General features: G+C 67.0%; 50 protein-coding genes and 1 pseudogene (2 of these 51 running past the window's edge). 26 read left to right on the top strand and 25 right to left on the bottom strand.

Going from position 1 to position 56,892, the window contains the following annotated elements:
* Together BSF38_RS28770 and BSF38_RS31810 are read right to left on the bottom strand one after the other, a co-directional pair.
* Positions 1-515: the 5' portion of a polyphosphate kinase 2 family protein gene (locus BSF38_RS28770; RefSeq protein ID WP_076350439.1), read on the bottom strand. It extends 406 nt beyond the left edge of the window; only the first 515 of its 921 coding nucleotides appear in the window; its start codon is at positions 513-515; the stop codon falls past the left edge of the window.
* 382 nt (positions 516-897) lie between these two features.
* On the bottom strand, positions 898-2,421 hold the full coding sequence (locus BSF38_RS31810) for a hypothetical protein (protein ID WP_076350438.1): 1,524 nt from the start codon (positions 2,419-2,421) through the stop codon (positions 898-900).
* Positions 2,422-2,998: 577 nt separating this feature from the next.
* On the opposite strand from BSF38_RS31810, the gene rlmN reads away from it, so the two are divergent.
* The 5 genes from rlmN (at position 2,999) to BSF38_RS28740 (ending at position 8,025) form a co-directional block, all read left to right on the top strand.
* Entirely contained in the window at positions 2,999-4,123 is a 1,125-nt protein-coding gene (rlmN, locus tag BSF38_RS28760) for a dual-specificity RNA methyltransferase RlmN (RefSeq protein ID WP_076350437.1), read from the top strand.
* Positions 4,124-4,171: 48 nt separating this feature from the next.
* The gene (locus BSF38_RS28755; protein ID WP_237170668.1) at positions 4,172-4,828 is read left to right on the top strand and encodes an RNA polymerase sigma factor; all 657 of its coding nucleotides are present in this window, start codon (positions 4,172-4,174) and stop codon (positions 4,826-4,828) included.
* Positions 4,829-5,626, top strand: a complete 798-nt coding sequence (locus tag BSF38_RS28750) for a ComF family protein (RefSeq protein ID WP_076350436.1) — start codon at positions 4,829-4,831, stop codon at positions 5,624-5,626. It abuts the gene before it with no gap.
* A gap of 1 nt (position 5,627) precedes the next feature.
* On the top strand, positions 5,628-6,590 hold the full coding sequence (gene hemC, locus BSF38_RS28745) for a hydroxymethylbilane synthase (protein ID WP_076350435.1): 963 nt from the start codon (positions 5,628-5,630) through the stop codon (positions 6,588-6,590).
* Between the two features lie 244 nt (positions 6,591-6,834).
* Positions 6,835-8,025, top strand: a complete 1,191-nt coding sequence (locus tag BSF38_RS28740) for a hypothetical protein (RefSeq protein WP_145952381.1) — start codon at positions 6,835-6,837, stop codon at positions 8,023-8,025.
* A gap of 649 nt (positions 8,026-8,674) precedes the next feature.
* Here the strand turns inward: BSF38_RS28740 and BSF38_RS28735 are convergent.
* Positions 8,675-8,920 carry a hypothetical protein gene (locus BSF38_RS28735; RefSeq protein ID WP_076350433.1) on the bottom strand — a complete coding sequence of 82 codons (246 nt, stop codon included), beginning with the start codon at positions 8,918-8,920 and terminating at the stop codon, positions 8,675-8,677.
* A gap of 356 nt (positions 8,921-9,276) precedes the next feature.
* A complete protein-coding gene (locus BSF38_RS28730; RefSeq protein WP_076350432.1) occupies positions 9,277-9,558 on the bottom strand; it encodes a hypothetical protein in 282 nt (93 codons plus the stop codon).
* 435 nt (positions 9,559-9,993) lie between these two features.
* Here BSF38_RS28730 and BSF38_RS28725 point away from each other — a divergent pair, with 435 nt between their 5' ends.
* On the top strand, positions 9,994-12,630 hold the full coding sequence (locus tag BSF38_RS28725) for a serine/threonine-protein kinase (protein WP_076350431.1): 2,637 nt from the start codon (positions 9,994-9,996) through the stop codon (positions 12,628-12,630).
* A gap of 3 nt (positions 12,631-12,633) precedes the next feature.
* On the opposite strand, the gene BSF38_RS28720 is transcribed toward BSF38_RS28725, so the two are convergent.
* From BSF38_RS28720 to BSF38_RS28695, 6 genes are all read right to left on the bottom strand, one after another.
* Positions 12,634-13,086 carry an anti-sigma factor gene (locus BSF38_RS28720; protein ID WP_076350430.1) on the bottom strand — a complete coding sequence of 151 codons (453 nt, stop codon included), beginning with the start codon at positions 13,084-13,086 and terminating at the stop codon, positions 12,634-12,636.
* Positions 13,087-13,092: 6 nt separating this feature from the next.
* Entirely contained in the window at positions 13,093-13,722 is a 630-nt protein-coding gene (locus tag BSF38_RS28715; RefSeq protein ID WP_076351598.1) for an RNA polymerase sigma factor, read from the bottom strand.
* Between the two features lie 301 nt (positions 13,723-14,023).
* Positions 14,024-14,962 carry an ATP synthase F0 subunit B gene (locus BSF38_RS28710; RefSeq protein ID WP_145952380.1) on the bottom strand — a complete coding sequence of 313 codons (939 nt, stop codon included), beginning with the start codon at positions 14,960-14,962 and terminating at the stop codon, positions 14,024-14,026.
* 57 nt (positions 14,963-15,019) lie between these two features.
* Positions 15,020-16,942 (bottom strand): serine/threonine-protein kinase, encoded by a 1,923-nt coding sequence (locus BSF38_RS28705; protein WP_076350428.1) that lies wholly within the window; start codon positions 16,940-16,942, stop codon positions 15,020-15,022.
* 180 nt (positions 16,943-17,122) lie between these two features.
* The gene (locus BSF38_RS28700; protein WP_099092050.1) at positions 17,123-18,730 is read right to left on the bottom strand and encodes an FHA domain-containing protein; all 1,608 of its coding nucleotides are present in this window, start codon (positions 18,728-18,730) and stop codon (positions 17,123-17,125) included.
* A 220-nt stretch (positions 18,731-18,950) separates the two neighbouring features.
* Positions 18,951-19,775: a coiled-coil domain-containing protein gene (locus BSF38_RS28695; RefSeq protein WP_076350426.1), complete on the bottom strand. Its 825-nt coding sequence runs from the start codon at positions 19,773-19,775 to the stop codon at positions 18,951-18,953.
* Between the two features lie 593 nt (positions 19,776-20,368).
* Between BSF38_RS28695 and BSF38_RS28690 the strand changes: the two genes are divergently transcribed.
* Positions 20,369-20,944 (top strand): CAP domain-containing protein, encoded by a 576-nt coding sequence (locus BSF38_RS28690; RefSeq protein ID WP_099092048.1) that lies wholly within the window; start codon positions 20,369-20,371, stop codon positions 20,942-20,944.
* Positions 20,945-21,356: 412 nt separating this feature from the next.
* Here BSF38_RS28690 and BSF38_RS28680 read toward each other — a convergent pair whose 3' ends face one another.
* Complete coding sequence (locus BSF38_RS28680; RefSeq protein ID WP_076350423.1) at positions 21,357-21,776, bottom strand: hypothetical protein; 420 nt, start codon at positions 21,774-21,776, stop codon at positions 21,357-21,359.
* Positions 21,777-21,850: 74 nt separating this feature from the next.
* Positions 21,851-23,023 (bottom strand): DUF1559 domain-containing protein, encoded by a 1,173-nt coding sequence (locus tag BSF38_RS28675; protein WP_076350422.1) that lies wholly within the window; start codon positions 23,021-23,023, stop codon positions 21,851-21,853.
* 430 nt (positions 23,024-23,453) lie between these two features.
* Here BSF38_RS28675 and BSF38_RS28665 point away from each other — a divergent pair, with 430 nt between their 5' ends.
* Positions 23,454-23,816, top strand: coding sequence for a hypothetical protein (locus BSF38_RS28665; protein ID WP_076350420.1), 363 nt, complete (start codon positions 23,454-23,456; stop codon positions 23,814-23,816).
* 99 nt (positions 23,817-23,915) lie between these two features.
* Here the strand turns inward: BSF38_RS28665 and BSF38_RS28660 are convergent, their stop codons facing one another.
* Positions 23,916-24,776: a sigma-70 family RNA polymerase sigma factor gene (locus BSF38_RS28660; protein ID WP_076350419.1), complete on the bottom strand. Its 861-nt coding sequence runs from the start codon at positions 24,774-24,776 to the stop codon at positions 23,916-23,918.
* Between the two features lie 342 nt (positions 24,777-25,118).
* Between BSF38_RS28660 and BSF38_RS28655 the strand changes: the two genes are divergently transcribed.
* The 5 genes from BSF38_RS28655 to BSF38_RS28635 all read left to right on the top strand — a co-directional run bounded on the left by BSF38_RS28655 (position 25,119) and on the right by BSF38_RS28635 (position 27,589).
* Positions 25,119-25,514 carry a hypothetical protein gene (locus BSF38_RS28655; RefSeq protein ID WP_145952379.1) on the top strand — a complete coding sequence of 132 codons (396 nt, stop codon included), beginning with the start codon at positions 25,119-25,121 and terminating at the stop codon, positions 25,512-25,514.
* 74 nt (positions 25,515-25,588) lie between these two features.
* A complete protein-coding gene (locus BSF38_RS31575) occupies positions 25,589-25,756 on the top strand; it encodes a hypothetical protein (protein WP_168189485.1) in 168 nt (55 codons plus the stop codon).
* 154 nt (positions 25,757-25,910) lie between these two features.
* Positions 25,911-26,258 carry a P-II family nitrogen regulator gene (locus BSF38_RS28645; protein ID WP_076351596.1) on the top strand — a complete coding sequence of 116 codons (348 nt, stop codon included), beginning with the start codon at positions 25,911-25,913 and terminating at the stop codon, positions 26,256-26,258.
* A gap of 130 nt (positions 26,259-26,388) precedes the next feature.
* Complete coding sequence (locus BSF38_RS28640) at positions 26,389-27,105, top strand: HAD family hydrolase (protein ID WP_076350416.1); 717 nt, start codon at positions 26,389-26,391, stop codon at positions 27,103-27,105.
* Positions 27,106-27,181: 76 nt separating this feature from the next.
* Complete coding sequence (locus tag BSF38_RS28635; RefSeq protein ID WP_076350415.1) at positions 27,182-27,589, top strand: DNA-binding transcriptional response regulator; 408 nt, start codon at positions 27,182-27,184, stop codon at positions 27,587-27,589.
* A gap of 7 nt (positions 27,590-27,596) precedes the next feature.
* On the opposite strand, the gene BSF38_RS28630 is transcribed toward BSF38_RS28635, so the two are convergent.
* The 5 genes from BSF38_RS28630 to BSF38_RS28610 all read right to left on the bottom strand — a co-directional run bounded on the left by BSF38_RS28630 (position 27,597) and on the right by BSF38_RS28610 (position 33,006).
* On the bottom strand, positions 27,597-29,333 hold the full coding sequence (locus BSF38_RS28630) for a GspE/PulE family protein (RefSeq protein ID WP_076350414.1): 1,737 nt from the start codon (positions 29,331-29,333) through the stop codon (positions 27,597-27,599).
* A 36-nt stretch (positions 29,334-29,369) separates the two neighbouring features.
* Positions 29,370-30,131 carry a hypothetical protein gene (locus tag BSF38_RS28625; protein WP_145952378.1) on the bottom strand — a complete coding sequence of 254 codons (762 nt, stop codon included), beginning with the start codon at positions 30,129-30,131 and terminating at the stop codon, positions 29,370-29,372.
* A gap of 52 nt (positions 30,132-30,183) precedes the next feature.
* Positions 30,184-30,768: a type 4a pilus biogenesis protein PilO gene (gene pilO / locus BSF38_RS28620; protein WP_076350412.1), complete on the bottom strand. Its 585-nt coding sequence runs from the start codon at positions 30,766-30,768 to the stop codon at positions 30,184-30,186.
* 72 nt (positions 30,769-30,840) lie between these two features.
* Positions 30,841-32,349, bottom strand: coding sequence for a hypothetical protein (locus BSF38_RS28615; protein ID WP_076350411.1), 1,509 nt, complete (start codon positions 32,347-32,349; stop codon positions 30,841-30,843).
* A gap of 222 nt (positions 32,350-32,571) precedes the next feature.
* A complete protein-coding gene (locus BSF38_RS28610; RefSeq protein ID WP_076350410.1) occupies positions 32,572-33,006 on the bottom strand; it encodes a type IV pilin protein in 435 nt (144 codons plus the stop codon).
* Positions 33,007-33,379: 373 nt separating this feature from the next.
* Here BSF38_RS28610 and BSF38_RS28605 point away from each other — a divergent pair, with 373 nt between their 5' ends.
* The 7 genes from BSF38_RS28605 (at position 33,380) to BSF38_RS28575 (ending at position 40,427) form a co-directional block, all read left to right on the top strand.
* Positions 33,380-34,474 (top strand): type II secretion system F family protein, encoded by a 1,095-nt coding sequence (locus BSF38_RS28605; RefSeq protein ID WP_076350409.1) that lies wholly within the window; start codon positions 33,380-33,382, stop codon positions 34,472-34,474.
* Positions 34,475-34,489: 15 nt separating this feature from the next.
* Positions 34,490-34,966, top strand: coding sequence for a type IV pilin protein (locus BSF38_RS28600; RefSeq protein WP_076350408.1), 477 nt, complete (start codon positions 34,490-34,492; stop codon positions 34,964-34,966).
* Positions 34,967-34,995: 29 nt separating this feature from the next.
* A complete protein-coding gene (locus BSF38_RS28595; protein ID WP_076350407.1) occupies positions 34,996-35,409 on the top strand; it encodes a hypothetical protein in 414 nt (137 codons plus the stop codon).
* A gap of 72 nt (positions 35,410-35,481) precedes the next feature.
* Positions 35,482-35,991: a hypothetical protein gene (locus BSF38_RS28590; RefSeq protein WP_076350406.1), complete on the top strand. Its 510-nt coding sequence runs from the start codon at positions 35,482-35,484 to the stop codon at positions 35,989-35,991.
* Positions 35,988-36,320, top strand: a complete 333-nt coding sequence (locus tag BSF38_RS28585) for a hypothetical protein (RefSeq protein WP_076350405.1) — start codon at positions 35,988-35,990, stop codon at positions 36,318-36,320. Before BSF38_RS28590 ends, BSF38_RS28585 begins: the two co-directional genes overlap by 4 nt.
* A gap of 224 nt (positions 36,321-36,544) precedes the next feature.
* Positions 36,545-37,315, top strand: a complete 771-nt coding sequence (locus BSF38_RS28580; protein ID WP_076350404.1) for a hypothetical protein — start codon at positions 36,545-36,547, stop codon at positions 37,313-37,315.
* A gap of 391 nt (positions 37,316-37,706) precedes the next feature.
* On the top strand, positions 37,707-40,427 hold the full coding sequence (locus BSF38_RS28575) for a LysM peptidoglycan-binding domain-containing protein (RefSeq protein ID WP_145952376.1): 2,721 nt from the start codon (positions 37,707-37,709) through the stop codon (positions 40,425-40,427).
* 103 nt (positions 40,428-40,530) lie between these two features.
* Here BSF38_RS28575 and BSF38_RS28570 read toward each other — a convergent pair whose 3' ends face one another.
* The 3 genes and pseudogenes from BSF38_RS28570 to queA all read right to left on the bottom strand — a co-directional run bounded on the left by BSF38_RS28570 (position 40,531) and on the right by queA (position 42,697).
* Entirely contained in the window at positions 40,531-40,965 is a 435-nt protein-coding gene (locus BSF38_RS28570) for a prepilin peptidase (protein ID WP_076350402.1), read from the bottom strand.
* Positions 40,966-40,977: 12 nt separating this feature from the next.
* The gene (locus BSF38_RS28565) at positions 40,978-41,466 is read right to left on the bottom strand and encodes a DUF5658 family protein (protein ID WP_145952375.1); all 489 of its coding nucleotides are present in this window, start codon (positions 41,464-41,466) and stop codon (positions 40,978-40,980) included.
* A 44-nt stretch (positions 41,467-41,510) separates the two neighbouring features.
* Positions 41,511-42,697, bottom strand: a pseudogene (queA, locus tag BSF38_RS28560) (tRNA preQ1(34) S-adenosylmethionine ribosyltransferase-isomerase QueA).
* Here queA and BSF38_RS28555 point away from each other — a divergent pair.
* Complete coding sequence (locus tag BSF38_RS28555) at positions 42,641-43,834, top strand: glycosyltransferase (protein WP_076350400.1); 1,194 nt, start codon at positions 42,641-42,643, stop codon at positions 43,832-43,834. The pseudogene queA and the gene BSF38_RS28555 sit on opposite strands and share 57 nt — an antisense overlap.
* A gap of 331 nt (positions 43,835-44,165) precedes the next feature.
* On the opposite strand, the gene BSF38_RS28550 is transcribed toward BSF38_RS28555, so the two are convergent.
* Together BSF38_RS28550 and BSF38_RS31030 are read right to left on the bottom strand one after the other, a co-directional pair.
* Complete coding sequence (locus BSF38_RS28550) at positions 44,166-44,783, bottom strand: hypothetical protein (protein WP_145952374.1); 618 nt, start codon at positions 44,781-44,783, stop codon at positions 44,166-44,168.
* A gap of 627 nt (positions 44,784-45,410) precedes the next feature.
* Positions 45,411-45,719 (bottom strand): hypothetical protein, encoded by a 309-nt coding sequence (locus BSF38_RS31030; protein WP_145952373.1) that lies wholly within the window; start codon positions 45,717-45,719, stop codon positions 45,411-45,413.
* 187 nt (positions 45,720-45,906) lie between these two features.
* Between BSF38_RS31030 and BSF38_RS28545 the strand changes: the two genes are divergently transcribed.
* The 4 genes from BSF38_RS28545 (at position 45,907) to BSF38_RS28530 (ending at position 50,979) form a co-directional block, all read left to right on the top strand.
* The gene (locus BSF38_RS28545; protein WP_076350398.1) at positions 45,907-46,416 is read left to right on the top strand and encodes a helix-turn-helix domain-containing protein; all 510 of its coding nucleotides are present in this window, start codon (positions 45,907-45,909) and stop codon (positions 46,414-46,416) included.
* A gap of 478 nt (positions 46,417-46,894) precedes the next feature.
* A complete protein-coding gene (locus BSF38_RS28540; RefSeq protein WP_145952372.1) occupies positions 46,895-47,521 on the top strand; it encodes a DUF5655 domain-containing protein in 627 nt (208 codons plus the stop codon).
* Positions 47,522-48,054: 533 nt separating this feature from the next.
* Complete coding sequence (locus BSF38_RS28535; protein WP_076350396.1) at positions 48,055-49,773, top strand: FAD-dependent monooxygenase; 1,719 nt, start codon at positions 48,055-48,057, stop codon at positions 49,771-49,773.
* A 99-nt stretch (positions 49,774-49,872) separates the two neighbouring features.
* Positions 49,873-50,979 (top strand): serine/threonine-protein kinase, encoded by a 1,107-nt coding sequence (locus BSF38_RS28530; protein WP_076350395.1) that lies wholly within the window; start codon positions 49,873-49,875, stop codon positions 50,977-50,979.
* A gap of 93 nt (positions 50,980-51,072) precedes the next feature.
* Here BSF38_RS28530 and BSF38_RS28525 read toward each other — a convergent pair whose 3' ends face one another.
* Together BSF38_RS28525 and BSF38_RS28520 are read right to left on the bottom strand one after the other, a co-directional pair.
* The gene (locus BSF38_RS28525) at positions 51,073-52,659 is read right to left on the bottom strand and encodes a Mur ligase family protein (RefSeq protein ID WP_076350394.1); all 1,587 of its coding nucleotides are present in this window, start codon (positions 52,657-52,659) and stop codon (positions 51,073-51,075) included.
* A gap of 493 nt (positions 52,660-53,152) precedes the next feature.
* On the bottom strand, positions 53,153-54,733 hold the full coding sequence (locus BSF38_RS28520; RefSeq protein ID WP_076350393.1) for a glycosyltransferase family 87 protein: 1,581 nt from the start codon (positions 54,731-54,733) through the stop codon (positions 53,153-53,155).
* 1,207 nt (positions 54,734-55,940) lie between these two features.
* On the opposite strand from BSF38_RS28520, the gene BSF38_RS28515 reads away from it, so the two are divergent.
* A protein-coding gene (locus BSF38_RS28515) for a DUF1559 domain-containing protein (RefSeq protein ID WP_237170667.1) crosses the window boundary here: on the top strand, positions 55,941-56,892 show its 5' portion. The gene runs 32 nt beyond the window's last position; the window shows 952 of its 984 coding nt (coding positions 1-952); the start codon lies at positions 55,941-55,943; the stop codon falls past the right edge of the window.

Raw genomic sequence — 56,892 nt, 5'->3', positions numbered from 1 at the left:
TTGATGTCCTCGAAGCGGTCGTCCCAGAAATCGTCGTTGAGCTTTGAGCCGGGGATGCGCTCGGCGTGGACGAGTTCCGGGTGGACGCGGACGACGAGGACCTCCTCATAGTACGAGCGGTTGAAGATCCCGATCCGACCGCGCTCGGGCAGGGCCTTGGTGTACCTCCAGAGGAAGTTGTGGTCGAGTTCCTCGGCCGACGGGTGCTTGAAGCTGAAGACCTGGCAGCCCTGGGGGTTGACGCCCGACATCACATGCTTGATCGTGCCGTCCTTGCCGGCCGCGTCCATGGCCTGGAAGATGATCAGCAGCGACCACGAGTCGGCCGCGTAGAGGCGATCCTGCGCCTCGGCGAGATCCGAGACGTTCTGCGTCAGCGACTCTTCGGCGAACTTCTTCCGCTGGTCTTTGGCGATGTCCGGATCGCCAGCCCACGCGGGATCGTGGTCCTCGAGCCGGAACGTCTTGTCGTGGTCGACGCGGCACATCGCGACGATCTCGTTGGGGGTCATCATTGAGGGCGGGCCTCGTCGAGCGAGCTGGGACTTTTTCGGCGAGGGCGAGGTCTCGCCCTCCAGTCGGAAATCACCATCTAGGAATACAACGGCGATCGCGAGGATGACAGGGGGACGACGCTCCCCCCCGCCGTTTTCGGGCCCCGGCCGAAGGTCGGCGGGGGCCCTGGATTAGTGATGTCGTTCGCCGTGCTGTGCTGGCTGCTCTCGCTCGACCTGGCGGGCGGGATGCGGAATGTTGAGATCTCACCTCCTCGCCTTGCGGCGTAAATGAGACAGGACGGACGAATGATCAAGCCATCATGACAATAAATAGAAAGCAATAAGCCTGCGATTGTGGATCATTCGATCCGTCCCGTCTTTAACGCGACGACGAACTGCGTCAGATGATGGTGCCTCCGGTCCCGGTCCCGGTCCCGGTTCCAGTACCAGTCCCGGTTCCGGTTCCGGTTCCGGTCCCGGTCCCGGTCCCGGTCCCAGTGCCAGTTCCGGTCCCAGTGCCAGTCCCGGTTCCGGTCCCAGTGCCAGTCCCGGTTCCTTCGAGGTTCGTCGGCTGAGTGAGCCCGAACGTCCCGTTCGCCGCGGTCACGAGGTCGTTGAAGCCCGTGCCGAAGCTGCTGTTGAAGCCCGAGGGCGCGGTGCCGAGCCCAAGGAAGCCCGACCCCGTGCTGGCGAAGCCGTTGTTGAAGCCGTTGTTGAAATTATTGCTGGTGAACTGCGAACCAAAGATACTTGGGAAGGTCGAGCCCGATTGGAAGAAACCGCTCGGCAGGCCGGTCGTCGGCTGCGCGCCAAGGAAGCCGCCGATTAATGTGGAGAAGTTCTGGAATGCGTTTGTGAACCCGCTCTGGAAACCCGTATTGAACAGGTTCGAAGTGAATGGCGTGGTAGTCGTGCCAGTGGGGAATACGCCCGACAGGCCGTTCACGAAACTCGTGGTGGGGAGGCCAGTCGTGGCGTCGGTGCCGTTGGCGAACAGGGCCGACTGAAGCTGCGATTGCAGGCTCGAGGCGTTGGGGAACATCGAGAGCAGGCTGCCGGTCTGGAAGGCGGCCGTGTTCAATGCGGTGTTGAACTGTTGCTGGAAGCCGCTGACGGCTTGCGAGTTGAAGGCCCCGGTCGAGTCGAACAGGGCCGTCTTGGCGAGCGGGCCGACGCTGTTGGACAGGGTCCCGAAGGTGTTGTTGAGCAGTTTGACCGCCTGGTTGCCCATAAATTGTGAGATGGGAATTTGCTGGCCCGTCGTCGGGTCGACCGACAGCCTGGTCAAGGGCGTGGTCCTCAAGAATCTACCGAGCTGGTTGAAATTGCTGTTGAACGCCGTGCTGATCTGCCGGTTGATGGTGTTCACCAGCAACGACTGAGATCGGGCGAAGCGGCCTGAGTTGAGCTGGGCGGTGATCCTACTGGTCAGGCTGTTGCCTTGGCTGCCCAGGAGGCTGTTCTGGAGGTTCGAGATCAGGTTGCCGCTGGACGCCCCGGGAAGGAGGGACGCTTGTGACGAGAGCTGGAAGGCCGTGGCGTCGAGCGCGCCCCCCAGTGTGTTCCGCAAGCCCGCCAGCGCCTGCGAAGTCAGACGGCCGTTGGCGCCGAGATTCGCCGGGTCGCTGTAGAGGCTGGCGACTTGACTGGTGATGAATTGCTTGAGCGCGCCCTGGGTGGCGCTGAACTGCTGATGGTAAAGGTTATTGAGCTGCCGGGCCTCCGCCAGCGCCGCGAGGCCGGGACGGCTGGTCAATCGTGTCAGGCCGGCCCGGTTCGCTCCGCCCATTTGAGCGGCGATCTCGGCTTGCACGAGCGAGGCCAACGAAGCCGACGTGGAATTCAGGACGACCCGTTCTTCGAGTCGTACGTCCTCGAGCGCAGGACGAAAGGCGATGCGGTTCTTTCTAAGTTTGCTGCTCATGATGTTGACCTTCCAGGGGCGGACGAGCCGGTTCCCTTATGGGCGCAACGGGGCGGCAGGCGGCAATTCCTGTTCGCCGTCCGTCGGCTTTGAGGAGAGTTCTTGGTTGGTTCGTGGGAGACCCGAGCGCCCTTGTCAGGCCCTCGAGCCGGTTGATAAAGGCATGTATTGCAATAGCATGTTTCGTGCCCGTTCGTCCGAGGCGCCGCACCAACCCTGTGAAAAATTCAGATTGCTCGTGCGGCGCGGTTGTTTGGGCGGGGTGGATTGTGATGATGGGCGTGAACTGCGTTGATCCGCCGCCAAGAATCAGGAAATCAAGTGCGCGAGACGGCGACGGCCTTTCCTCCGGATTCCAAAGGACGGGTTGGCTGCATGGGGGAACATGAGGAGGAGCGGGTAACGATTCGGCGGGCCGTCCCGGGTGCCTGAGGCCGTCCGACCCTCGCCGTTTTCGGCTCCGGGCTGCGGTTTTCCCGCCACGCGCGGCATCGCGTCTTGGCCGGGGAGCGACGCATCCATACAATAGGGTCGGGTTGTGCGCGAAGCGAGATCGAGGACCGAGGACGGGGCGTTCATGGAAGCCGGAGACCGGGTGGAACCACAGACCGAGGAGCTGCGCGCGAGGCGTCCGCTGTTCGAGGCGACGGCCGACGAGCTGCGCGCCTGGACCGTGGAGCAGGGGCACCAGGCGTATCGGGTCCGGCAGATCCAGCAGTGGGCGTTCCATCGCCGGGCGTCGTCGTTCGAGGCGATGACCGACCTGCCGCTCGACCTGCGGCGCCGGCTCGACGCCGACTGGAGCCTGTTCGCGACCGCGGTCGCGTTCCGCGGCGAGTCGCCCGACGCCACCGACAAGCTGCTGCTCAAGTGCCGCGACGGCCGGATGATCGAGTGCGTGCTCATGACCGAGGAGCACCGCCGGACCGTCTGCATCAGCACCCAGGTCGGCTGCGGCATGGGCTGCGTCTTCTGCGCCAGCGGCCTCAGGGGGGTCGAGCGGAACCTGACCACCGCCGAGATCTTCGACCAGGTCCTCCAGGCCCAGAACCTGCTTCCGCTCGGCGAGTCGGTGTCGCACATCGTGGTGATGGGGATGGGGGAGAGCCTGGCGAACCTCGACGCCCTGCTCGCCGCGCTCGACCGCGTCTGCTCGGCCGACGACGGCCTGGGGATGAGCCAGCGCCGGGTGACCATCTCGACGGTCGGCCTCCCCGAGAAGATTCGCAAGCTGGCGGCTCAGGACCGGCAGTACCACCTGGCGGTCTCGCTGCACGCCCCGACCGAGGAGCTGCGCAACGAGCTGGTTCCGGTCAACGAGAAGGTCGGCCTGACCGCCGTGGTGCAGGCCGCCGACGACTATTTCCGGATCACCGGACGACAGGTGACGTATGAGTACGTCATGCTGGGAGGCGTCAACGACCGCCACGAGCACGCCCTGGCGTTGGGTCGGCTCTTGCGTGGCCGCAAGTCGCATGTCAATCTGATCCCGTACAATCCCGTCGCCGGCCTGCCGTTCGAGCGTCCCGATCCGGACGGCGTGCGGCGGTTCGTCGCGACCCTGCGCGACCGGGGGGTGAGCGCGACGGTGCGGAAGACCAAGGGCCAGGCCATCGACGCCGCCTGCGGTCAGCTTCGCCGCCGGTTCGAGTCCGCTCCGTCGCCGGCCTTCGTCTCGCCCTTGACGGTCGAGGTTTCCTGAATTTCCCGACGTCGTCGCCGACGTCCTTCGCCTCGGGGGGCTGTGCTCGTGAGTCGTGGAGAACTCGACGCGCTGGAACGGCAACTCGAATCGCGCGACCCCGACGTGCGGCTCATGCTCCAGATCCGTGACGACACGCCGGGCGCCTTCGAGGTCATGGTCTCGCGCTACCAGGACCGGCTCGTCGGCGTCCTCTATCACATCGTCGGCAACCTTGAGGAGGCCGAGGACCTGTCGCAGGACGTGTTCCTCCGGGTCTACAAGGCGCGGAAGGGATACCGGCCCAAGGCCAAGTTCTCGACCTGGCTGTTCACGATCGCCAACAACCTGGCGATGAACCACGCGCGGAGCAAGGGGCGGAACCCGTCGGTCAACCTGGGCGGGGCGGGCAAGGACGGCTCGCAGGCCGAGTCGCCCCTGGCCCAGACCTTGCCGTCGCGTGAGGGGACGGCGTCGGCCCAGATGCGGAAGGTCGAGCTCTCCGAGATCGTCCGCGAGGCGCTCGGGGTCCTGAACGAAGACCAGAAGATGGCGGTCCTGCTGAACAAGTTCGAGGAGATGAGCTACGCCGAGATCGGCGCGGTCATGAACCGCTCGCCGGCGGCGGTCAAGTCGCTCCTGGCGCGGGCCCGCAACGAGCTGCGCGAGCAGCTTGAGCCCTACCTGGCGCTCGACTCGCCCCGGGCCCGCGGCGCGAGCGGTTGAATGGGCGCCCCTCCCGGCCTGCTCGCGTTCCACGACTGGCCCCGCCGGCTCTCGAAAGCCTGGAGAGCGGGGGGCGACGCCCTCGGCGACCTGGTTTTCCCCTGGCGATGCGCCGTCTGCGAGGCGGCCGGGCCAGGCCTCCGCGAGCCGTTCTGCGCGCCCTGCCGGGGCGTCCTGCGGGCCCGGGCCGCGGAAATCCAGCGGAACTCGTGCCCTCGCTGCGCCATGCCCGTCGGCCCCTTCGCCGACCTCGACAAGGGCTGTTCGGAGTGCCGGGGCCGCCCCCTCGGCTTTGACGCGGCGATCGCGCTGGGCTATCACGAAGACCCCTGGCGACGGCTCTGCTTGAAGCTCAAGAAGGAGCGAGAAGCCTGGCTCGCGCCCTGGATGACCGGCCTGCTGGCCGAGGCTCGGGCGACGGAGCTGGCCCTCCTGCCGGCCGACGCCTGGGTCGTTCCGGTCCCGCTGCACTGGCTCCGGCGGTTGCACAGGGGGTACAATCAGTCCGACGCCCTGGCCCAAGGCCTGGCCCGTCGGCTCGGCCTGGAAACGCATCGGCCGATCCGTCGGATCAAGTACACGGAACATCTGGTTGGCATGAACCTGACGAAACGGGCCGAAATCGTGCGCGGGGCCTTCCAGGTCGACGCGCGACGCGGCCCGGATTTGAAAGGCCGAACCGTCCTCCTGGTCGACGACGTCCTGACCACCGGCGCCACCACGGGGGCGGCCGCCCGCGCCCTGAAGCGAGCCGGTGCCGCGCGCGTGGTCGTCGCCGTCCTGTCCCGAGCCCTTTGACATGAACCCTCCTCCCGTTCCCGCGTCCACCTCAGCCCCGCTCCGAATCGGCACCCGCGGCAGCCGCCTGGCGCGCTGGCAGGCCGACTGGGTCGCCGACCGCCTCCGGGCCGCCCACCCGGGGCTGACCGTCGAGCTGATCGAGATCAAGACCCAGGGCGACCGCGACCGCAACTCGCCCCTGGCCGCGATCGGCGGGACCGGCCTGTTCACAAAGGAAATCCAGCGCGCGGTGGTCGACGGCCAGGTCGACGTCGCCGTCCACAGCCTCAAGGACCTCCCCACCCAGGGCCCCGACGCCCTCATCCTCGCGGCCGTTCCCCCTCGCGAAGACGTCGCCGACGCTTTAATCGCTCCAATCCATCGAACCCTTGCGGCCCTTCCGGCCGGATCGCGGATCGGCACCAGTTCGCTCCGCCGCCGGGCGCAGATCCTGTTCGTCCGGCCCGACCTCGACGTGACGACGATCCGGGGGAACGTCGAGACCCGGCTCAACCAGGCCCTCGACCAGAAAATCGACGCCGTGATCCTGGCCTGGGCCGGTCTGCACCGGCTGGGTCTTGAAGGCCACGTGACGCAGCGTCTGGAGCCTCCCGATTTCCTGCCCGCCGTGGGGCAGGGGGCGCTGGGGATCGAATGCCGCCGCGACGACCCGACCACGCGGGGGCTGCTCGCCGTGCTCGACGACCCCGACACCCATCACGCGGTGGTCGCCGAACGCCGGGCGCTCGCCGAGCTGGAAGGGGGCTGCATGATCCCCATGGCCGCCTGGGCCCGGCGAACGTCGGCGGACCTGCTGGCCCTCGACGCGGTCGTCTTCGAGCCCGACGGCCGGCAGCGGATCGCCGCCTCGCTCCAGGGCCCGATCGACGATCCCGACGCGCTGGGACGCCGGGTCGCCGAGGCGCTCCGGCAAGAAGGGGCCGAACCGCTGCTGGCGGCCTTCCGACAAGACCGACGGTAAGCGTTTTGCCTGGCGAGGTCTGGTCGCGCGGGCCTCTCGGGCTTCGAAAACATCAATCGCTCCCGGCCTCCGACCGATAAATCGCGGAGGGGGCACGGGGACGTTTTCGACGTCCCTTGGCGCACCCTTGAGGATGGAACGGGATCGAGGGAACACGCTGGTTTTGCGGCCGCCGCCGCTCGGGGCGACCTGGGCGATTCGCGCGGTTGAATCGGCTTTGTGCGACATGCAGGATGGTCCCGCCTTGAATGAGATCTCGAGCAAACGCGGTTTTCGGCTCTCGTCGACGTTCAAGCGGATTCACAACCGCCTTGACGCCTCCCGGAGCGGTTCCCGAAGCGCCGATGAGAATCGGCCGCGCTCGGGGAACGTCCCGGCGGTGCTCGGCCTTGTGGCTCTGACGGCCGTTACGAGCTGGGTCGTGGCCCGGATCTCCGTCTGGCTGGTTCCCGTCTACATGTCCGCCATGGTCCTGATCTTCGCCGCGCCCCGGACGAACCGTCCGAAGGCCGCGGCGCGTGTCCCGGAAGAACTCGCGACCGAGCCGAACGAAGGCGCCGAGCCGACGTCCGACGACGATTCGCGGGGGACTCCCTCCGTTCCGGTCGAACCGCCGACGGCCGTTGACGCCGCCGCCGCTTCTCCGAAACCTCGAAAACGTCGGGGCAAGGGGAAGCGTTCGACCAAGGCGGCGGCCGCCGCCACGGAAGCCGATCCCACGGCGGCTCAGGTCACGTGGATCCGCGTCGGCCCCGGCAAATTCGTCCGGGCCGACGCCCAAGATCCCGAGACCGAAGGTTCGCCGTCGCCGGTTTCCGTCCCTGACGCCGACGCCGAAACCGTCGCCAGCGCCGACGAGCCGGACGAAGGAATCCATGACGATTCGCTGACGGTGGAAGACGAGACGACGCGCGCCGAGGCAGCGCCGGAGGAGCCTGGCTCTTTCGAGCTTCCCGAGCCGCCCGAGGTTTCCGAAGCACGCGCCGAGGAGCACGGTATCGCACCCTCTACACTCGGCGAGGGGCCGGAAACCATCGTATTTTCCGATGAAGCGGATCATGAGGATTCTCAGCCTGACTTCGTCGCGTCTCTCGCGGCGGAACCCATCGCTGAAGCGGAGCCGGTCGCGGCCCCTCTCGCGCCGATCGCTTCGATTCCGATCCCCTCGACGACCGCGATTCGGGACCTCGGGCCGACCCGGCCCCCGGTCCTGCTCGACCCTCCGACGGCGGAAGCCCATCGCCGCCGCACCGTCGGGCCGGTCGTCTGTTCAAGCCCCCTTCGGAACGTCCGACGCGGCGATGCGCCCCGGCCCTCGACCTTCAACGGTCGCGGGGTCGACGTCCGCCTTCGCCAGCGCTCCAGCCGAATCCGAAGCCGCTTGATCCGCGTCGAGCGCGACTTCCAACCCCGCTCCCCGCCGACGCGCGCCTGACCGACCCGACCCGACCTCGAACAAACCCAACGACGCGACGCGGGCTGTGAGGCATCACTCCCGCGTCGCGTTCGCGCGCGCCGCCGTTGGGTTCGTTCGCGCCGAAACCGGAGCCGTCGGGCTTCTCCTCAGCGCTGGCGACCGGCTTTCTCCCCCTCCCGCGCCCGCCCCGGCGATTGGGTTCGTTCGCGCCGCCGGAGCCGGTCGGATGCGGTGCATAAGCCGCTTGAATGCAGAGCTTTGGGTCTATTCTCGAAATTGGCTTCGATTGCTCGAAATCTCCCCGTCTCTTGACCTCTCGTCCTTCGACGGGGCTCCAATTTCTCACCGACCCTCCCCCCCAGCGCATCGCCGGCCGTTGGGTTCGTTCGCGCGGATTTCTCCAAGAAAGGCCGTCGCGAGTCTGCCTTCTCCCGGGGGGAGAAGGGAAGACACCCCGCGGCGATTGGGTTCGTTCGCGCGGATTTTCGACGTTCGCCGAGGCCGTTCGGTCGGAACGGTCCGCTGGGTTCCTCGATCACCGATGCCGACTTGCCAAAGACGCGAACGCCCTCGGCGCGTTCCCTACTGGGAACTTATGATGACTTGCCGTCGTGAAGAAAAAATCTCATGGTCTCGCGACGGGTTTTGATCGGTGAATCGGCATAATTCAGATAATCGATATAAGCTCGGCTGGCTCGCCGAGGTCGAGTTTTCTTGCTCGACCCGCTCGGATTTCGGCCAGTGCGTCATCCGCCAGGCGAGAGAGGAGGTCGGCCGACTCGGGGCGGGCGAATAATTCGTCCCATCGCGACTCGGCCTCGATCTCCTGAAGGATGATCGAGGCGATCGCCTCCTGGTCTGATTCGGGAAGCTGCTTGGCCTTGAGGAAGGCTTGCTCCATAAGCTGCGACATGGGTCTTCACTCGCTCAGCCTTGGTCGATCACGTCTGGTTTCAGGATACTCGGCGGAGAAGGCTGAACGGAAGCGAGAATCGTCATGCCACCTTTCCTGCCTCGTGACTTCACCCAGGAAGCGGCGAGGGTTGCCGCACATCGAGCATGAGCAAGGGGTTCGGTCGACGGCGTGGCGGACGATCAACTTGGGGGTGATTCGGCCCGGGTCGGACGCCCACATCCACCGAAGATGGCGCAGCGCGCGTCGCCGGGCGCGCAGCCAGTGATGCCGACGGAAGCCCAATCCTCGCATCGCGTGTTCCTCTCCCCCGAGTTCGGTCTACAATTTACGATGCCACCCCCACCCGTTTCGGATCAAAGGCCGAGGATCAGGTTCGGCTCGGGGGGGATTTCGACGAGTTCCGCCGGGGGGCCGAGGAAGGTCGATTTGGGGGCGATCCGCTTGCGGGTGATGTGGAAACCCGCGCAGCGTTTGCAGCGGTAGACGATCACCCGGGTGCCTTCGCATTCGCGGCCGGTCGCCCGGATCCAGATTTCGAGGGCGACGCGATGCCCCTCGGCGGTGAGACGGTCGGCGTGGAAGAGGCGTCTGCAGGTTGGGTCGGGGGCTGGCAGAATCATCCGAGATCGCGCCATGGGTCGAGACTCCCGCGTTGAGATTCCTCCCCCGCCAGGTCCGTTGCATGCAGACGAAGCGACAGGTGCGGATTCTGGTGGCATGTTGAGACGAGCGTGGCGAGACGGCGAAACCCGTGCTATCTTCCGTGTAAGCATGGTTAGGCAGATCCGTTCAATCTCGCATCATCGTAACGTCTGCCACCTCCCAAGGTGACACGAGAACGATCGTGAGCCGGGAGTGTTCTGAAATGCATCGTTGCTCGGGAACCCGCTTGTGGAGGCTGCGAAACATGGGTTTGCGGCCTGGCCCGGGTTGGCCGACGGGGCGAATGGGTCGGCGAGCGGCGGCGGCTTTGTTGAGAGCATGATCGTAACGTGTTACAGTCTTAGGGAACTTGGGAACCTAGTCGTTGTGACTCCGACGGCCGCCCGATGGGTGGCGCAGGGCCTGGCATGGTCGATCCCCAGACATCCCGATTCTGGCAGGCGTCGCTTCAGAGCGGACTGATCGACGCACAGGGTCTCGCCGCGTGCTGGGGGGCGATTCCCGAGGAGAAGCGCGATGCGCGCGAGCATCTCGACCGCCGCCTGGCGCGTCAGGCCGTGCAGTTGCGGCTATTGACCCTCTGGCAGGCGCAGCAGCTTCTTGCGGGGAGGTCCAGCGGGTTCCGGGTCGACCGGTACCTGATGCTCGACCTGATCGGCCACGGCGGCATGGGGCGGGTGTACCTGGCGCGCGACACCCGGTTGAACCGGCTGGTGGCCCTCAAGATCCTGGCCCCCGAGCGGATGAACAACCCCCGGGCGATCGCGCGGTTTCAGCGCGAGGCGCGGGTCGGGGCGCAGCTCCAGCACGAGAACCTGGTACGGATCTACGACTTCGGCGAGTCGCAGGGCCGCTACTTCCTGGTGATGGAGTTCATCGAGGGCAAGACGATCGGGGCGCAGATCGCGGCCGAGGGGAGGCTGGCGCCGGCCGTCGCCGCGCGGCTGACCCGGCAGATCGCGCTGGGGCTGGACCACGCGCATCGCAAGGGGCTGATCCACCGCGACGTCAACCCGTACAACGTGATGGTGACGAACGACGGGGTGGCCAAGCTCGCCGACCTGGGGCTGGCGATCGACATGGCCGAGGAGGGGCGGGTCACGCGCGAAGGGGCGACCGTCGGCACCTTCGACTACGTGGCGCCCGAGCAGGCCCGGCACTCGCACTCGGCCGACATCCGCAGCGACATCTACTCGCTGGGTTGCAGCATCTACCATATGATCGCCGGCCAGGTGCCGTTCCCCAGCCCGAGCCTGCCGGAGAAGCTGTTCTCGCACCAGGCCCTCGAACCGACGCCGCTGGTCGAGCTGGCTCCCGAGGTCCCCGCGGGGCTCGCCGAGATCGTCGCCAAGATGATGCGGAAGCTCCCCACGGATCGGTACGAGTCGCCCCAGCAAGTCGTGCAGGCGCTCGAGCCGTTCCTCGACGATTCGACGACGATCCCGGCGTTCGACGCCACCTCCGCGCCGGCGGGTCCCCCCTCCGTCCGGACCGATTCCGCCGTCCCCCCGAGCGAATCCCAGGTCCAGGCCGCCGCCGCGACCAGCGTCAGCGGCCAGCTCGCGCCGTCGGAGGAATTCCCGGTGGTCGTGGACCTCGGCCCCGAGCCGTCGCTGGCCGGTTCGGTCAGTCGCGCCAAGCCGTGGTTCAGCGGAAGCCTCGCCCTCGGCGCTCTCGGCGCCCTCGGCAAGACGCCGTCGACCACCTCCCTGGCGACCCCGGCGCCCACCCCCACGCCCGACCCCAACCTGTCCGAACCGCCGCCGCCGTACTCCTGGCGCGACGACCGCAGGGTCGTTCTGGGGGCTCCGGCCGCGGCTCTGGTTCTGGTCGCGGCGATCCTCGGGATCGCGATCTTCTGGCGAGGCACGCCCACCACGCCCTCCGTCCACCCGCGGTCGACGGCCGGCGCCGGCTCCGACTCCGGCGGAACGGCGATCGGGTCGAAGTCGCAGCCGGTCGGAGTCGCCGACGGCAAGGAGTCGCCGATCGTCGTGATCGATCAGGACGGCGAGGAGGCCCCCGCGACCGACCTCTTCCAGGCCATGCAGGCCGCCCTGGGGAACCGGGGGACCGTCGTGCTCCGCAATCGCGAGCCGCTGATGCTTCAGGCCGGCGACAAGGCGATCACCATCAAGAGCACGGGGACGCTTCGCCTGCAAGCGGCCCGGGGGATCGCCCCGGTCTTGAAGATCGATATGAAAGGGCAAAAGCCGTTCCTCTCGACCGGGCCGAGCGTCAACCTCCTGGTCGAGGGGCTGACGTTCGAGGTCTTCGATTCGGGACCGACGCCGGGTAAGGCCGCGCCGCCGGTCGTGCTTGCGTTGGGCAGGGCTCGGTTCGACCACTGCGCCTTGCGGACGAACGCGGCGGGACGCCTGGCCGACTCGCGCGCGATCGTCTCGGAAGGGGGCTCGCTGACCGTCGACGGCAGTTGGTTCGAGGGCTTCGCCGCGGCGATCGAGATCCGGGCGATGGCGGGCTCGAAGAACACCGTCCGCCAGACGATGATCGTTCCGGGCCGACCGCCGGCCGAGGCCGCCCAATCGGGGCGCGCCGGCTGGGGCGTCCGGGTCCAGTTTCTGGGCGGAGGCGCGGCGAAGGCGAAGCGCGAGCTGGGACTTGAGCATTGCACCTTCGCCGGCGAGGGCTTCCTCGGCCTGGCGGGCTTCTCGGCGCAATCGCCCTTGAGCCTCGTCGTCAACGACTGCGCCGTGCAGGCCGACGCGCTGGTCCGCTGGGAGCCGTCGAAGCCCGACGTTCTGTTCGACGCCTCGGCCGTGCGATGGTCGGGGGAGGGGAACCAGTTCGACGTCGCCGGGAAGTCGTGGATCGTCCCGCCGCCTGGGGCCGCTCCCACCGTCGCCGACCTGGACGGCTGGATGAAGCTGGCCCCCGAGCGCGACCCCGTCCGGACGGCGATCTTGTTCCCGCTCGAACCGCGAACCGCGGCGGGAGGGCCGACGCCTCAGGCGTACGCCGTCGCGCCGACCGGCGCGCGTCGTCCCGGCGCCGACCCGGCGGAGGTCGGTCCCCGGCCGTGAGGATCAGTGATCCTTGGGTTCGTCGCCGAGCAGGTGCTGGCTCGATTTGAGGATGCGGTGCTGGCGGGTCTTCGACGCCTGGGCGGCGGTCGAGGCCTGGGCCTGGGCTTCGAGGTCGGCGAGGTTCGCCTGGCAGAACGGGCACTCGACGACGTCGAGGTGGAACTGGAAGTACGCGCCCAGCTCGGGGTCGAGGGCGTCGAGCAGGTAGCTGCCGAGCTGCTGCCGGCTGGGGCAGGTCAGGCGGGACCGGTGCCAGATGGCGCCCAGGGTGTGAAGCTGGAAGTCGTCGCGGTCGTTGCGGACGTCTTCGAGCTGGGAGCGGAGCTGGGCCGAGTCGCGGAGGGCCTTCTCCACCCGCGCCATGTCTTCCGGGGGAAGCTGGTCGGCGAGGTAGTCCTGGAGCATGGCGTCGTCGATCGCGGCCGGGCTGTGCGGGGCGTCGTCACGGCTCATGGCGGCTCAGGCTCCTCCGAGTTCTTCGAGGCTCAACCCCGCCCGGCGGGCCATCTCCTTGAGCCGGGCGACGGTCTGGAACTTGTAGCTGGCCACGGCTTGTTCGGTCAGGCCGAGGTAGCGGGCGACGTCCTTGTTGGCCCACCCCTTGACGACGAGCAGCTCCATGCAGCGGATGCGGCCGTAATCGCCTCGGGCCAGCCACTCGCGGACGAGCTGGCCCATCGACTCGCTGAGCAGCCGTTCCTCGGCCTTGCGGCGCTCGCCGCTGCGGGCGATGCTCGACGCCGCCCGCGCCTCGCCGGGGACCTCGTCGAGCGGTCGGCCGTGGTCGTCCGAGCCGAACTGGTCGATCGGCCGCCGGCCTTGCTTGCGCAGGTGGTCGGTCAGCTTGTGGGCGGCGATCGAGAACAGGTACGCCTCCATGTCGCGCTTCTCGTCGTAGTGCGGCAGGCTGGTGAGGAAGCCGATGAAGGTCTCCTGAACCACGTCCTCGCTGGCCGCCCGGTCGCGAAGCCGACTGTCGACGAACGCCAGCAACCGGCCCTCGAACCGCTCGATGAGCTGGCGCCAGGCCTGCGCGTTGCCGGCGCGGACTTGCCGGACGATCAGGGTGTCGGAATCGGATGTGGCCATCAGTTTGAGTGTCCCGCTTGAGAGCACGCGGTTCGCTGACCGGATCGGCGTCGTCATCGGAAATTCTAACTGCGCCGACGGCTTCCTGGCTATCAAATCCCGCGTGGACGGAAGCGGAAAACCGAGCGGCGGCTGGAGCGGTTCGCGGCTGTGTTGCACACGGCCCGTCGTTAGAAGCCGGCTGAATACAAGCTCGAAGCGCCAGCGAGTGAATCACGCGAAGGCTCCTGGCAGATCCACTCGCTGGCGCTTCGAGCTTGTAAGGGCGCGTCGTCCAAACGCTTTCCGACCGCGAACCGCTCTAGGCGATCATCTGATAGATCACGACCCCCGCCGCGCCGACGCCGGCGGCGGCGAGCATCCGCAGCCGGTTGGTGTAGTAGCCCTTGGTCGCCTCGTCGGTCCGGATGTAGCCGGAGACGGCGGCCAGGCAGACCAGGACGAACCCAAGCAGGCCGGCGAGCTTGAACATCCGGTCGCGGACGACGATCTGCTGATGAGAGCGAACCAGCTCGTCGCGGCGGGCGGCGGAGAAATCGGCGTCGAGCTCGGCGACGTAGAGCGTCGAGTACGGCTTCTCGAACGACTTCTCGACCGGCGTGAGCCGGGTTTGCATGACCATCGCTTCGAGCTGCCGCTCGGAGGGCCGCCAGGACGCCGGGACGTAGGGCTCCAGCCAGGTCGCGACGTCCTCTTGAAGCTGGCGCCGGGCGTCGGCCTTGGCTCGCTCCTCGTTCACCGAGATCCGGCCGACCACCTTGTGGATCTCGTCCGGCTTCGGGGGCCGCGGCGGCGTGAACGACGCGACGGCGACCCGTCGGGCCGGCCGCGCCGAGCGATGGCGAGCCGGGGCCCTGGGAGCGGCCGGGGGGGCGGGAGGAGCGGGCGAGGCCGTGGTCACGCGGGTGCCCGGCACGATCGGCACGGGGATGCCCTCGACCGACTCCCGGATTTCGCGGGCGGCGTCCGACAGGGCCTCGTTGGCGTCTCGGGCGGCGTCCCGGGTCGCTTCATCGACCTCGCGGCGGGCGTCCTCGATCGCTTCGAGGGCCTCGCGACGGGCGTCGTCAGCGTCCTCTTTCGCCTGGCGGGCGGCTTCGTACTCCCTTTGGACGGCCCCGGGGCCGTGCGAGCCGAAGTCGATATAGTAAGTGTCATGAATGTGAGGGTGGCGAGCGTTGAGTCTCACGTAGGCGACCAAGCCCAGCACCAGCAACACCACGAGGATCAACCGTTTCATCGTTTCCATCCGCTCCCGGCGTCGGGGCCGTTTGAAAGGAATCGGGCCCGTGAGAGTTCAAGCCACCGTCGTCTTGCGCTTGGATTTGTCGAAGTTGCGAACGTAGAGGGCGTAGCGAGCGGCTGGCTCGCTCCAGGGGCTGACGATCTGGACGGTGGTCGCGATCAGGGCGGCCACGACGACGCCGACGGGCTGTTGGTAGGGCCAGAGGGGCGTCAGCAGGCCGGCGAGCATCGCCGTCCAGACGATGGGGACTATGCGGAACCGCTTCCTGCGGTCGCGGGCCGTCTGGTCGGACCAGCCGGCGAGGGCGCCGAAGAGCAAGCCGAGGTAGACCGGTTCGAGCGGCGCATCGACGACCGCGTGCCGGGGCGTCAGGCCGACGTGCAGGGCCTGGGCGAAGAAGACTCCGACGCCGCCGAGAGCCAGGCCGCCGACCAGGGCGACGAGCCTCCTCGACGTCTTGTCGATCGGCCGGTCTTCGAGGAACTTGTTGGTGATCAGGGCGATCCACGTCCCCCAAAGCCCCATCACGACGAGGTAAGCAAGCTGTTGGGGGTCGCGGTCGAGGTTGATGTTCAGCGCGCCGGCGGCCGGGACGGCGAACAGGCCGATCACCACGGCCGCCCAGAGCATCGAGGCGGTCAGCTCGGCCACCCGGGCGCGGGGGCTGGGCTTCGCCGGGGGCTCGGGGGGGGGAGCCTGGACCACCGGTCGCACCGGCTGCGGGGCGACGGGCGCCGCGTAGGCCGCGCGGTTCAGGACGGCCGGGCGGACGGCCCGCCGGGCGCGTCGAGCGCCGGGCTGGGCGCCGCCGAGGCCGCCGGGCCGCTGGTACTCGTTGGGGCTTCGCATCGCCTGCCAGTTGGCGCGGATGCGGTCCTGGATCGTCGGTTTCGACTGCGGGGGCCGGGTGTCGGGCCCGATGTAGAAGACCGGCTCCTCGGCCTCGATCCGGAACACGTCGTCGGCCGGGCGCGGGGGTTGGTTCGGCTCGTTGCCGTTCTCCGCTCCCTTGCGGCCGGCACCGATGAACCGGACGTCGGGGGCGACGGGGGCGTCCTCGGGGATCAGCATCTCGTGGATGCGGGCCTGGCGGTGGTTGGGGTCTTTCGACAGGGCCTTGGCCACGATGCCCCGGTAGGGCTCGGGGAGCATCGAGACGTCGGGCCGGGCGGTCAGGTGCTTCATCAGCACCTCGTTGACGGTCTCGCCGTCGAACGGCACGCGGCCGGTGAGCATCTCGAAGAGGATCACGCCCATGGCGTAGACGTCGATCGGCTTGTGGTACTTGCCCGAGCCGATCTCGGGGGCCATGTAATGGCAGGTGCCGATGCTCTCGGAGTGCTCGCTGCCGTGGCTCGCGGTGATCAGCTTGGCCAGGCCGTAGTCGCCGATCTTGACGACCCCTTCCTCCATGAACAGGTTGGCCGGCTTGAGGTCGCGGTGGACGACGCCGTGGTCGTGCAGATAGGCCACGCCCTCGACCAGCCCCTTCATCCAGTGCCGCACCTCGTTCAACGGCAGGCCGTTGGGGTGCTCGCGGAGGGCGTTCGAGAGGCTGGGGCCGGCGACGTACTCCATCACCACGAAGGCGTCGCCGGAGTCGTTGGTCTTGAGGTCGAAGATCGTCAGCAGGTTCGGGCACTTGAGGTTCATGCACTGGATGACCCCCCGGCGCTCGACGTCGAGGTTGCGGAGGATCAGCTTGAGCGCGACTTCCTTGCCGGAATCGGACGTGGCGTAGTAGACCTCGCCGAACCCTCCCCGGCCGATCGCCCGTTTGATCGTGTAGCCGTCGAGCGGACGGGCGCCCGACCCGTAGGTGTATCGGCCGTGCGTCTGGGGCGAGGGGTTGAAGTCGGGCATTGCGGAATTTCCCGTCGGCTGTTCGGACACGGAATCCGAGAAGTCGTGCGCTCGGTAGAGAGCCGTCTCGTCCAGGGGGGCGTCTGCTTGGTTCTTGGCCGTCGCGTTCATCGGTTGTCCTACTCCAACGTCAGAGAGTATGTCGCGTCGGCCCACGATTGTTTCCTTCCCGGCCCATCGTCAGTTCGCTCGGAGGGGGGGATTCTTGACCTTTTCCCCTCGAATTTTCACATCGGCATGGGGGTTATGTCAAAGCCGGCGACGGTTGCGCCGCGACCCGCCGTTTCCGATTCAGACGGAGGTGGCGGCCAGCGGTTCCAGGCTGAACGAGAAGCCGTCGCCCAGAACGCTCGAACTCAACGTCAGGGGCGCTCGCGACGCGCAGGTGCGGCCGTCGACCTCGAAGCTCCCCCGGGCGCGGCACCAGAGCGACGGCCCTTGGCGGTAGAGGACCACCGAGTCTTTCATGGCCGGCGCCGCGATGTGCGCCTGGCTCTCGGCGCCCACGATGCAGGTCTCGGCCATCAAAAGCACGCCGTCGACCGCGATCGGCAGGCGATGGCGGCTGACGATCGCCAGCCGGGCCGTGGCGCTGACGGGGCTGGGCTGGCGGAACTCCAGCTCGACCGTCGAGCCCAGGCGGATCACGTCGCCGTCGCGAAGGACGGTCGGCTCGGTCACGACCTTGCCGTTGACGAACGACGGATGGTGCGGCTCGATCAGGTAGCTTTCGTTGCTGCGGACGAGCGCGGCGTGGTTCCGCGAGAGGTCGCCCATCAGGGGGACGTCGGCGGGGCTGTCCGGGCCGGCCCTCCCCAGGATGATCCGGTCGTCGAGGCAGACGAGGAACCCCCCCACGGCGTCGGCCCAGAGCAGGAACCGGCCCTTCGGCCCGCCGACGTCGGCCCGCGCCACCGGCCGTTCGGCGGCCGGATGCAACGGAGCCGGGGGGACGGATCGGAACGCCGGAAAGATCCTCGGCTGGCGGCGGTCGGCATAGGGGGCGATGGGCGGAGGCTCGTCGCGCTGGTCGCCGGCGCCCGGCGTCCGGTCCGGCTCCGACTCCCTCGCCGGCTGGACGGGGCGATCGGCTCGCGGGGAACGATTCACCCACTTCGAGCCGCTCGACGGACCGATGGCGGCGATCTGCTGCCAGGCCCGGGCGCGGGCCTGCTTGGCTGCGGGATGTTCGGGGATCACGGCGACGACGGCCTCGGCCGCCGCCAGAATGCGCGGCCACTCGCCGCCGGCCAGGGCCGTGTAGAGGGCCTCGACCTTGGGGGCGGCGGTCTTCTGGCGGGTTTCGAGGTCGGGCCGGGCGGCGGCGATCGCGGTCTGCGCGGCGCTCACGCCGGCGCCGGCGGCCAGCCGTTCGGCCCGGTCGAGATGTTCGTGAGCCTGGCCGAATTCGCCGCGCCGCGCCTCGGCGGTCGCGGCCTGCCAGGCCTCGGCGATCTCGCGGCAGCGCCGGAGGGCGGGGCCGCTGATCTTGTGGCGGGCCAAGTCCTCGATCCGCTCGAGCGCCTGGGAGGGCTCGCCGGCGTCGAGGGAGGCGCGGATCTCATCGACCGCGCGGTCGGCCAGTCCCAGGCGGGCCGCCGCCAGCGAGTCGGGAGGCGCGCCCAGTCGTTCGGCCGTGTGCAGGTCGTCGATCGCGCCGGTCGTGTCGTCGGCCGCGCCCCGACGGGCCGCGCGGGCGATCAGTTCGAGCCCGAGCCGGCTGCGAAGCTGGACCGCCTGGTGATGGTCGGCCACTTCGGGCCGGCTGGCCAGGGCGTACGCTTCCTCGAACCGGCCGCCCCGCGCGGCTTCCTCGGCTTGTCGCAAGACGATCCGCCATTGCCCCATCATGGTTGATTCGCCGCCCGGATTGACCATGGGGATCTGTGTCTCCACCATCTTACGCCTGATTGCGAACGCCGCTCAACCTGTCGAGCACGGCGAGTTCCGTTCCTTCGCCTCTTTCGCGAGCGGGGGGCGTTGCGTCGGCCCCCTTTTGATTCGATTGTTCGTCCCCCAGTCGGCGGGGGAAAGGAGGAGAGGCCGGCCGCCACGACGTCGGGCGTTCGACCGGCCTCACCCCTTGCATTGCTCGGCCGGATCGACCGGTCGGGAAGGGTCAGAGGCTCTTGCCGCTGGTCTTCGTGGCGGTCGTCGGCGCGGTCGGCGTGAACTCGGCGTCGATCTCCTTGACGACGTCGCGGCTCGGGTCGAGCTGCACGGGGACGCCGGTCTCGGCGTAGCGGCCTTCCATCTCGGCGGTGCGGGCCATGACCTCAAGACGCTTCTCCAGGTCGGCGACGGCTTCCTTGGCGTGCGACAGGGCGCTGCCGTCGAGCTGGAACTCGTTGCTGGTCTGGGTGGCTTCGATCTGCCGCAGCCGGGCCTCGATCTCGTCGAGCTTGATCGTCAGCTTCTTCTTCTCGGCCATCGTGGTTTCAAGCTGCTTGCGGAAGGCGACGATCTCGTTGTGCTTGGCCTTGAGGGTCGACTCCTTGGCCTCGAGGATCTTCTTGACGTTGTTGTACGAGTCGTACCGGCGGGCCAGGTCGTTCTTGATCTCTTCCTCGGAGTACGCCACCGAGGTGTGGCCGGCGAGCTTGTACTCGCCCGTCTTGAGGCTTTCACGCAACGTGAGCATCGCCGTCTTTTCGACGCCCATGTTGGTCCGGATCGAGGCGATCTCCTTGTCGAGCCGCTCGACGTCGACCTCGGCCCGCGCCAGCTTCTCGATGTTGTCGCGGATCGCCGGTTCGAGGTTGGCGATCTCTTCCCGCGTGCGGTCGATGTCGAACGGCATCGGCACGGCGGACTTCACGTCGCGGCGGACCTTGTGAAAGGCCGTCTTCACGTAGCTGGGTGCGTGCGTGCCGAAAACCAGGAACAACGTCCCGGCTCCCAGGGCGGCCCCGACGATCCCCTTCTTGACCATTGAGCAGACCATGCTGATTCTCCTGATATCCCGGAACCCGTAGTCTTCGGCGTCTTCGTGAATTGTCGTTCGGCGTTTGCGACGTCCCGGCCGCCGCTTCGCTCCACAGAGGTAATTCGAGGGGCTTGTTTCTTTATTGGGATGGAGTTGCCGTAAGTCGCCGTGAATCTCGCCGAGCGCCGGCCCCTCGGGCGACGGACTCCAGCCGATCGCGAGTCCAGGATGGAAAACCGGGACGGAAGTTCCGGGATTTTTTTACTTGCTTTGTAATTTTTCAGTCGACGCCGACGCCGTGGTTCGGTTGGCGCGGCTGTGTGATCGGCAAAATCCGTTCAGGTGGAACCTGTTGGTGCTATTGGAGATAAGTCTCGGGTTTGGTACGCGGATTGCCATTACAGGGGGTGCCTTCGCTTGATTTCGCGGCCCCGAATGCGATCCGGCCGCGATTCGCTTGGTCCTTCCGCCTGATATCCCGACGCTCCGCTGGTCCGGCGCTGGTTTCGAAACGGTTCCCTCGGCTGCTTTTGAGCCTTGAGAAATCGATCCGACGCCCCTCGGATGCGACTTGATGAGCCTTCATCCATAGAAACGGCAGGGTATTCACCATGAGACTTGGCACTTCTTGCATCGTGATCGTCCTCGGCCTCTTCGCCACGTCCCCCGCGTCCGCCCAGGATCAGTCGGCAAGCCTGTTGACCCGATTCGCGGAGCGGTTCCGGCCGCATCGACACACGCACACTCATACGCACACCGCCGCCCCCCAGCCCCAAGCAACCGCCGAATCCGTTGCGCCCGTCGCCGTGGAACCGGAGCCGGAGCCGGCACCCGCGGCCGAAACCAACGCCGTCGCCTGCGAATGCCCGACGGGGGCCGATCCGTACGGCTTCATGGGCCTCCTCAACCGGGTTCGCGCCTCGGCCGGCCTGCATCCGGTGGCCTACGACCCGAACCTGTCGTCCTGGGCCAGCCAGAACAACGCCGAGCAGTGCCGGCGCGGCCTCGGACATCACGTCAACCCGGCCGCCGTCCAGAACTGCGCGTGGAACTACCCCGACGCGAACTCGACGGTCGAAGGCTGGATGAACTCGCCCGGCCATCGCCGCAACATGCTCGCGCCGGAGATCACCCACTTCGGTATTGCCTTCGGTCCCGGCCCCTACTGGACGCTCAACGCCCGGTAGTCGGATTCGCCGCGATCGAGGGCGTCGGACACTTCCATCGAGAGCGTCGGACACTTCCACAGGGTGCCGACCTGAATCGGAACACAAACCATCATGAGGCCGTGGGGACTCCCGGCCTCATGAAAATGCGGCATCGCGTCGGCCGGGTCCGAACACGAGCCCGAAGCGCCAGCGAGTGAATTTCCGTTCGGCAATTCGAATCGATTCACTCGCTGGCGCTTCGGGCTCGTATCTGAGCATGCCATCGCGGAGCGATTTTCAGAGCAGCTGCGCCAGTAAGTGCATTTCCAGTTGGTCGTTCGAAACCATGCACTCGCTGGCGCTTCGGGCTTGTACTCGGGCGGCTCTGCTGCTCTGGAAATTCCCAGCGGCGTCCAACGTCTCATTTTCTTGAGGCCGAGGCTCCGGCCGCTCAGCGCACATCCAGAGGGATGTTCCTGGACTTGCCGCCGATCTCGACGGTCAAGACGCCGTCCAGGCCCCCCGAGGGAAAGATCGGCGGGCCGCTGGGGGTGACCAGGGCTTCGCCGTCGGCCTTGAGCTCGACCTTCTTCTTGCCGATGGTGATCGTCCCGGCGGCGGGTGCGGGTGAGAGGGGCGTGGTCATGTCCTTGAGGAAATAGAACGACGCTTCCTTGTCGACCGACGCCTTCGCCCCGCCGGCTTCCTTCTTGACGACCTCGACGAACCCCTCGCCGTCGGGGAGATGGATGAGGCTTCCGCCGTGAGGAGGAGGCTGTCCCGGGTTCGACGTCGACAGCGGGCCGCCGCCGCATCCGGAGAGGGGGGCGATCGACAAGACGGCGATCAGGCCGACGAGGAATCGAGTCACGAACGAAGCTCCTTGACCACTGAGGCGACGTGAAGCGAAGCCGGGGCCCGGGGCGGCCCCGGCGCGGAGTGCGCTCAATACTGGTCGGCGCTGACGACCTCGCCGCCGGAGCGGGTGGCGAGCTTCTGATAGACGCCGAGCTGGGCGGGCGTGCCGTCGCTGCCGATGTGGGTCAAATAGGTGCCGGCCTTGCCGGTCGGGCTCGTCTTGGCGGCGGTGACGAACGTGGTGTTGTCGGGCATCGAATCGCCGTAGCTGGTGGCGTTCCCGTTGTTGAACGTCCACGAGCTGATCGTGCTCTTGATAAAGTGGACCGAGCCGTCACAATACGCGAAGTTCGCCCCTCCCGGATGCATGCTGCTGGCGGTCGTCGGATAGTAGTACGACTTGTTGGTGATGGCCGTGTTGTTGCCGAAGCCGATGTTGATCGGGTAGAGCGCGGCGAACATCGTGTCGTACCACCGAGCCGAGTTCCACGCGCCGTCGGAGATGGCGTAGGCCGGGTCGATGGCCATCAACTGGCCCTTGCTGTGTTCGCCGAAGAGGAACGTGTTGCTCGTCCCGTCGGTGATCGCCGCGATCCGGACGCTGCTGTCGTTGTAGATCACCCCGTTGAAGGCCGAAAGCGTCGCCGACGGCATCAGGTTGGTGAAGCCGAAGTTGAAGGTGCCGGCGTTGCCTCCGTAGCTGGTGAAGGCCTGATTCCAGGTGCCCGGGGGCAGGGGGTAGACCGCGTCGGCCCCTTTGTCGATGTAGTTGAAACTCCAGCCGGGAGTGACGTTGGAGGACGCGCGGGTGGGGGGCAGGGGGATGGTCTCGTTCATCGTGTCGCTCGGGCAGATCAGCGAGCTGACGCGCACGCCGGCGACCGTCAGGTTGCACACGTCCGACGAGCAGAGGCTCAGATTCAAGGCGCCGTACATGGGCGCCTGCTCGAAATACGGCAGCATCCGGACGAAGCAACTGAAGTTCTCGGGGTAGGTGCTCCAGCGCGGGGGGCTCACCGGATCGGAGCCGGAGTAGGAGCCGCCCGGGAAGCACCCGTTCGACGACTCGTAATTGTTGGCCGCAAGCGCGATCTGCTTCAGGTTGTTGGTGCATTGGGCGCGGCGGGCGGCCTCGCGGGCCGCTTGCACCGCCGGCAACAGCAGGGCGATCAGGACGGCGATGATCGCGATGACCACCAGCAGCTCGATGAGCGTGAAGCCGCGACGGCGGCTGGGACAACGACGCGAAAGGGCGTTCATCGTGGGAGGTTCTCCACAATCGGTTTCGGTGTGCGACTCGGCTTCATGAGCGGCGGCCCGAGATTGGACGGCATCGAACCCCGACCGCGCAAGGCGAGGAGCATGATCGAGCGAATTCAGATATCAGGAGACGCCGGTCGAATGTCTTGATGCGACGCATCGAACCGACGGGACTCAGGGTACGAACTCGCCCGTAAGGTTTGACCAAAGCGAGGTGAAGAATCGGTGAGAGGCGTTCGAGGCGCGGCGGGCGTCGAACGAATTGCCGCGGTCGAGGTGGGTGTGTGGGCGCGCGGGCCTGGCTTCAAGGGCTCGCCCGCCGAAATCCAACGGCGTCCACAATATCAATCGGGTTCTTGCGAATAGCCGACTGTTTTGCTTCGAGGCGGCGCGATCGTTCGCCGCCTCGACTCGATTGGAGCCGATCCGCATGGGATATCTGTTCGACGGCGAGGTCGGCTTCGGGGCGGCGGCCGTCAAGGGGCGGGCTCGCGTTCTTCCCCGATTCCTGGCGGTGATCCTGTTCGGGCTGGCGGCCTTCGTGGGGATCCCGACGGGAGTTGCGTCGATCGTCGCCCTGCTGACGGGCGATCTACGAACACTCGCTCTGATGGCTTCGGTCAGCCCGATCGTGTTGATATGCGGCTGGCTCGGAGAGCGGCTCTGGTCCGGCAAGTCCGTTCCACGTTGGCTCGTCGTCTCGGTTTTGCTGATCGGCGGGCTGGCGGGCTTCGCTTTCCTCCTACTCGTCGCCGCCGCTATCTTGGTGCTTCCGGTGATCATCTCGCTGTAGGGGCGCCCCTTGTGGACGCCCCCACCTGTGCAACCCAAATGCAATCCGCGACGAGACGGCCTGAGGCGCGAACCGCGGCGTTTCCGATTCGACGCTCGCTCAGTAGACAGATGCGCCGGGCAGGTCTTCGAGGTCGTGCATCAGCTTCTGGAGGGCGAGGCTTTCGAGCTGGCGGACGCGTTCGCGGGTGAGGCCGAGGTTCTCGCCGACTTCGCGAAGGGTCATCGGGTCGTAGGGCTCGAGGCCGAACCGCATGCGGATCACGGCGGCTTCGCGGTCGTCGAGGGCGTCGAGCCGGCCGAAGATCCGCTCCAGGTCGTCGGCCTCGATCAACAGGTCTTCGGGGGCCTTGCTCCGGTCGTCGGTCAGGACGTCGTCGAGCACCATCTTCTCGTCGTCCGGCCCGTCGCTGTGGTGGGTCAGGTTGTTCACCCGGATCGCCTTGGTGACGATACCCACCTTCTTCTTCGAGAGCTTCAGCGCCTTGCCGATCTCGTCGGCGGTGGGGACCCGCCCCAGGCGGTCGGTCAGGACGGTGGAGGCTCGCTTCCACTTCGCGAGCAGGCTCACCATGTAGGCGGGCAAGCGGATCGGCTTGCCGCTGTTCATCACGGCGCGGCGGATCGACTGCTTGATCCAGTAGCTCGCATAGGTGCTGAACCGCGTTTCCATCATGCCGTCGAAGCCTTCCACGGCGCGCATCAGGCCGAGGTTGCCTTCCTCGATCAGGTCTTCGAGGTTCAAGCCCTTGCCGAGATAGCCTCTCGCGATGTTCACGACCAGGCGGAGGTTGGCCTTGACCATGTGCTCGCGTGCATAGGGGTCGCCGGCCGCGACCCGCTCGGCGAGTTCGCGCTCTTCCTCGGCCGACAGCAGCGGCGTGTCGTTGATGTCTTGAAGATAAATCTGAAGCGGTGAAGAGGTGCTGCTCTCGCGACGGTCGGTGTGTCGAGAAACCATGTCAAGTAGCTCCAGGAGCTGAGCGTCATGCTGTAGGAAAGGCTCGAAGACGGGTCGCGCTTCGGCGGCGCGGGGAGCGTTCAGGCTGAGCGGGCCGGGGGTTGGCCCGGTTGGGATCACGCCTGTCGAAGAGAACCGTAGAACGTTTCGCCGGCTTGTCAATTAAATTGCATGCAGCGAATCAAAGGGGCGGGGGCCGGGGCCGGCGACGGAATTCGGCTCATTGCGCGGAGCAAGCGTTGCCGATGATCGATAGCGTGACGAGGGCGCGGCTGGTGCCCGTTGCAATGAACGTCGAGCCTCGCGTTGGACGAAGGCTTGGATAAACGGAAGGGATTCGTCATGTTCAGGCTTCGATACGCGGCAGCCGTCGTTATGGCGGCCGGAATGACCGGCTGTGTGACGTTCTGCGACGAGTGCGATGACTTTCCGGTCCCCGGCGGTTACGCCGCGATGCCCGGCACTTACACCGGCCCGCCCGTCACGAACGGCGGCGAATCCCGGACCAACAACACACCCGACCAGACGGCGGCCCCTTACTCGACGCCGGCGCAGCCCAAGCCGCCCACCCCTGAAGAGGCCCCGCCGGCGCCGAATGCCATGAACCTCGGACCGAATCCGTTCACGCCGCCGCCGGTCGCCGCCGAACGTCCGGCCGTCGCCGTCGCCGCCGCTCCGGTCGCTGGGCCGGCCGTCGCCGCCGCGCCGGTCGCCGACGAACTGCCCCCCTTGCCGTGATCGCTCTCGATCACTCTCACCGTCAGCCGTTTTCGTTTTCGGTCGACGCTCTTTCTGACGCGAGGAATTCGATCATGGCAAGGAATGCCATCCTGTGGCTGTCGTGCCTCTTTTTACTCGGCGCAACCGGCTGCACCTGGACCGAGACCTACAACGAATACCCTCCCTCGGCCCGCGCCGACGACGAGGGTGGTCAACACCACCATCATCATCAGCAGGACCAGGCGCCCCCGGCGGAATGACGATCAGGACGGCCGGGGCGTCGGGCCTCGTCCGTCGCGTGGTTTCCGCGCGGGCGCGGCCGACTTCGATTGCGGCGGCTCGGGGAAATCGGGATGATGGGATGGAATGGGCCTGCCGGCGTCCTCGGTCGGGGCCCGCTTCGAGACCGAATCCATGAAGCTCATCATCGCCATCATCCAGCCCACCAAGCTCGAAGCCGTCAAGGAGGCGCTGTCGAAGGTCGAGGTCTTCCGCCTCACCGTGATGGACGTGCAGGGCTTCGGCAGGCAGAAGGGCTATACGGAGGTTTATCGGGGCCATGAGGTCACGGTGAACCTGCTCCGCAAGATCGAGCTTCAGATCGCCGTCAACGAGGACTTCGTCGAGCCGACCGTCAGCGCCATCCTCGAAGCGGGGCGGAGCGGGCCGGACGGCAAGATCGGCGACGGCAAGATCTTCATTCTTCCGCTCGACGACTGCATCCGGATTCGCACCGGCGAACGCGGGCCGGAGGCCATCTGAGCCCCCCGCCCGGCCTGAAACTCGCTCGCGGCTCGTCGTTCGAGCCCGAAGGTGCCCGTATCGAGCCGAGTCGAGTCGAAGACATCCCAATTGAGCTTACGCATCTTCTCGCCACGGGTGACGCATCATCATGATTTCCGCTGTGATTTTCGACTTCAACGGCGTGCTCGTCGACGATGAGTCGGTGCATTTCGACCTGTTCCGCGAGGTGCTGGAGCAGGAGGGCGTGACTCTCACCGATCGCGACTATCACGAGCGCTATCTCGGCTACGACGACGCCGGCTGCTTCGAGCACGTGCTGCACGACGCCGGCCGGACGACCGACCCGGCCTACATCGCCGGCCTGATCGCTCGGAAGGGGGCGCGGTACGCCGAGGTCGCCGAGCAGGGCTTGCGGTTCTTCCCGCACGCGGCCGAGACCCTCAAAGCCATGGCCGACGCGTTTCCCGTGGCCATCTGCTCCGGCGCGCTGCGATCGGAGATCGTCTACGTTCTGAATCGCCTGGGCGTGCGCGACCGGGTCTCGGCGATCATCGCCGCCGAGGACGCCCACAAGTGCAAGCCCGACCCCGCCGGCTACCTCCAGAGCCTGGACGCCCTTCGCGAGCACCTGGCCGCGAGCGGGCCGAAGGGCCCGGTTCTCGAAGCTCGCAACTGTCTGGTCCTCGAAGACAGTCTGGCGGGGATCGTCTCGGCCAAGGGGGCGGGCATGTGGGCCGTGGGCATCACCCAGACCTACCAGGCGCACCAGCTTCGCCAGTCGGGGGCCGACGCCGTCATCGACGGCCTGGCGACCCTCACCCCCGCCTGGATCAAGGAAACGTTCCCCGACGACCACCTCGGTTGACGTCGACCTGGACTGAAACGATCGCGTGCGACACCTTCCCGGCGCCCTCGAACCTTCACCGAAGTTGCGATCCATCATGGAACTGACGTCCTCCGCAAGCCCGTCGCCGGCCGCCGCCGAAACGCCCGTCGCGGGCGTGCTCCTGAGCCGCGACCTTCTGTTCACGGTCAAGATCACCGGCACGGCGCGCGAGCTGGGCTTCCGGGTCGTGGCCGTCGGCGACGTCGAGCGGGCCTCGGCCTTGATCACGGAGCATCGGCCCAAGGCCGTGTTCGTCGACCTGGCGGCGGGGCCGCTGGCCGCCCCCGAGAGCCTGGTCGCGCTCCAGCGGACGGCCGGTCCGGAGACGCCGTTCATCGCCTTCGGGTCGCACGTCGACCCCCAGGCGCTGGCCGCCGCGAAGGCCGCCGGCTGCCGCGAGGTCATGCCCCGCAGCAAGTTCTCGGCCGAGCTTCCCGACATCGTCCGCCGATTGCTGGGATGACTCGGGCTTATGCTTCCTCGGCCATGGTGACGGAGAGCGCGGCTTCCAGGCTGGTGAGACCCTGGCGGACCTTGTCGAGCGCGGTGTCGTAGAGCATCTTCATGCCTTCCTCGCGGGCGGCCTTCCGCAATTGATCGAGGGGGGTGCGATTCTGGATCAATTGCATCAGCCTGGGGGTGATCCGGATCACCTCGAAGACGCCGACGCGTCCCTTGTAGCCGAGCCGTCGGCAGTGGATGCAGCCCTTGGGGCGGTAAAGGACCTCGCCCTGGATCAGGTTGTGGCGCTCGGCCAGCTCGGCGCCGACCTCGAACGGCTCCTTGCACTTGGGGCAGAGCAGGCGCACCAGCCGCTGGGCTTCGAGGACCCGGAGCGTGCACGAGAGCAGGAAGGGCTCGATCCCCATGTCCTGGAGCCGGGTCACGGCCGAGAGGGCGTCGTTGGTGTGGATGGTCGAGAGCACGAAGTGGCCGGTGAGCGCGGCCCGCAGGCAGATCTCGGCGGTCTCTTGGTCGCGGACCTCGCCGACCATGATGATGTCTGGGTCCTGGCGGAGGAACGCGCGGAGGGCCGATGAAAATGTGAGGCCGACCTGCGATTTGACCTGGACCTGGTTCATCCCCTTGAACTTGTATTCGACCGGGTCCTCGACGGTGCAGATGTTGTGCTTCGGCTCGTTGAGCATGTTGAGGCAGGCGTAAAGGGTCGTCGACTTGCCGCTCCCGGTGGGGCCGGTGACCATCGCCAGGCCGTGGGGCGCGCGGATCGCCTCGATCAAGTCGGTCGCCTGCCGCTCGTCGAGGCCGAGGTCCGTCAGGTTCAGCGGGATCGCCTCCTTGTCGAGGATTCGCATGACCATCTTCTCGCCGTGAACGGTCGGGACCGTGTTGACGCGAAGGTCGACCCGCTTGTCGACGTTCTTGACCGCGATGGCGCCGTCCTGGGGGATGCGCTTCTCGGCGATGTCCATCTTCGCCAGCACCTTGAGGCGGGAGAGGATCATCACGAAGACGGCCTTCGACGGCGACGGCAGCTCGTGCAGCACGCCGTCGATCCGCAGCCGGAACTTGCAGCCGTCCTCGAACGGTTCCAGGTGGATGTCGCTGGCGCGGTTGCGGAGCGCCTGTTCGAGGATCTGGTTGACCATGCGGACGATCCGGCCGTTCTCGTCGTTGGCCGGCGGCGTGTCGAGCAGGAGGATGTTCTCGTCGACCTCCGCCTCGGCGTGGGACGCGTCGTGGAACCCCTCGGTCTCGCGGCTGATCTCCTGGCTGTGCTGATTGTTGCGATAGAGCGCGTCGAGCAGGGACTCGACCTGCGAGAGCGGCGCGATCTGCGGCTTGATCCGCAGGCCGGTCATGATCTGAAGCTCGTGGACCACGCCCATCATCTCGGGAGAGACGAAGGCGACGTCGAGGACGTCGTCGCGGATCGCCGTGGGGCAGATCAGCTTGCTGGTGCAGAGGTTCTCGGGGAGGAGGCCGGCGAGTCTCTTGACGGCCTCGGAGCGGTCGTCCACCGGCGGCGCCAGGGGGATGAGCAGATCGTCGGCGTAGATCCGCGCGACCTCGGCGTCGGAGACGCGGCCGGCCCTGATCAGGACGGCCTCGGGGAGCGAGCCAGGGCTGGCCTTCACAAGTAACTCCTCAAGCTCTTCGATCTGCTTGGAGTCGAACCGCCCGCGACGGGCCAGAAGCTCCAGGATCAGGGGCTGCGAATGGGTCAGCTCGAACGGAGCGCTCATGGGTCGACCTTGCTGCGGGCGAGGGTGCCGATTGGATCAGGGCCGGGCGACGACCCGACCGGGGGCGGCTTGCGGAAGGCCGAGGGCGTTGGTCAGCGACGAGCCGACCGCGCCGAACTGCGCGCCCAGGATCGCTCGGATCAAGGCGAGCTGAGGGTCCGAGACGTCGACTGGACTCGCGCTGACCGCCGGGCCTCGCCGGGGCGACCCGCCGCGCCGGCCGCCGGCCGCCTTCGCGTTCGTCAGCCGGTCGGAGTACGTGAGCGCGTAGCTCCCGCGGTCGCTCGTGAGCACGACCTCGTCGGGCTTGACCGTATGGACGACCAGGGCCGACGCCCCTCCCTGGCCGGTTCCGGCGACGGCTTGCCCTTGCTTGTAGAGCTTGCCGTTGATGACGGCGAGACGGGTCTTATTCTGGATGAACGTGGCGTTCAGGACCGCCTGATCGACGAACTCGGCGTGACGATCCCCGCGCGCGGTCTTCGGACCGTCCGGCCCGTTCGGGGACTCGGCAGACTTCGCTTCCAGGTTGAACGGATCGCGGAGTCGGCGTACCGCAAGGGCGTCGGTTTCGGCGTCGAGGCCGGCGGCCTCGCCCGCGCCGATGGCGTCGAGGCCGGCGGCCTCGCCCGCGCCGATGGCGTCGAGGCCCAGCCTGGCGAGGACGGACGCGAGGGTTTCGACCTTGGGCACCCGCGGCCTTGAGGCCAGGGTCTCGTCGATCGCCTGGGCGCAGTAGATCAGCACGCCGAGGATCACGAGCGTCGGGGCGAACCGGAGCAGGCGCATGGGGTTCATCGCATGTTTCCCCTGGAAGTTGAAGCGTCGCGGGGCCGTTCGTGGACGACCCCTAGGCGCGAGGGCCGGCCCCGGCCGCCGGCTTGGCGGTCTTCGGCTTTTCCTTCTCCACGAGGCTGAGCAGTTCGATCTCGACGTGGAGCACGTTGGAACCGTCTTTGGGGAGGATCTTGAGCGATTCGACGCGGAGCAGGCGCCGATCGTTCTCGACCCAGGCCAGGAACTGGTAGAGGTCGATGAAGGTCGTTTCGAGGGAGATTCGCAGGCCGATGCCGTTGAACGGGCCGAGCTCCAGGGTCTTGGAGGGCTTGAGGTCGAGGATCTTGACCGGCGACTGCCGGCAGTGGGCCATCACGTAATGGATCAGCTCGTTCGGGTCGGAGTGCTCGGGGATGCGTTTCTTGAATGGGTCGAGCGTCTCGCGGAGGATTTCGATCCGAGCGGCGGTGGCCGCGCGGGTTCGCTCCCTGGCGGCCAGGTGCAGGGTCGTCGCGACCTGATCGTGGATCGGGCCGTAAAAGCTCAGGTGCCAGGCGGCGAGGATGCCGGCGGCGAGGACGAATCGCAGCCTGAGCGGGTCGCGAACCTGCGCCAGCACCAGGTGTTCGAGCGTCGAGGCCGATCGTTTCGTTGCCACGGAGGTGATCCACGTCTTTCAATGTTTTGCGTTTGGCGTGAGTCGCGTGGACTCGGCCGTCGATGCGTCGGGTCACGAGCCTTTGGCGGCCCCGGCGCGGGCCTTGGGCAGGAAGTCCACGCGGTACGTGATCTTCTTCACCTTGCCGGCCGTCCCGGTCTGGAGGCCGGAGACGTTGATGTTGGGGAAATGTTGCAGGACGAGCGGCTCCTCGCGAAGCGTGGAGAGGAACTTGTCGATGTGCGGCGGGATGCTGCCGTCGTCGGGCAATGGGGTGTTGAACTGGACGACCAGTTGCTTCTTCTCCTTGCTCTTGGTCGCCACGCCGTGGATTTCGACGTCGGCGTCGCCGGCGAGCATGCTGATCGTGGTGCCGTCCGGGGTGTCGGCGGCGATGGTCCGTAGCTGGCTCGTCCAGGCGATCCTCGACTTGGAGAATCCGCTCGCGAAGGTGATCTGCTCTTCGAGCCCCTTCATCTCGGCGTCGAGCTTCGCCTGCTGGTCGTCGCCCATCCACAGGAACGCCGCGCTCTGGGTCTTGGCGTGGCGGAAGCTCGTCTGGACGTCGGCGGCGGCGGCGTAGAGGAACAGCGAGACGCCCGCGATCAAGACCCCTTGGAGGCACGCCTCGGTCCATGGGAAGATCTCGCGGATCGGCACGGCCGGCCGGAAGCGTCGGGCCAGGTCGAGTTCGACGTCCTCGAGCAGCGGGTCGGCCATCGCGATCCCGCGCGCGATGGAAACCAGGTCGTAGTCAGGGCCGGGCGAGCGGATCACCTCGGCGCCGGCCTGCTTCTGGAACGCCTCGCGCTGAGCCGAGAGGGCGAGGTCGGGCCGGCCGTGAAGGTGGACCGCGCCGATGGCGACCTTGACCCCGTGCCGCCTCCACAACAGCCACAAGGTCGAATACGCGGATCGGACGGCCTCCTCCTCGCCTCCCGCCGGCAGGTCGAACACCTGCCAGAACAACGGGTAGGAGCCGAAGCTCATCAGGGCCAGGGCGCGCCTGGGGCCGAGGAAGAACCGCATGCAAAGCGTCACGCTCCGCGAGGTCCGGCGTTGCTGGAGGGCGAGCCGGAGCAGGGCCGTCGGCGCGGGTTCGGCCGCGGCGATCTGGGCCCCCGCCTGCCCGAACGCGTCGATCATGCCGGTCACGACCTCGCGACGGCACGCCGAGATGATCGACAGCGACCGCCTGGCGACGTCGATCTTCTTGAGATCGAAGACATGGTCCTCGGCCCGGAGGTTGGTGGCCTGGACGGCTTCGAGGAACAAGCTCTGGGCGCTCAAGTTGCGGTTCGCGACCGACATCGGCACGCTCGCCTGGAAGACCTGGTTTTCGGGAATGCCGACCTGAACCCAGATCTTGCGGCGCCTTGGTTTGCCGTCCTCCCCGTCGACCCAGGGGGCGAGCATCCGCTTGAGGACGACGTCGAGGGCCTCCCCCTGGCATTCCCGGACGTCCTGGGCGATCTCGCGCCGTCGCCTGGGCGTCGAGGCGACGACGCTCATTGCGATCCGGCGGTCGTCGATGACGACGCCGATCGCGGGGCGGATGCGCGTCAGGTTCCAAGGTTTCATGCTCAGACGCGTCCCTCGGGTTCGAGTCGATTCGAGAAAAATACGAAGCGGGCGGTCGGATCCCATTCCGGCCGCCCGCCTTCCACCCACCCGGATCGCAAAGTCGACGTCGATCGGAATAGCAGGTCTGGTCGTGTCGCATCAACAATTCAGGATGAGGTGATCTGGGCCGTCCCCGGGCGCCAGGCCGTCGGTCGTGCCCCCTCACGCAACGGGACCTGACTACTGCGTGATCGGGCTGATGCTGCTGTCGATGGTGCTTGTCGAATCAAAGCCCTGGTCGGTGAAGACCACCGTGTACGACGAGTAGCCCGCGGAGGCTCCGATGCGCGTCAGGGTCAGCTTCCAGGAGTTCTCGAGCGAGCTGGTCGTCCCGGCGCCGATGGCTCCGACGCTGAAATACTTGGGGGGCGCCGACTGGGTGTCGAGGTCGGAGACGCTGCTGGCGTAGGTGCCCTGCTGCGACTGGAACCGCTCCTGCGCCGAGCGGACGGCCGCCAGGTAGGCGAACGCCTCGGCGCCCTTCGACTTCTCGACGGACTTGAGGAATCGGGGCACGCCGAACGCCGCAAGGACGCCGATGATCACGATCACGACGGCCAGTTCGACCAGCGTGAACCCTCTGGAATTCTTGACGCGACTGAACGAACGCTGCATTTTGAGATCTCCTTGGGTGATGTTCGTTTCGGCCTCCGAAGTCGAAGCCGTCGACGGTGACAGGTCGCCAGGCTTGATGAGCAGGCCCGTTTCGATCCGGGCTTCCCCTGCCTCTCTTGCTCTCTTGGAAGTTCGATGCTCCGGTCACGCCTTGCCGGAGATGAGAGAACACTAGGTTAGAAACGGGGGTCGTCAAATCGGCGCTTCGAACTCGTTGATCGCCGATGCGGCCGGATCGCGACTCGCGCCGCTTTCTCGCCTCGCGGCCGGTCGGGCGTGACCTAGAATTCTCCTGGATCGATGAGGAGTCCTCGCTTGCGCGTGGTCTTGCGTCGAGCCGAGTTCCGTCGCCGATCATCAAGGAGGCGCTTCCGTGGAGTTCCAGGAATGGGTCATCTCGCACGCCAGAATCTCGAAGAAGCAGCATCGCAGGGCGAGCCTGGAGGACACGCTGATGTTCTTCCACCAGCTCGCCACGCTGGTGAACTCGGGGACGCCGCTCTTGCAGGGGCTTCGGATCGCGTCGGCCCAGTGTGAGAGCGTCAAGCTTCAGGGGTGTCTCGACCAGATCGTCGCCAAGGTGTCGGCCGGCAGCACGTTCAACGCGGCGGCGGCGGCGTTTCCGGACGTCTTCGACTTCGCGTGGATCGAGGCCATCCGCACCGGCGAAGTCACCGGCAAGATGGCCCAGGTGCTGGTCGAGCTTAACAAGCAGATTCGCGACGCCCGCGAGACCCGTCGCAAGGTGAAGGCCTCGCTGATGTACCCGTGCGTGCTGGTCGTGGTGGCCGTGGTCGCCGTCACGGTCATGCTCTGGATGGTCGTGCCGACCTTCGCCAAGATGTTCGACGACATGGGCGCCGAGCTTCCCGAGATCACGCAGTTCGTCGTCGACGCCTCGGGGTGGATCGTGGCCTACGGTCACTATGCGGTCGCGGCGATCGTGGCCGCGGTCTGGGCGTTCAGGCGGTTCCTCAAGACCGAGACGGGACGCATCTACGTGGGCGGGGCCTTGATGGTGATCCCCACGGTGGGCGAGCTGATGGTCGAGATGGCGATGTACCAGTTCGCCTCCAATTTAGCCCTGCTTTTGAAGAGCGGGGTGCCGATGCTCGAGACCATGAGAACCATCCAGGGGATCTTTCACACCAGCCCGTACTACCGAGGCGCCCTCAAACAGACGTGCGCCCGGGTGGCGTCGGGCAAGCCGCTGCACGTCGCGCTCCAGGAGACCGGGCTGTTCTTGCCGATGCTGACGAACATGGTGCAGGTCGGCGAGGAGTCGGGCCAGCTCGGCGTGGTGATGGAACAGATCGCCCCGTTCTACAAGGAGCGGATGGAGGGCATGATTCTCAAGGTCACCAAGATGCTCGAACCGCTGATCATCATGGGCATGGGCGCCTCGATCGCCGGGCTGATGCTGGCCATCTACATGCCGATGTTCGATATGGCGGGCAAGGTCAAGTAAGCGGAACGCCATGGGATGTTCGACGAAGATCGGAAGGAGCGCACGGCGATGACGGCGGGAAGGAGACGGAGTCCGACGACCGACGGTCGAAGCGGCTACACGCTCATCGAGGCAATGGTCGTCCTGGTGGTCATGGCGATCGTCATGTCGATGGGAGTACCGCGGTTTTCTCGGTCCCTCGAACAGACTCGGGCCGACGTCGCGGCGGCCAACCTCCGCGCCATCTGGACGGCGGAGCGGCTCTACTGGCTCGAAAATCGGCGGTACGCCGACTTGAGCACGCTCATGAGCCGAAATCTGGTCGACGCCTCGGTGTGTGCAAGTACGTTCTATGCTTATTCAGCGACGCCGAGCGGCGATGGGTTCGTCGCCGTGGCCGAACGCGGCAACAGCGGAACGTGGGGGGGCCGCCTGGAGATTGATCAGGGCGGCACGTTGAACAACCTGCTTACGAACTCCGGCGGCGACGTCGTCCCCTCCGTGGCCCCCTGAGCGACCCGCAGACAAGGAGCCCGACGATCTTGGCCCTCTCGATCCGCCCTTCGCGCCGAGCCTCGACCTTGCTCGAAGTCCAGATCGCCTTCGCCGTTCTGGGCGTCGGACTGGCCGGCCTCTGCCCGTTCGTGGTGATGCAATACCGACAGGTCCGTCTGCTCGAACAGCGGTTCGAGGCGGACTCGTATGAATTCAAGAACCTGGGCCGACCCGTCGAGACCCGCACGCTCGGCCGGGTCTATTACCTGGTCCCCTGGAGGAACCCCTGGGCCAGGAAGCTCACCGCTCGCGCCTGCGCGTCGTCGACCAGCGACAACCCGCTCGACGCGGGTGAAGCCGCCGCCGTGCCGTCGTCCGTCCACGTCAAGTTGAAGAACGTCGCGCCCCTGCTGACCGACGGCGTCGCGACCGAGGTCGAGGCGATCGTTGAAGTGGACTAAGACGCGTCAGGAACCCCAATGACGACCAGAACGCCAGGCGATCGTGGGACGGCCCGACGACGAGGCTTCAGCATGGCCGAGCTGATCATCGCCACGTTCTTGACGTCGCTGCTCGGCCTCTTGATCGGTACGGCGGTGGCGACCTTCGTACGCCCGGTCGTCGAGATCGACGGCCGCACCCGGCTGGCCGTCGAGGCGCGGCTCGCCGCGGAAAGCCTGGCCCAGGACCTCAGCGGTTATCTGGCCGACGGCGGCGGCGAACCGGGCGACCTGAACCAGTACAAGCTCCGGTGGCCGCCCGATCCGACCTACGGCCTCAGCCTCTCCTACACGGCCGCCGACGCCGGCCCGGTCATCGTCTCCTACTCGGTCCAGGATCAGCGGCTGCACCGGCGGAAGACCGTCGCGGGCGTCGACGAGGACGTCTGCGTCGCCCGGCACGTGAGCGGTTTTTCGGCCGCGATGGAACCTGACGAGTCCGTGATCCTGCTCCTGACGCTGACCTATCCGGACGCGGGCGTCGGCTCCTCCACCTATTTCTCGTGCTCGTACAAGCTGATCGGAGTCAAGCCGCCGTCATGATCTCGAAACTGCTTCGTCGCGACCGTCGCGGTTCTTCGTTGACGGTCGTCCTGTTGTTCTTGACCGTGCTGTTCAGCATGTGGGCGGCCGTTCACCGCGGCACCGCCAGCCTGATCCTCGCCCAGACCGCGATCGTGAAACACGACGATCGCGACGCCAGCCTGATGAACGCCCTAGCTCAGCGGTTGTGGGATCTCGAAAACGATCCATCGAACAAGGGGGACAAATCGTATTCGGCGGGAGGAAAATCGTACGTCGTGACGATGCGGCCCGTGCCGGCCGACTCCACCGGTAAGCAGTGGACCCTTCACGTGAGCCCGGCGGATTAGCCCGGTTTGCAGTTGAGTCGCACGCAGGCTGGAGCCGAATTCCCTTCTCCCTTCGGCCGCCCGATCCGCGCGTCATCCGGTCGACCGGCATAATCATTCATGGCGTCAAGGCCGGTCGGCCGACTTCTCAAGATGGACCCGTCCACTCGGCGACGGGATCGGAGGAGCGCCCGGACGACTTCCCGTACGGGAGGCGCGGCCGGGGAGCAGGAGGCGAACAGGAAATGCGGCGGATCATCGCCCTCGTCATGGTCGGGATCTCGGGGTTTTCGATCGCCGGCTGCGCCTTGCCGGGCTGGTATCGCGCGGTCGGCCATTTCCCGGGCATCGCCCAGAGCGACTACGCGTTCTATGACTTCTGCGGCACCTCCTCGCAGGTCTTCCAGTTCTCGGTTCCCCAGGTCCAGAGCGCGGCGGTCGAAGCCCTGGCCGACCTTGGTTTTAAGGAGATCGGGCCGGGCAAGCCGGGACACGGCGACGACGAGGGCGCCGTCGTGATCGAGGCGACCGCCCAGGATGGCCGGCCGGCGAAGATCACCTTCACGCCCCAGAACGCCATGACCAACATGCGGATCACGATCGGACCGGTCCACGCCGGCGACGAGATGCTCTCTCACGACGTCTTCCGCCGAGTCGCCATCAACTTCGGGACCCTGCAGCGCTCGTATATGCCGATCGAGCCCACCCTGACGCGACGGTTCAACCCACCCACGGTCATGCCCGAGCGAGTCGGGTCGACAGTCGGCGAGGCCCTCGAAGGCGAAGCGCTCCGTCCCGAAGGACGCGGGCCGGACGTCGAGTTCTCGAGCCCAGTCACTGGAACCGGATCGGGCGTCATCCCCCCGATCTTCGATCCTTACCGACCCACCACGCCCTACGGCGGCGGTGCCTATCCCTTCACACCGACGCGCGATTTCCCCAACCCGCCCAATATGCCCTACGCCCCATGGCCCTACGAACCGGCGGGTTCGAGCGACGAGTCGGTTCCGCAGTAAAGCATGGGCTGGGCGGGAGCTGGGGGTCGAAAGAAATTCACCGGTGAACCGTCCCCACGTCCAGGACCGTTCCGCTTTGGAATGCGCGACAAAAGGGAGGGCTTCGGCCCTCCTTCTTTTGTTTCCTGACGTCTTCCTTCGCGCGAGTTCGGGCTGTGCGGCGGCGCGACGGTTGTAATCGGCAAAGTTTTGGCAATCGTTCTTGTGGGCGCAATCCTTAAGTTTGGCTTGATCGCTGCCGAACTCTTAGAGGAGGCGATCAGACGAGTCGAGCGGAATTCGATCGCTCCTCTCTTCCGACGCGAAAGAATTCGACATCGAAGCCGCCCGCGGTCCGTGATGGGTGCCCGCGGGGGCGAATCAGGCATGAATCGACGAGGATGCTTTCCACTTGAACCGGACGCGAATCACAGGGATGAGCGAGTTCTTGCTGGGCCTGGGGCTGCTCCTTGCGCCCGGCGGCGGTCTTTCCGCTCGCGCTCAGTCCCCGGTCGATTCCCCGGCCATGACGCCCGCGCCTTCGGATGCGCCGCCGTTCGCGGCCGGTTCGCCGTTCGCGGCCTCGGCGGAAGGGAAGCCTCCGGCACCGCCCACTCCGAGCATCGGGCGCTCCTCGCAAAACGAGGCCGGCGGCCCCACGGCGGCGCCGCTTCCGTCTGCCTCGTCGACGCGCGGCCAGACACGCCCGGCGACGCGGGACGACGCTCCCCAGATCGATTTCGATCAAGCGGACGGGCTGATCACCCTGCACACCGACGAGCTTGACGTCCGCCGGTTGCTGGAAGTGATCAGCCGCCGCAGCGGCCTGAACCTGGCGATCTCGCCCAAGGTCCAGGGGACGATCACCGCCAACTTTGAGAAGGTTTCGATCCAGGAGTTGCTCCGGGCGGTTCTCAAGCTGGCGAACCTCGTCGAGAAGGTCGACGGCGAGATCCACTTCATCTACTCGCGCGAGGAAGTCGGCAAGGAGGCGCTCTCGGCCAAGAAGGAGCGCACCGTCATCAAGGTCTACCGACTCAATTACATCCGCGCCGATGAGATGATGGTGATGATCGCTCCGTTCTTGAGCGACGACGTCGGCAAGAAGCGGTTCGCCACGACGGCCAACTACCAGTACGGCATCAGCGAGTCGTCGACCCTCACCACGGGCGGAATGGGCTCGACGTCGTCGGGAGGAGGAGGGGGTGGAATGGCCGGGGCCGGCGGCGGCTCCGTCGCCGCCTCGGGCGGGACCATCCAGCGCGGCACTCAGCCCGTCACGGGCGGCCTGTCGTATTCCGACAACGACACGCTGGTCATTCAAGACTACGAGACGAATATCAAGGTGATCGATCAGATCATCCAGCGGCTCGACGTCCAGCCGGTCCAGGTCCTCATCGAGGCGGTCATCATCAGCGTCGAACTGACCAAGGACACGCAGCTCGGCGTCAACTTCGCGGTCGTCGACCACCTCGGCCAGCAGCTCGGGACTATCGGATCGGGGGCGGCGATCAACAGCAACGTCGGCTTCACGCCGTCCCAGGTCTTGACGGCCGCGGGCAAGATCGCGGCGTCCACCGCCGACCCGACCGGCTTCGCCTCAGGGGCCAACGGCATCAAGTACGGCTTTGTCGCCAACAACGTCACCGGGTTCATCAACGCGCTCGAAACGCTGGGCAGCACCAAGATTCTGGCCAGCCCCCGCATCTTGGTCCTGAACAAGCAGCGTGCCGAGATCCAGCTCGGCGAGCGGCTGGGCTTCCGCACGCTCTCGCAGAACTTCACCAGCACCATTCAGCAGGTCCAGTTTCTCAACACCGGCACCCTGCTGCGGATTCGCCCGTTCGTGTCGAGCGATGGCATGGTTCGAATGGAGATCCACCCCGAGCGCAGCCAGGGGGCCGTGACCGACGACCTGCCCAACGTCACCACCGCCCAGTTGACCACCAACGTCATGGTCGCCAACGGATCGACCCTGGTCATCGGCGGTCTGATGGAAGAGGAAGACGTCTACAACCAGACGGGCCTTCCGGGACTGTCGCGGCTGCCCGCTCTGGGCCACCTGTTCGGCCTCAAGGACAAGCTCGGCAGGCGTCGCGAACTGGTCGTCCTGCTGACGCCCCACATCTGGACCGCCGGCCCCGCGCCTCTTCACGGCGCCGACCTGGCCCGCGCCGGTCGCGCCGGAAACCCGGACGGCGTCAAGCAGGCTGCGGCCGATGTCAGGCCGACCGCGCCCGCGACGGCCCCCCCGCTTGCCGACCTCGCGCTCGCGCCGGGGCCCGAGCCTATTCCCATTCCCGTCCCCGCTCCCTTGCGCGTCGAACAACCTCCCTCGGCGTCGCTCACGCCCACGACCATTGACCGGGCCGCATCGCCGCCGGGCGAACCCGTGCTGCTCGACGTCGGTTCGCGGATCGACGCGATGAGAGCGGGGCGGCTGGTTCCCAGCGCGCCGATTCTGGCGTCGCCGCCGATCACGAGTCGCGACGCGCCGAAGCCCAAGGCCGATCCCGCCGTCGCGTTGGCCGGCTACAAGGCGGAGGCGCCGGCCGCTCCGAAGAAGGTCGCCGGCCGCCGCCACGCCGTGCGCGTTGGCGAGACGTTCGAGACCATCGCCAAGTCTTACTACGGCTCGCCTCGGTTTTCGAGGGCGCTGTGGTGGGCCAACCGGGGGGCGATCGCCTGGCCGGGCGCCCTGGCCGTGGGCAAGCAGATCGTGATCCCTCCGGTGGACGATCTCGATCGGAAAATGCTCGGTCCGCAACAGGCCGCGATCGAGCCGTCGGCTCTGCCGACCCTCGAACCGATCGCGGCGCAGCCGCCTGGTGTACGTCACGCTCCCCCGAGCCGGCCGGCGCCCAGCCCGGCTCCGCGAGTCGACCCCGAGGTTCAGCCCGCCCGCGCGCCGAAGCCGAGGGACGAGGTCGACCCCGCCACCAGCTCGGCGATCCACGTCGTTCGCCCCAACGAGACGCTCCGCGGCATCGCCCGCGCCTGGTTCGGCGACGACTCCCGCGCCGGCGAGATCGCCGAACTGAACCGCGACCTGCTGCAAGCCGAGGGCCGTCCCCGAGTCGGCCAGCGCCTGATCCTCCCCACCGGCGCGAGTTCGGCCCGACCCGCGCCGTGAACGTCGCGTGATCTCTCGGCTTCTCTCGCGGTCTTGCGTTAGGGTTGCACACCCTCGGTGTGCGCGGGAAGCCCCTACGTGTGCAACCCAAACGCAAACCGCTCTAGCCGGCGATCGCCCGCGCCTCCGCGCGCATCCAGACGGCCGCGATCGGCGTCAGGATGAGAAGCGGTTCGACGACGACCCGGAACCCGACCAGCCACGGGCCGCAACGCTCCAGCATGTCGCCGGTCTCGGCGGCGAGGTGGGCCAGGTACACCGTCGCGAAGAGGAGGCCGGTCGCCAGCTCGATCAACGGGTAGCGAATCGAGATCCGCCCCCCGCAGTCGCGACACGTGCCCCCGAGGAAGATCCAGCCGAGCACCGGCACGTTGTCGCGCGCCCGAATGCTCGACCCGCAGCAAGGGCAGGACGACGGGGGATTCAGAACGCTTCGCCCGCGCGGGACGCGGTAGACGCAGACGTTCAGAAAGCTCCCCACGCACGAGCCGACCACCATCCCCAGCGCGATCAGAGTCGCGTGATGCACGAACGTCACGCTCCGCCTCCTCTACGGCCCGCCGGGATCGGCGCGGAGATGGCCGAGGTCGAGCAAATGCAGTTGATACGCCACGAGCACCACGTAAAGCGACAGAAAGATCGGCAGCAGGAACCGGACCCGGAAGCCGGTCGCGAACAGTCGGTAATCCTGGAAGACGACCAGGAACGGCAGGCCGACGGCCGTCAGCACATACTTGCCCAGCAAGAACCACAGCGGACCGTATTCGAGCAACCTCCGCATCAGCGGATTGACCTCCTCGCTATTGGTGTCGAGCAGTTCAATCGTGAGCACGCCGTCGAGCAACGTCAGGCCCAGGACGCCGACCACGAGGGCCAAGGTCCGGGCGGGGAACCGATCCAAGAAGTAGATGTCCCCCTTGTCTTCCTCACGACGGACCCGGGCGCGGCGGCCTCCCAGGCGGAACGCGTCGAGAGGTCCGGTCGGGCGTTGTCGACGCGTTCCGCCGCGGCGATCGCCAGGTTCCGCATTCGTTTCCAAAACGCAGCCCTCCTCCATTGCGATTCTAGCTCATCTTCCGGGCTTCAGGAGATGATGAGCATGGCGTCGCCGTAGCTGAAGAAGCGATAGCGCTCGCGGACGGCCTCGGCGTACGCCCGCCGCATCAAGTCGAGGCCGGCGAGGCTGCTGACGAGAACCAGAAGACTGCTGCGCGGCAGGTGGAAGTTGGTGAGCAGGACGTCGACGGCGTGAAACCCATGTCCCGGACGGATGAAGAGGTTGGTGCGCCCTTGAAACGGCTGGATCGTTCCCGAGGCCGAAGCCGTTTCGAGCGTCCGGGCCGAGGTCGTGCCCACGGCAACGATCCGTCCACCTCGCGCGCGCTGGTCCCTCAGAATCGCCGCCGTCTCGGCGTCGATCTCGGCCCATTCGGCGTGCATCACGTGCGCGTCGAGCGTCTCCGCCTCGATCGGGCGGAACGTACCCACGCCGACGTGCAAGGTGACCTCGGCCGTCCGAACCCCGCGCGCCGCGAGCCGGTCGAAAACGTCGGCGGTGAAATGCAGGCCCGCCGTCGGTGCCGCGACCGAGCCCGGCCGGCGCGCGTAAACGGTCTGGTAGGCGTCGTCGTCGTCCGGTGCGGCGATTCCGCCACGGATGTAAGGGGGCAGGGGGGGCGGCCGTGGCGATGGAGCAGGGCCAGGGGCGAGGCGTCGGCCTCGTCCTGGAGGATCGGCCGGACGATCCAGCGGCCGTCGGCCTCCCGCGATTCGAGGACCAGCGGCAAACCTTCGCCGACGACGACCGTCTCGCCCGCGACCGGACGGCCGCGCGTCTTGGCCAGGATTTCCCAGGTGCCGTCCGGCCGCTCGTCCAGAAACAACCCTTCCCATTTTCCCTGGGTCGCCGCGCGTCGCCCGATCAACCGCGCGGGGAGGACCTGCGAATTATTCCGCACGAGGAGGTCGCGGCTATCGAGAAGCTCGGGGAGTTCGTCAAAATGGCGATGGGCGATCTCCCCGGTGCGGCGGTCGACCACCATCAGCCGCGACGCGTCGCGGGGCTTGACGGGGTGCTGGGCGATCAGTTCGTCGGGAAGCGTGAAGTCGAAGTCCGAGGTCAGCACGGCACGCGCGCCCTTTGCTCTGAGGACGGTCTGGGTTCGATCCAGGTAACGGAAACGGAAGCAGTTCGATTCGATGTCGAGTATAGCGTGCAAAGCCTGACCCGACGCCTGGAGTCGGCCCGCCTCGGGCCGCGGCCCGCGCATCCCGTGCCGATCGCCCTGGCGATCACCGACCTCGACGTCGGCGGTGCCGAGCGGGCGCTTGTGAACCTGGCCCTGCGGCTCGACCGCCGGCGATGGGCGCCGGTCGTGATCGGACTGAGCGGCGACGGAGCCCTGGCCGAACCGGTCCGAACCGCCGGAATCCCGTGTGAGTGCCTCGGGCTCGATCGCCGACGGCCGTTGCGAGGCGTCGCGCGGTTGGCGAGCGTCTTGCGACGCTATCGCCCCGTCCTGGTTCAGAGCTTCATGTTCCACGCCAACCTGGCGGTTCGACTGGCCTCGCCCTGGGCGGGACGACCGTGGGTCGTCGGCGGCCTGCGCGTCGCCGAGCGCGAGAAGCGCTGGCACCTCACGCTCGATCGACTTACCAGCCGACTCGCGAGCGGCTCGGTCTGCGTCTCGGAAGGCGTGGCGCGATTCAGCCGCGAGGTCGGCGGCCTCGACCCCGATCGGCTGACGGTCATCCCCAACGGGATCGACCCCGCCCCGTTCGACGCCGCCTCCACCACCTCTATATCTATATCGCGCGCGAGCCTCGGCGTCCCCGATCACGCCTTCCTGGCGCTGACGGTGGGCCGACTCGATACGCAGAAGGGGCTGCCCGATCTCTTGTCGGCCGCCGAACAGGTCGCCTCGGCCCGCGCGAACTGGCGGCTGGCGATCGTCGGCGACGGCCCCCATCGCGAATGGCTGGCCGAGCAGCTTGCGACACGGCCACGGCTCGCCGACCGCGTCCAATGGCTCGGCCAGCGGACTGACGTCCCCGGGCTGATGCGGTCGGCCGACCTTCTGGTCCACCCCGCGCTCTGGGAAGGGATGCCCAACGTCGTGCTGGAAGGCATGGCTGCCGGCCTCCCCGTGGTCGCGACCGCGGTCGAGGGCTCGGAAGACCTGGTCGCGCCCGGGCGGACCGGGTGGCTGGTCCCCCCCCGCGATCCCTCGCGGCTCGCCCGGGCGATCATCGAAGCCGTTGACGATCCGGAACACGCCCGCGCCCTGGGTCGGGAGGGCCGTGCTCGCGTCGAAGCCGAGTTTTCGATCGCCCGAGCCGTCGCCCGGTACGAAGCCCTCTGGTCGGGCCTACTCGGTTACGAAGCCGTCGCTCCCGCCGACGATTGACGTCGCCCCTCGTTCAGCGAAGCCGAAGCCGAGGTCGAAAAAAAGAGGGGCGCCTTGGGTTCCGGAAGTGGAACTCACGGCGCCCTTGAGACTTAGATTAGATGATAAGGGGCTGCGGCTTAGTTATGCCTGGTTGGGCTTGGGCTATTAGGGACAGGCGTTATTTGTCTATTATGGTCGCTTAGGGTCGCTATTACTTGCCTATCGATCGTCGTCGTCGTGTCCGCCCTACGAACGGCTACTTTACGAGATTATAGCGACGATTCATGCGTGCGGTCGCGGATGGGTGGCGTGGGGGGGGGCCGAACCCATCGAGCCAATGCGTCGTCAATTACGCGTTGGCCATGGTCCGGACGTTGGCCGCATCGATCCGCCGCGACAAGCTGGGCTCGTCGCGGAGGATTTCAGAAAGTGCGAGCATGCAGTCGAGCGGGTTGAACAACGCCGTCGCCTGGTTCTGAATCGCCCGGTGAAGGGTGCGGGTGAAGGCCGGGCTGAGGGCGACCCCACGTTGAGCATGGATGATGCCATCGTTGGCACCGACCAGCGAGATCCAGAGCAAGGCGCGGTTCTCGGGCGACGGATGCGAGGCCGGCACGGCGCGCGATTCGGGGTGCTGGAGGTGCCAGCCGAACGGCACGGCGTTCCACTCGGCCGTTGCGCCCAGGCGGTACGCCAGGAGGAAGACCGGCGACCCGCCGACCAGCGCGAACTCCGCATCGCCCAGGCGGACGTCCTCGACGATTCGAGGATGAATCGTCGAGGCGAACAGCGTCAACTGGTGCCCCTCGACGCCGAAACTGTACTGGACGCCCACCGGCCACCGTGAACGCCCAGCGATGAGCGGCTCGCCAACCCGGTAGGAAGGAACTCGCGGGCGCTCGACGAGCGAGAGCCCTTGGCGAGATGTGGTCCAGAACAACCCCTGCATGTGGTCTGAGTTCATCACGGCATTAGCCTCGGCGGGGGGTTCGACTGTTGATCCGACGCCGCATTCCGGCCGCCTGATGCGAGGCGGGCTCGCTTCTACGGGAAGGTTCCCGTCCCACGATCGAGAAAATCATCCCGCGATCACGCCTCCGACTCCCCGACCCGAGGGCGCACGACCGAGATCCGAAGCACGACGCGCCGGGTGAGTGCAAGCATATGATGGCCGCTGAGGGATTCCCTCGTCGTTTGCGTGTGCATATGCTGCTTGTACCCGACTGAAGCGTGATAGCAAGACGGCGCTTCGAGAATAAAGACGCCGCCGGCCGCGGGAACTTACACGTTCAGGCTCATTTTTTCCGCACGGGGCCACGATTCGCCCAGGAGACTCGATTTATAGTGGATTGTGACGACCACCCACAAGGTGTTGCGAATTTGCAACACGGGCTGGGGCAAGATGCCTGAAATCGACGAGGTCGGGCGTCGCTAAAGTAATCCCGTCACGGCCCTCGGACCTCGAAACTAAGATTCTCGCAGCGTGGCTCGCCTCGGCGGTCGGCAGTCTTAGGGGTTTAGGACTTCGATACGATTTATGTTGATTTGATCCCGCCGTAAGAGGCAGGGAAACATGAGATTTGTTTGCAGGCATTCACGGAACGCTGGATTCACTTCGCCAGGCTTGAGGAGTGGGAGGGGGTGACGCCGCGCCGATCCGGCTCGGCTGCTCGCCGGAGCGTTTCCTTGAGGCTCCATCGGCGATCGGCGGTGCGACCTGGGGCTGCTGTTCGTGCTCGCCCCTGGGCGAGTTGCGCCGTTCGCGCGGTTCGGGGGCGGCGGACCGGTCGCGCGGCGAGAGAATTCCCGACGGCTCGCCCAGGAACCCCGGCCGGCCGGGGTTCCTGGGCGACTTGGGCGGCAGGCCGGCGGATTGTCGGGGGGCCTGACGGTTGGATCTCACGCTTAATTCGGTTGGCGCGGCCGGCGACTTTCTTATGAAGGCTCTTTTATCCAGTTCGCAATTGATTTTTTTTGAGGGAGATGTATCATTCTATTCAGTGCCATTCCATCGGACTCCGCGTTGTGATGGAATCCACTGCCTGATTCATATCCGAATTGATAGTCCGACGCTAGAAGTGAGATGATCCATGAACCTGGCGAAGCGAATTCGCGATCTGCGTTACGCAAAGGGGTGGGGGCCCGACGAACTGGCCAATCGGGCCAAGATTTCGCGGACCGCCCTGTACCAGATCGAGCGTGGCAACACCAGCAAGCCGCAGGCGGGGACCCTTCGACGGATCTCCCGAGCCCTTGGGGTGCCGCTGGAGATCCTCTTGGATTCGACTCCCTTGCTGGCCGACAGCGGCGAGCCCGAAGAGTCGATGGCGATGACTTCGGTCCATTCGCCAAGCGCGTTCCTCTCCGCGGGGGGCGAGCGCTCGCTGTCGGGCGAGCGGGCCGACGAGCTGATGGAGAAGTTTCGACTCCTCCTGGGCTCTCCCCTGGCCGATGGGGTCGCCCGGATCGTCGAGGAGTCGTTCCGGCTCCTGCCGATCATTCCGCCCCCGGCGGCCAGCGAGACGAGTCGCTACGTCTCGGCCCTCGACGTCGAAGCCCCGAGGCGAGGTCGCGGACGCCCGCGCAGCCCGTCCGAATAATCGACGGCTCGTCGTCCCAGCCTCGGCTCGTCCCTTGTCCTGGAAGCCCCTTCGACGTTTTTCCTCCGGATGGAGCCGTCTCGGTTCGCGCACGGACCGAAAACGTCGAGTTTTTCACCCCACGAGACGAGCCAAGGAGCCTCTGAGCCAACGCCTCTCTCATCCCCTCGATCGTTCGACGTCCGCACAACGCGCCGCTAATCCGATACAAATGAACACTCCGGCCGTGCGTTCAGGCGGGGCCGGTCGTTCGCTCCACGTTCATCGAGCGAGTCGATCGTCGCCCGGCCGGACGTTCGCTCTGCGCGCCGTCGTCCGCCGGCCTCGCCGTGCGTCGATCGCCGCATGCGCCGACCGCCTTTGCCGGTTCGAGCCCCCGGGACGGCCAGTCGGCTCGTGATTGACGGATGGTTAAAAATTTCGTAAAATCAACGGCGATTGCGATTTGGGGAAAGTTACTACAAAGTGGGAGGCATCGGTGACGAGACTCAAGCGGGCGACCGCATCCTACAGCGTGCACCCAAGCGTCGCGATGAAGCAAGCCTGGATCGCGGGCCTGGCGGGCAAGACCGGCCGGGCTCTCGAAGAGTGGATCGAGCTTGTCCATGAGGACGGCCCCGACTCCGAGCGCGAGCGCCGCGCGTGGCTGAAGTCGGAGCACGGCCTGGGGACCAACGGAGCTTGGTGGATCGCCGAGCTCGCCGAGGGCCGCGGCGCGGAGGACGGCGATCCGACGGCCTATCTGAAGGCGGCCGGCGGCTACGTCGCCTCAATGTTCAGCGGCAAGACGTCGGCCTTGCGGCCGATCTGCGACAAGATCCTCGAACTATGCATGGCGCTCGGCGACGACGTTCGGATCTGTCCTTGCAAGACGGTCGTCCCCCTCTATCGCAAGCACGTGTTCGCCGAGATCAAGCCGGTCGGCGGCGTTCGGATCGACCTCGGCTTCGCGTTGCAGGACATGGAGCCGACCGGCAGGCTGATCGACACCGGCGGCTTCGCCAAGAAGGACCGCATCTCCCACGTCGTCCCGATCCGGACTCTCACGGACGTGAACGCGGAAGTCAAGCGATGGCTTCGGTGGGCCTACGATCTCGACGCCTGACGGCCGCGCGACGGTTCAGACGACCGTCCTTTTTTCCGTCGCCGACGAGGCGGCGCCCCATCAACAAGCCTCTCAGCCCCATGGCTCGACGGCCGTACTGAGAACCAACATCTCGCCCTTTTCCTTCAGGCCCTCGTACAGGATGTTTCGGCCTGAAGGCGTGGGCGGTCGGGCTGACCTTGTGGCGCCGGGACGCCCTCGGCCAAGAACCGGTCGCCAAGCTCGACGAAACATTGCTTGAGTTCCAAAAGGTTGCTCGCCCGCTCTCCCGGCGCCGCCGTGAAGGCACCCACCTTGCGCCGGGTTTCGAGAGTTCCCACACGTTCCCGCTCGGCGTAGATCCTGGCCGCCGGACCATCGTCGGCGGTTTGTAGTGGCGTCGGTCTCGGCATTGAGCCCAGAACAGCTTGGTTTACTTGGCGAGTCGGCCGATCCATAGTGAAGGGTTGGGTGGAACTCCCTCGCGTTGCGATCAGCGGCGGGCTTCCGGGCGAGGGGTTGGGTCGTCGGGTGGTCGCGAGCAGGGGTCGGGCATGGCGGAGTCGGTTGATCGTATCGTGGATGTGCTCGTCGTCGGAGCGGGGCCCGTCGGCCTGAGCCTGGCCTGCGAGCTGCGTCGTCAGGGCGTCGAATGCGTCCTGGTGGACGATGACGACGGGCCGACGCCGATTCGCGAATCCCGGGCGCTGGGGATTCACGCCCGGACGCTGGAGGCGTTTCAGCGGCTCGGCGTGGCCGACGCGATGGTCGCCGAGGGGCGCCGTCTGAACGGGCTGAGCGTTTACAACGGCCTGACGCGGATCACCGGCATGCGGCTGGCCTTCGACCTCGACGACACGAGGTATCCGTTCGTGCTCTGCCTCCCGCAGTCGCGGACCGAGCGGATCTTGATCGATCGGCTTTCCGAACTGGGGGGCGGCGTGACCTGGGGGACCCGGCTGGCGTCGTTCACGGCCGACGACGACGGCGCGACGGCCGAGTTGAAGAACGCCTCGGGCCAGACGAGCCGGATCCGCGCCCGCTGGCTGGTCGGCTGCGACGGTTCCCGAAGCGCGGTCCGGCATGGGTTGGGGCTCGCCTTCAAGGGGGGCGATTACGAGCAACGCTTCTTGCTCGCCGACGTTCGGCTGGATTGGTCGAAGCCCGCCGACGAGATTTCGGTGGTGTTGACTCCGGGGGGGCCGCTCGCGAGCTTTCCGTTGCCCGAGGCCGGCCGCTGGCGGCTGGTCGACACGACCGGGCTGGTCGAGGCCGACTCCTCCGATGCGATCGTGGCCCGATTTCGAGAGCTGGTGAACCGCCATGCGGCTCCCGAGGCGACCGTCGATCAGCCGTCGTGGACGTCGTCGTTCGGCATCCGCCGGCGCGTGGTCGATCGGTTCCGGAGTGGACGATGCTTCGTGGCCGGCGATGCGGCTCACTTGCACAGCCCGGCGGGCGGGCAGGGGATGAACACTGGCGTTCAGGACGCCGTCAATCTCGCCTGGAAGCTCGCCCTGGCGGTTCGCGGCGAGGCGAGCGCGGGGCTCCTCGATTCGTACGACGCCGAGCGTCGGCCGGTGGCGCTGGCGGTGTTGCGAGGCACCGACCTGATGACCCGGGTCGTGACCCTGCACAATCCCCTGGCCCGGGGCCTTCGGAACGGTCTTTTCCGCGTGCTCTCTCGCCTCGGCGTCGTGCGTCGGAAGGCGTCGCTGGAGCTTTCCGAGCTGGCCGTCGGCTATCGCGACAGTCCGATCGTCGCCAAGGACGCTCCCGGCTGGTTCATGGCGCTCCGGCAAGGGGGAGGCACGGCGTTCAAGGCCGAGCGTGCGTTTCGACGCGGCCCTCGAGCCGGCGATCGCATGCCCGATCCCCCGATCGGGACGTCCGACCCGGCCACGGGGAGGGAGCGGCGGCTGTCGGACGTCGTCTTTGAGGGCGGCCTCGGCGGCGGGCACGTTTTGCTCGTCTTTCAGGGGACCGAGCCCGAATCCGGCGCGTTGGAGGTCGAATTCCTCGCCGAGGAGTTCGTGTCGCCGCGGCGGGTCGGTCGAATCCGGCCGATCCTGGTCGAGCCCAAGCTCCCGGTCGAGCCCTCGCCCGCCTGGAAAGGGCAACGGCTGGCCGATCCGACCAACGCGCTGCATCGCCGGTTCGGAGCGGTCGGGGCTTGTCTCTATCTGATCCGTCCCGACGGCTACATCGGCTATCGTGGTCAACCGCTCGATGCGTTCGCCTTCCGCGAGTATCTCAAGCGAATTTTCCGCTGAACCCTGGCCGTCGGCAAGGCGTCGTATAATAGACCTTGATGTATCGGCGTCGTTCGTGACCGTTCTCTGGTGCGACGAAATCCGCGAAGGGCGTTTCAAATGAACGCCGTCCGAGGCGTGGGCGACTGGATCGGCGATCGGTTCGAGATTTTCGCCGTCCACGAGGGGGGCATGAGCCTCGTCTACGTGGTCAACGACCATCTCGGCCACGGCGAGCAGTCGGTCGTCGCGCTCAAGACGCTCAAGGACGAGTTGCTCGGCCATCGCGTGCGACGGTCGCGGTTCGCCACCGAATGCCGCCTCTGGGTGCAGCTCGGCCAGCACAAGAACATCGTCCAGGCGCACGCGGTGGAGATCTTCGGGTTCAAGCCGTACGTGATGATCGAGCTGGTCCGAGGAGGCGACCTGTCCGCCTGGATCGGCACGCCGAAGCTCGATCTGCCGCAGGCGCTTCGGTTCGGAATCCAGTTCTGCAACGGCATGGAGCACGCGTTGCGGCAGGGCCTGCACTGCCACCGCGACGTCAAGCCGGGCAACCTTCTGGTCACCCAGTCGGGCGTTCTCAAGATCACCGATTTCGGCCTGGCCCGGGTCTGCGAGGAGATGATCGCCGTCCGCTCCGAGCTGCCCGACGGCTCGATCCCGCTCGACGATCGCGTGCAGCCGCCGCAGCGCATCGTCTGGAGCGATTCGCGCGACCAGACGGTGAGACCGATCGGCTCGGGCCCGGCTTCGTCCTCCCTCGCGTCGAGACCGTCGCGCGACGCGCCGCCCGTGCCGACGACGGTCGACAAAGAGACCTCGGAGGAGGAGTCGCCCGCGACGCAGGGCGGCGAGATCGCGCGTCTGACCCACACCGGCGCCAAGCTCGGGACGGGCGCTTATATGGCCCCCGAGCAGTTCCGCGACCCGGCTTCGGTCGACGTTCGCGCTGATATTTATGCGTTCGGGGTCGTCCTTTACGAGATGCTCACCGGCGAACTCCCCTTCAAGGGGAAGTCGCTGGCGGCGCTCGACCGCCAGCATTCGTCGCAGCCGTCCCCGTCGGCGGCCTCGGCGGTCCCTCGCCCGTACAAGCGGCTGGCCGGCGACGTCGACGCGGTGATCCAGCGCTGCCTGATGAAAGACCCCGGCCGGCGCTATCCGACCATCCTCGACCTCCGCGCCGCGCTCCGCGACGTGTACGGTCGGGTCACGGGCAAGTGAGTCGGCGTCGGCGCGGTCGTCGGGCGAGCGGGGGGGCGTGCGCCTCCCGCCCGCCTTTCGGAAACGAACCGGCGTGGGTGGGGTGAAGGTAGGTCAGGCGGAACGCTGCGACCAGGCCGAGGCGCGGCCGCGACGGCTGGAGAGCCACTGGCGGGCGATGGCGAAGTCGTCGAACGGGACGACGCGGTCGGCGAAGATCTGGTAGGCGTGCCGTCCCTTGCCGGCGACGAGTACGGCGTCGCCGCATCGGGCCTCGGCCAGCGCGGTCTCGATGGCCCGCTTGCGGTCGGGCTCGACCTGGACCTTGCCCGGGCGATGGAAGCCGCCGAGGAGGTCGTCGAGGATCTGGTCGGGGTTTTCGGAGCGGGGGTTGCCGAGGGTCAGGACGACCCGGTCGGCGGCCGACTCAGCGACCTCGGCGAGCGCCCGGCGGGTGTTGCGGTCCTGGTCGCCCTCGGCGCTCAGGACGAGGTGGACCCGTCCCGCGGCGACCGACCGGACGGCGGCGAGGGCCTGAGCCAGCGGCGTGGCCGTCTGGGCGGCGTCGATCCGGACGTCGAAGTCTTGCCCCTCGTCGACGGCTTCGAGATGGCCGGCGACGTTGGCGAGGTTTTCGAGGCCGGCCACGACGGCGTCGCGGTCGATGTGCAGGGACCAGGCCAGGGCCGCGGCGGCCAGCGCGTGGCTGATGTGCCGCTCGCCGACGAGCTGGAGGTTGATCGGCACGGCGCGGTCGAAGCCCTGGAGGATGAACCGCGAGCCCGACGAGTCGATGCGCTCGATCGCGGCGGAGACGTCGACCTGGCCGGGACGCTTGACGCCGAAGCTCACGCGGCGGGCGTCGAGGTTGAGCGCGCCCAGGATCTCGGCGTTCGGGTCGTCGTCGTTGACCACCGCCGCGCCGCCGGGGGCGATCTTGCGGAACAGCTTGGCCTTCGCGCGTCGCTTGCGGAGCGAGACCTCGGTCGGGAAGCCCAGCGGGAGAGTCAGGTCGGTGGCGACGGCCGCCTGGAACGAGACCCCCTCGAAGCATCGAGAGTCGATCGCGTCGGCGGCGACCTCGATCACGCCGGCCTCGCATTCCTGGTCGACCATGTACGACAGGATCGACGCCAGGCCGGCGGCGCCTCCCGGCCAGAACCCGGGCCGGGCGCCTCGTTCGGCGGTGTTCGGGCCGACGTGGTCGAGGCTGCCGCCGAGCGGCCGCGTGGTCGCGCCGTCGGACCAGCCATTGCCCCCCACGAGGCCGCACCGCAGGCCGGCGGCCTTGAGGATCGAGCGCACCATCAGGCTGGTGACCGTCTTGCCGTACGTGCCCGTCACGCCCAGCGTGATGAGCCGTTCGGAGGGATCGCCGGCCAGTGCGTGGCAGATCCGAGCGTGGGCCGCCCGGGCGTCGTTGACGACCACCTGAAGCCTTCCGGCTTCCGGGCAGGGCTGTTCAACCACCACGCCCGCCGCGCCCCGGTCGAGCGCCTCGCGGACGAAGCCGTGGCCGTCGTAACGGGGGGCTCGAACCGCGACGAACACCTGGCCCGGATCGAGCCGTCGGTGATCGTCGGTGCAGCCCGAGACCTCCCAGTCGGGACATCCCACGAATTGCGCCTCAGGGAGCAGCCGTCTGAGGCTCACCGAGGGGATTCCCCGCTGAGGCAGACGATCGACGAACCAGCGTGCCATTGGCATCGCCTCCTTGCCTTGCCAGCCAGCCGTGTTCCGTTTCACCCCCGCGTCCGGCCCTCGGCGTCATTCCTTTCCGCCGCAAGCTGGTCGCGCGCCCCGTCGCGCCTGGCCGACCGGATCAGACCGATCAACCGCTTCGTTCGGGGCATGGGGTCGGCGTCATCGCCATCGACCCGTGCCGTTCGATCGACGCTATTCCATGCGATTCGTCCTGATATCCAGTGGGAGTCGAGACGCCTAGCGAGGCTCTCGGCGGGATGTCTCAGCCTCGCGGAAGGTGCATCGCCAGCAGGTCGCGGCATTCTTGGCGAACCCCCGAAAAAAGGCAATCCCAACACGCCTGAAATGCCGATGAAGACGGGTTCGGCCCGGCGAGCGGAAGCGGCGGGCCGCCGCGGCGAGCGCGCACGAACTCGAACGCCCCGCCGTCCTTCTTCGACGTCGTCGCGTTCGAGCGTGTCTGCTTTGGAGATCTATCGCGTTGCCACGCTCAGCCGGCTTGCGACGAAAGGGCCGATGCGCCGGCGCCGGCGGCGTGGGGCTTGGCATGACGCTGGAGGGACGTCTCGCCGTGCTGATCGATCTCGTCCCGGCTCACGCGAAGCAGCGTCCAGCCCAGCGAGAGGACCAGGAGCAGGGCGGGGACGAACAGGTTGCCCCAGGCCTGAGCGTACAGGGGCATGGGGATCGCGAGGGCGGGGATCAGGAGGATCGTGGCGAGCCAGGCTCGCTGGAGCGTGCGGCGGCGGCCGGCGGGGGCGGGGTGTTCGAGCACCTCGTTCAGGGCGACGGTGATCGGGTAGATCAGCCAGACGAAGGCGTAGTTGAACGAAAGCGGCGAGAACATCACGATCAAGAGCGTGATGAGCGCGAATTCCAGGGCGTCGGTCCGCGCGGTGCGGCGGCGGGCCGGGGGCATGGCGACGACGACGAGCAGCGAGAGGCCGAGCATCGCCGAGAGCGTCACCAGCGTGACGGTCCGGAAGTCCAGCGACGCCACGTTGACCCGCCAGGCCTTCTTCAGGTCGTCGGCGGAGCCCTCGAAGAGCTTGTCGAGATTGGCGGGGCGGGCCGGGGCGGTGAGGATCGTGGTCAGGTCGATCGAGCCGTCGGCGTGCAGGCCCATCTGCGCCCGCTCCTTGCGGAAGTTGTTCGTGCGCCGCGAGAGGACCGCCTCGCCGTCGGCCGGAACGTCGCGGAGGAACCGATGGGCCAAGGCCATGATCGACTGGTTCTTGTAGCTGTACGACCGGAACGGCCGCTGCGCGATGCCCTGCGAGTTGTAGGTGAAAAGCATGCCGCCGGTCCAGACCTTGACGTCGCGGACGGCCTGGGCCGGCGTGCGGAACGGCAACGGGACGATCAGGAGCCACGCGGCGAGGGCCGCCACGGTGGCCGCCGAGGCCCGCCACTTGCGGCGATAAATGAAGTACCCCAGCGCCAGGATCGGAAACGCCTTGATCGCCGCGCTCGTCGCCACGAGCGCGCCGGCCCAGCCGTCGCGACCCTTCTGGAGGCAATAGAAGGCGGCCAGCAGCAGCGTCAGAAGCGCCATGTTCGGCTGGCCGAGCATGTACGAGTTGTGGATCAAGGCGACGATGCAGAGCGAGGGAACGACGTAGAGCAGGGGGTTGCGGCCCGACGCCTTGCCGCCGGTCGCCAACCGGACCGAGAGGACGATCGCCCCCAGCCAGGCGATCGAATGCGCGAGCGTCAGCAAGGCGATCGTGCCGGACTCGCCCACGAAGCTAACGTAGCCCAGCAGCGCCGCGGCCGACGGCGGATACATGAACGGAAAGAGCCGGCCGGATGTCGGATCGGGGTAGATGTCGTACCCCTGCCGCAGCGCCGCGCCCACCTGATACCAGAGGCCGTAATCCTTGTTCGGCCAGCCCCGGACCACGTTGACGAGGGGAGGGGCCGAGAAGACGACCATCAAGACGCCCAGCAGACCCAGCAGCCAGGGCTGAAAGCGTCGCGACGCGGCGGCGGCGACCGCATCGCCGTCGACCTGGTCGCGGCGGAGGCGGCTGGAACGGTCAAGGTCGGCTCCCGCGTCGGGCGTGTCCATGGGGGTCATTTCCGGCGGGCCTCCCGCAAGGCGAACGGGACGGCGGCAGCGCGAGGCCAGGTGCGTCGCGGCCGACTCATCCGTGAGCGATTGTTGCCGATTCCGTTCTCGGGCCGAAGCATCGACCGGCCCGCGCGGCTTTCCCGAGCGCCTGGCGCTCTCCATGGAAAGCCCGATTCGGCCGAATCGTAAACCAGGAGCAGGTTTTCGAGAACGGCAGTTTTTGGGGCGGGGCGACGCCGGGCTCGGAGGCCTCGGCCCGCTGATCCCGGCGTCCACCCCGCCCTCGCGGAATTGGCTTCGATCGTCTCAAAACACGCCCATCGACGGCCCTCGGATCGGGTGGTTGCAGCCCCGGGTCGAGTTCCTCCCCGGCCCTCCTCGCCCGCCTGTCGACCCCCGGCGAATTGGGTTCGTTCGATCCCCGAAATCGGCGTGTCGAAGCCGCTTAACTACTTTTGGATTATGGGCTTGGGTGTGGTCTTGAACTTGGCTTCGCTCGCCCGGAAAACCGCCGATCGCCGGGCCCGCGATTGGGTTCGTTCGTCGCGATTTCGGGCTTCGTCCGATCGAGCCGAAGCCCGGTCGACCGCCTCGGGGCATTGGGTTCGTTCGCGCGTTTTTCCCCTGCGCGGCGGCGCGCCTCTCACCCACCAACAGCCGGATTGCCAAAGACCCTGAGCGGATTCCAAGAATCCACCATTATGAGTTTACAACCGTTCGCCCGTCTTGTTTGGGACCTGGAGTCCCGGAACCACGAATTGGCGCGCGGGGCGATTGAAAGGATCTCGCGGTTTCGGCCATGGAGTCGACCGACGCAAGTGGGACGCTCGGCTCCTCCTCCTTCCTCCCGGACCGTAAAAGCTGATCGAATCGAGGCATGCGAATGAACGAGTGGCGACATGAACGTAACAAGAAGCCCTGTCGGATGATCCATCCGCTCGGATCTCCTCCTCTCGAATGATTAGGATTCGGCGGAACTATGTCCTTCGTTGGACATTTATCGATCGCCACAGGCAGAAACCTCGTCCCGCGTGGCTGAAGAGAGAAATGCGAAAAGCATGAGAGTGGAGCGACTTACGGGTTTTTCAGCCGACGGGCGCGGCTCTTGCTTAAGCACGGAGCGAATATCGCAGCGCGGGGTCGTGGCGTCGGCCCCTCGACCTTTCCAGATGAGACCCGTCGCACGAAGGAGCCCTCCCTCATCATGACTCGCCCTCGCCTATACGGCCGGAATCGCCGCCGCGGCTTCACGTTGATCGAACTGCTCGTCGTCATCGGCATCATCGCCGTCTTGATCGCGCTGCTCCTCCCTGCCGTGCAGTCGGCGCGCGAAGCCGCCCGAAGGATTCAGTGCGTCAACAACCTGAAGCAGATCGCCCTGGCGGCTCACAATTACCACGACATCAACAATTGTTTCCCTGCGGCGAGGCCGTCTTCTTCCCCGCAATACGGCCACATGGTCACGCTCCTGCCGTTCCTCGAGCAAGGCGTCCTCACCAATGCGTTCAACGTCTCGCTCCCAGGCGGCTTCGCCGACCCGGGGAACCAGACGGTGGCGAACACGAACCTGTCGGTCCTGCTGTGCCCGTCGAATCCCAACCAGCAGACCATCCGCCTGCGCAAATCCAGCTCGACCGGTAAGTCGTACGGGGCGTTCATCACCGACGCCAACGGCAAGAACATGACGGGCTGGGTCTGCGATTACTGGGTCAATCACGCCATCAGCGCGGCGACCATCGCCCTGCTGGGCCGCGGCGCCACCGCGCCCGACCCGATCCTCAAGGGCACCCCGCCGAGGATGGCGATGGTCACCGACGGCCTCTCGAACACCACGCTGTTCCTCGAGCACGCGGGCTACGACCGCCACTACGTCAAGGGCGTGGGCTGGCCGATGCCGGACACGGACCTCACGCTCGACCAGCCCGGCGCCTGGGGAGCGTGGCTGGGGTGGTGTGCGTTCCAGGTTCAGGGGTATTCCAACTCACCTCCGCCGAACAATGCGAGCACCCCCTCCGGGACCGCCTGCGCGATCAACTGCAACAACTCGCAGGGGGTCTTCGGCTTCCACCCGGCCGGGGCGAACGTCGCCATGGGCGACGGCAGCGTCCGGATGTTCTCTACGACCATGACGGTCGCCAACCTGATGTCCATGGTCA

This window comes from Paludisphaera borealis, assembly GCF_001956985.1.
Lineage (GTDB): Bacteria > Planctomycetota > Planctomycetia > Isosphaerales > Isosphaeraceae > Paludisphaera > Paludisphaera borealis.
This window is presented reverse-complemented; position numbering and strand designations above follow the sequence as displayed.

What these genes read in the sequence shown, in the direction of transcription:
- BSF38_RS31810 (WP_076350438.1), bottom strand. Translation starts at nt 2,421, where the DNA reads ATGAGCAGCAAACTTAGAAAGAACCGCATCGCCTTTCGTCCTGCGCTC.
- BSF38_RS28525 (WP_076350394.1), bottom strand. Translation starts at nt 52,659, where the DNA reads ATGGCACGCTGGTTCGTCGATCGTCTGCCTCAGCGGGGAATCCCCTCG.
- BSF38_RS28735 (WP_076350433.1), bottom strand. Translation starts at nt 8,920, where the DNA reads ATGTCGCAGCTTATGGAGCAAGCCTTCCTCAAGGCCAAGCAGCTTCCC.
- BSF38_RS28520 (WP_076350393.1), bottom strand. Translation starts at nt 54,733, where the DNA reads ATGGACACGCCCGACGCGGGAGCCGACCTTGACCGTTCCAGCCGCCTC.
- BSF38_RS28610 (WP_076350410.1), bottom strand. Translation starts at nt 33,006, where the DNA reads ATGCAGCGTTCGTTCAGTCGCGTCAAGAATTCCAGAGGGTTCACGCTG.
- BSF38_RS28545 (WP_076350398.1), top strand. Translation starts at nt 45,907, where the DNA reads ATGAACCTGGCGAAGCGAATTCGCGATCTGCGTTACGCAAAGGGGTGG.
- BSF38_RS28630 (WP_076350414.1), bottom strand. Translation starts at nt 29,333, where the DNA reads ATGAGCGCTCCGTTCGAGCTGACCCATTCGCAGCCCCTGATCCTGGAG.
- BSF38_RS28715 (WP_076351598.1), bottom strand. Translation starts at nt 13,722, where the DNA reads ATGGCCACATCCGATTCCGACACCCTGATCGTCCGGCAAGTCCGCGCC.
- BSF38_RS28710 (WP_145952380.1), bottom strand. Translation starts at nt 14,962, where the DNA reads ATGAAACGGTTGATCCTCGTGGTGTTGCTGGTGCTGGGCTTGGTCGCC.
- BSF38_RS28600 (WP_076350408.1), top strand. Translation starts at nt 34,490, where the DNA reads ATGTTCGACGAAGATCGGAAGGAGCGCACGGCGATGACGGCGGGAAGG.
- BSF38_RS28665 (WP_076350420.1), top strand. Translation starts at nt 23,454, where the DNA reads ATGGGATATCTGTTCGACGGCGAGGTCGGCTTCGGGGCGGCGGCCGTC.
- BSF38_RS28720 (WP_076350430.1), bottom strand. Translation starts at nt 13,086, where the DNA reads ATGAGCCGTGACGACGCCCCGCACAGCCCGGCCGCGATCGACGACGCC.
- BSF38_RS28585 (WP_076350405.1), top strand. Translation starts at nt 35,988, where the DNA reads ATGATCTCGAAACTGCTTCGTCGCGACCGTCGCGGTTCTTCGTTGACG.
- rlmN (WP_076350437.1), top strand. Translation starts at nt 2,999, where the DNA reads ATGGAAGCCGGAGACCGGGTGGAACCACAGACCGAGGAGCTGCGCGCG.
- BSF38_RS28615 (WP_076350411.1), bottom strand. Translation starts at nt 32,349, where the DNA reads ATGAAACCTTGGAACCTGACGCGCATCCGCCCCGCGATCGGCGTCGTC.
- BSF38_RS28675 (WP_076350422.1), bottom strand. Translation starts at nt 23,023, where the DNA reads ATGAACGCCCTTTCGCGTCGTTGTCCCAGCCGCCGTCGCGGCTTCACG.
- BSF38_RS28530 (WP_076350395.1), top strand. Translation starts at nt 49,873, where the DNA reads ATGAACGCCGTCCGAGGCGTGGGCGACTGGATCGGCGATCGGTTCGAG.
- BSF38_RS28705 (WP_076350428.1), bottom strand. Translation starts at nt 16,942, where the DNA reads ATGAACGCGACGGCCAAGAACCAAGCAGACGCCCCCCTGGACGAGACG.
- BSF38_RS28725 (WP_076350431.1), top strand. Translation starts at nt 9,994, where the DNA reads ATGGTCGATCCCCAGACATCCCGATTCTGGCAGGCGTCGCTTCAGAGC.
- hemC (WP_076350435.1), top strand. Translation starts at nt 5,628, where the DNA reads ATGAACCCTCCTCCCGTTCCCGCGTCCACCTCAGCCCCGCTCCGAATC.
- BSF38_RS28635 (WP_076350415.1), top strand. Translation starts at nt 27,182, where the DNA reads ATGGAACTGACGTCCTCCGCAAGCCCGTCGCCGGCCGCCGCCGAAACG.
- BSF38_RS28535 (WP_076350396.1), top strand. Translation starts at nt 48,055, where the DNA reads ATGGCGGAGTCGGTTGATCGTATCGTGGATGTGCTCGTCGTCGGAGCG.
- BSF38_RS28625 (WP_145952378.1), bottom strand. Translation starts at nt 30,131, where the DNA reads ATGAACCCCATGCGCCTGCTCCGGTTCGCCCCGACGCTCGTGATCCTC.
- BSF38_RS28590 (WP_076350406.1), top strand. Translation starts at nt 35,482, where the DNA reads ATGGCCGAGCTGATCATCGCCACGTTCTTGACGTCGCTGCTCGGCCTC.
- BSF38_RS28645 (WP_076351596.1), top strand. Translation starts at nt 25,911, where the DNA reads ATGAAGCTCATCATCGCCATCATCCAGCCCACCAAGCTCGAAGCCGTC.
- BSF38_RS28700 (WP_099092050.1), bottom strand. Translation starts at nt 18,730, where the DNA reads ATGGTGGAGACACAGATCCCCATGGTCAATCCGGGCGGCGAATCAACC.
- BSF38_RS28580 (WP_076350404.1), top strand. Translation starts at nt 36,545, where the DNA reads ATGCGGCGGATCATCGCCCTCGTCATGGTCGGGATCTCGGGGTTTTCG.
- BSF38_RS28640 (WP_076350416.1), top strand. Translation starts at nt 26,389, where the DNA reads ATGATTTCCGCTGTGATTTTCGACTTCAACGGCGTGCTCGTCGACGAT.
- BSF38_RS31575 (WP_168189485.1), top strand. Translation starts at nt 25,589, where the DNA reads ATGGCAAGGAATGCCATCCTGTGGCTGTCGTGCCTCTTTTTACTCGGC.
- BSF38_RS28695 (WP_076350426.1), bottom strand. Translation starts at nt 19,775, where the DNA reads ATGGTCTGCTCAATGGTCAAGAAGGGGATCGTCGGGGCCGCCCTGGGA.
- BSF38_RS28660 (WP_076350419.1), bottom strand. Translation starts at nt 24,776, where the DNA reads ATGGTTTCTCGACACACCGACCGTCGCGAGAGCAGCACCTCTTCACCG.
- BSF38_RS28655 (WP_145952379.1), top strand. Translation starts at nt 25,119, where the DNA reads ATGTTCAGGCTTCGATACGCGGCAGCCGTCGTTATGGCGGCCGGAATG.
- BSF38_RS28690 (WP_099092048.1), top strand. Translation starts at nt 20,369, where the DNA reads ATGAGACTTGGCACTTCTTGCATCGTGATCGTCCTCGGCCTCTTCGCC.
- BSF38_RS28730 (WP_076350432.1), bottom strand. Translation starts at nt 9,558, where the DNA reads ATGGCGCGATCTCGGATGATTCTGCCAGCCCCCGACCCAACCTGCAGA.
- BSF38_RS28750 (WP_076350436.1), top strand. Translation starts at nt 4,829, where the DNA reads ATGGGCGCCCCTCCCGGCCTGCTCGCGTTCCACGACTGGCCCCGCCGG.